A 48,328-nucleotide genomic window follows, 5' to 3' on the forward strand; every position below is an offset into this window, starting at 1 on the left:
ACTACCAGATCATTAGACTGGACTAACGCCAAAGCGTCTTTAATTGCTTTGTCTTTACGTTGTCTTGACACTTTAAGATGAAGCCTAGCTACTTTTATCCGTTGCTTGTGATAGTTTTTAGACTGTTTCTTTCCTTGACGAAATCGTTTTGATAATCTCCTTTGTGCTTTTTTCAGTCGTTTTTCTGACTTTCTTAAATAACGTGGATTCTCTACAGTATTACCTTGAGCGTCAGTATAAAACTCTTTTAACCCTAAGTTAATTCCTGTTATTTGTCCCGTTGGTTTATGGTATTCTTGCCGCTCTACGTCAATTAAAAACTGGCAATAATAACCGTCAGCACGTCTAACAACTCTTACCCGTTTAATCTGTTGATCTGAATAATAAACTAAGGTTTTTTGACTACACCATAAATCAAATTCTCCTGCTTTAAAGCCATCGGTGAACTTGATTTTACGTCGCTCATCAGATAGTTTGTAACCCGTTAGTTTATACTGGGAGCATCTCATTTATGCAAGTCAGTAATTATACTTATCCATAAAACTGGTTTCTAGCAAGGCTTTCAAAATAGCTTGACATAAAAACCTGATTTAGGGGTTACAAAGGTGAGATGCTCCCGTTTATACTCAACCGAACGACTATGCTTTTTGAACCGAGGAAAACCTTTTTTCCCTGATATATTGGCACGACAATTATGATAAAATCGACTAATTGATTGCCAGGGTCTATCAGCAGCCGATTGACGAGCTTGAGAGTTTAATTTGTTAACCCAAGGGGTCTCTTTATTGTTAGCTAGTACCGAGCAAAGTTTTTGGAGATCATTGCGGGTTGTCCCCTTATTGTCCATCCAATGACGAACACAACAGTTACGCACAAACTGAGAAGTTTTGATAGCTTCATCAAGCCGGTGATATTGCTCTGGTGTCCCGTTTTTTAGCTTCGCTTCTACGACTAGCATTGATTAATCTTCGACCCTGGATAAATTAAGTATAACACAGTTTACCTACAAATGGTAGAATTAAAATCGTGCTTCGCAGTCAATATCCTGGTCGGATTTCATCCCCCGCAAAGGTTGATGTCTTGTCGAAAAATTTAGCGGGGGCATTCATACGACATTTTAGGTAAGAAACTTTGAAAATATAGGATGCGTCTGATGACGCATCCAACCCTAAAAAGTGCTTTCAAAGTTAATCACAAGTTATAGAATCTTTCTGACGGGTAGAAACAAAAAGCAAAAAATCAGATAAAGAGATATAGCGTTTCTCATAAAGATGAAGTGTAACCTAATGTAGTCGTGCAAAATAAAATGAGATGACTATTCAGGAGAAGACAGGTCGCGGAAAATCTGGCTGGCAATGGCTGCACTCAGGCGAATTTGTTCAATTTCGGAAAGATTTTGCCAATTTTCGGTGTCTATATTAGTTTCGCTCTGGCCACTACGCATAGTATAGGCGTAGGGACGAGCAAAAACCTGTAAATCTTCTGGAGACCATTGGGGAAAGAGATCGCTAAGACAAACAACAAGGCGATCAAGGTTGTCTAATTGACTATTCACTAGATTTTCAGCGCTTTCTACTAGACGATTTAAATGTTCGGCCGGCAATAAAGAGGCAAATTTATCAAAGATATTAGACCGGGGTGAAACGGAAACTGTCGGGAATTTTTGGTGTAAACTGTTAAAGAATCTATCAGCTTGTGCTTCGATCGCCGTCGCTTCCAGTCCTTCACACAGAGAAAAAGGCGTTTCTGTCAGGTCTAAGGGATCATGACTCTCAACAGCGGTTACATCCCAGGGATAGGTGACTTCTTCTTCGATCAGGATTGCTAGAAGTTCCGCGGTAATCTGTTCGGATAGGGATAAATGGCTCATAAATAACACTCCATATTTTAGCCTTTGTGGTGTTCAATGAGTAACTACATCTCGGTTTTGACAATTTCCGAAGCTATTAACAGACTCCTGGTGCAAGTCAGGCAGGAGGCACTCTTGCCATAGTAGCAATAATTAACCCTTTAAACAGGATTTAGTATTATTAGTGCTTGGTTAGCCAGACAACTGATCTACAGCCAAGAATATGCAGTGCGCTACTATCATGATGGTAAAGGCCTAGTTTTTCCCAATTGCGATCGACCCAATTGGACGGAATTTCTCTATCAAGGTTTTTGTATGGCGGCTTGTTATCAAACCTCCGATACAAGTATTAATAGTACGGCGATGCGGCGACTGGTAGCAACCCAAGGGATGCTTTCCTATTTTTTATCCGTCTCGATTATTGCTATTATTTTTGGAATGATTGGTAATTGACTCTCAGCAAAAAAGATATTTTATTAAGGAAGTTATGGTTCATCAGAAAATTAATCTCGATCGCCTTAGTCCGGAAGAGGCACTAATTACCCCCACCTATGCTTCCCGCGCTCTGACTTCCGCCGTACCTAAATACGAGATTCCCGAGGGAGAAATGCCGCCGGCGGTGGCGTACAATTTAATTCGCGATGAACTCGCCCTTGATGGTAATTCTCGCCTGAATCTGGCTACTTTTGTCACCACTTGGATGGAACCGGAAGCCAAACAATTAATGGCGGAAACCTTCGATAAAAACATGATCGACAAGGATGAATACCCACAAACTGCCGAAATTGAACTGCGTTGTGTGAATATGATCGCTAGACTCTGGAATGCTCCCGAAAGCGAAGCGGCAACCGGTTGTTCTACCATTGGTTCCAGTGAAGCGGCGATGTTGGGAGGCATGGCTTTAAAATGGCAATGGCGCAAACGCCGACAAAAAGAGGGTAAACCCACCGACAAACCTAATTTAGTCATGGGCATTAATGTGCAGGTTTGTTGGGAAAAATTCTGTCGTTATTGGGAAGTAGAACCGCGTTTTGTGCCGATGGAAGGGAGTCGTTTTCATCTCAATGCGACCGAGGCAATTAAACTAATTGATGAGAATACGATCGGGGTAATTGCAATTATGGGTAGTACCTTTGATGGTAGTTACGAACCCGTCCAAGAAATTAATGATGCCCTGGAAAAATTGAACAGAGAAACCGGCTGGCAAGTTCCCCTGCACGTCGATGGTGCTAGTGGTGGTTTTATTGCCCCTTTTCTCGATCCCGATTTAGTCTGGGATTTTCGCCTCAAATGGGTTAAATCGATTAATGCTTCCGGGCATAAATACGGTTTAGTCTATCCCGGCGTCGGTTGGATTATCTGGCGAGATCGGCCAGAATTGCCAGAAGAATTAATCTTTCATTGTAATTATTTAGGCGGTGATCTGCCTAATTTTGCTCTGAATTTTTCTCGCCCTGGTAATCAAGTAGTCGCTCAATATTATAATTTTTTACGCTTGGGTAAAGAGGGTTATCGACAAATTCATCAAGCCTGTAGAGATACGGCCCTGTATTTATCGGGGGAAATCGCTAAGATGGGACCGTTTGAATTGATTACCGATGGCAGCACTATTCCAGTTTTTGCTTGGAAATTAAAGGAGACAATTAGCGATCAATCTAATTATAGTTTATTCGATTTAGCGGATAAATTGCGCGAGCGGGGTTGGTTAGTTCCTGCCTATACAATGCCCAAAAATCGCCAAGATTTAACCGTGCAGCGCGTGGTGATCAAGGAGGGATTTAGTCGCGATATGGCGGCTCTATTGTTGCGGGATATTCATTCAGCGATCGCCTTCTTTAAATCTCAGTCTAATTATCAGTCAAAATTATCTGGTTCCCATTTCCATCACTAACAGATGTTGAGGAAAAACTCGCTTAAATTCCCTAAATATTGGCAACCCTTACAAAGTTCTGGTGTTGCCAATTTTCCCACTCCTGTCTCAACCTAGGCTCTCTGCACCTCATCGAGGACAGTAATGCCTGAAGCTTACCCGACTACACACAAAAAAATCTGACTTAATCCTATGCAATTTGTACCAGTTGTCGATATTAATCAAAGATATTTAATGCTAACTACACCATCTAAAGCTAGAGGATGGATGAAAAAAATTGGGCATACCTTGCTAATATTTTTTGTAGTTTTACTACTGACTCTAACCTCCCCTCTTTTGGGAATAGCTCAAAATCCGACACAACCGGAAAATAAAATTGACGGCTTTCCAGTTATGTTAGATGGAAAAACTCTCTTTTTTATCCGGCGGGGAGTTTCTTCATTTTCGGCGGAGGAGAGAGCTAACGCTATTACCCGGAGAATTGAAAGAATTGCTCAAAATGATTCTATTCCTATTGAGAACCTGACAATTGAGCAGATTCCTGATGATAACTCACTTTATTTAAGTGTAGATCAAGAAGTGATTCTAACGGTGACGGAGCGAGATGCAAAAGCCTATCGTTCAACGCCGGAGGTTTTAGCTCAACAAGCTTTACAAAAAATTCAGGTCGCTATCGCTCAATATCGCCAAGATCGAAAACCCGAACAACTACTTAAGAACATCATTTATACGGTTATAGCCACCTTTGCTTTCTTGATTATTAGCTTTGCAGTTATCAAAATTTCAGGGAAGCTATTTCCCTTTATTAGACGTTTGATTGAATCCTTGACGCCAGGCATTAAAATAGGGAATGTTGAGATTATATCTTCCTCTAATATAAGCTTTTTTTGGCTGCGAGTTCTTCGGATAATTCGCTTACTTTTTCTCTTTTTATTATTATTTAATTATGCAACATTTGTACTTCGTTTATTTCCCTGGACAAGAGTTTTTGGCGAGAGTATTTTAGGTTATTTTTATCAATCATTAGAACTGGTTTTATCGTCCATTGGCCAATATCTTCCCAATGCCTTTATTATTGCCATAATCATTTTTATAACCTACTACTTAATCGGGCTAATCAAGCCCTTTTTTACAGCAATAGAAAGAGGAAATCTGGTTATTCCTGGTTTTTATACTGATTGGGCTAAACCGACTTACAATATCCTATTAGTCATAATTATTGCCATAGCAGCAATAGTTGCTTTTCCCTATTTGCCCGGTTTTGATTCCCCTGCTTTCCGAGGTGTTTCTGTTTTTCTAGGTCTTCTTTTATCCCTTGGTTCTACTTCGGCTATTGCCAATGTTATCGGGGGAATTATTCTTATCTATACCCGTGCCTTTCGCATCGGAGATCACATTCAGGTAGGAGAGGTAATTGGCGATCTAATTGAAAAAAACTTCCTAGTAATTCGCATTTGCACTCCCACTAATAAAATTATTACTATTCCTAACTCATCTTTATTAAGTAGTAATGTGATTAACTTTAGTATTTCCTCACGGGAATTAAACAGAAATCTAATTATTCAGACAACGATTACCCTAGGGTACGATTTGCCTTGGCGAAAAGCCCACACAACCTTAATTGAAGCTGCTCTAGAGACTGAGCATATCCTCAAAGAACCCGCACCTTTTGTCCTGCAAACTAGCCTAGATAATTTTTACATCAGTTATCAATTAAATGCTTACACTAACCAACCCAATTTGATGGTAATAATTTATTCAGAACTCCATCAAAATATTCAAGACAAGTGTAATGAAGCTGGGATTGAGATTCTCTCTCCCAGTTACACTTCCCTACGAGATGGAAATACAACAACCATTCCCGAAAATTATTTACCTTCCGATTATGTCGCGCCTCCCTTTCGTGTTCAATCTTCAGACAATCAAGAAAACAACACATTATGATAGTAAATCCGTTTTTAAGCGCTCAGTGTTGGCGGATTATTAATATAATGTTAGTCGTTTAATTTTCCAACCTATGCTTTTTAATGCTTTTAAAACTTGTTTGGCTTTGGTTGCTGACCATTGACTCATAGAGCAACAAATGATAAATTGAGGTGATTTTCTGGAAGTTCTCCCTGTTCAAGTTGATCGGCTAAGACACGCAAAGCAAGGGCTTGAACTTTAGAAATAGCTTCCTGTTGACTATTGCCATAAACTAAAACTCCCGGAAGTTCGACGATTTCAGCAATATATTGTCCATCTTCTTCTTGTTCTATTTCAATCTTATAATTCATTTGAGAATTACCTATTGGATGACCTGCTGTCTTGATTATAGTAGATTTTATAGGTGAGGTGGAGGGCGTTAGGCTGATCTTATAGTGCGATCGCCGATCTTTTAGGGAGCGTGTTTGCGGCTATCAATTCGGTAAATGTTCCCAATAGCGACGCTGCCAAAGATTGCGCTCGCTTCGCTTTAGTCATGACTGAGAAACTTCGCGGTTAATACCTAATTGTTCTGCATAATGCTTGGTGACATAACTTTTAATCAATCGCAATCTCACAGAAAAATCCTTGTCTTCTGGTGGCAAAGTTAACAAAAAATGAAAATGCTCTGGCAACAAAACAAAAGCATCAATTAAAAAAGGATGTTTTTCTCTTACCTTTTGAAGAGCTTCTCTGAGAGATTTCCGTCCAATTTCACTACATAGACAGGGTTGACGTTGATAAGTAACTTGGGTAATAAAATAAGTACCGCCAGAAACATTAGGTCTTCTATAATTAGGCATTATTCTATTTTTAATAGATCTCGTGGGTGGTGCGTTACGACGGATTGCTAGTCTAAGTAAGAGCAGAGATTGTCGCCGTCTAACGCACCCTACATTTTACTGTCAGGAATTTAGAAAAATGGTATGATACTAAATCCGTTGAGTATAGGTTACATATCAGGAGAGGCACTCATGCACGAGGCAAAAGGCAAAACGGAGAATAAATAATCAGTTTTTAATAACCGGATTTAGTATGAGGTAAATAAAACGTATTTAATGCGATCGCTGATCTGGTAGATTGCGTTAGGCGGCAATCCCAAAAGTAGGGGCGCAAGGAACTTGCACCCTCTGGATATGACGGTCATTCCCCTGACGGTGGCTTCTAGCGGAACATTGCCCGGAGGGAACTGGAGAGTTGATTGGCTGCCCGTGCGGCCACCAATCCCGAAAGGGCGGCGACCACTACTGTGGCAAGGCAGGTTAGCTGGGCTGCCCCCGGGCCACCCACCCCCAGCACCATCGCCATGGCGGTCAGAGGTAGGCGATAGCCACCAGCAATACCGGCCGCTGCCCCCGCCGCACCCGCCAGATCCCCCGAAATCTCAAAGGTGGTGGCGAACACCCGGCCACTGAGGTCGCCGATCGCCAGAAAAGGGACAAACACGCCGCCACAGCCCCCGGCTAAAACGGCAGCGGTGGTGGCCGCGGCCCGGAGCAGAGCTACCGCTAACAGATGGTAAGGAGTTGTTTTAATGTTTTCGGCCCAGACGATAGCGGCTCCCCCTGGTCCAAAAGCCGCTGCGGGGGTCGCCACCTGTCCGATCACGATCGCCAAGAATAGCATCACCAGGCCACCGATCAGGAGACGAGTGGCGGGCCTGTCCCGCAAGCCTCTGGCCCAGTAGATCGCCTCACCAGTGAGGGCTGTAATCGTGCCGGCGATCACTCCGATCAACAAAGTGGCACCCACCGTATCCCAGAAGTCAGTCGGGGGAAGCTGCGGCACGACCAGCCGGATCAGTTGCAGCTTAAAGGCAGCGTTGACTGCCCATCCCACCAGTCCCCCGGCTAACATCGCCGCTGCCCGCTCCGGGGTGATCGGAACCTGGCGTCGCTGACTCAACTCAAACATAAAAAAGCTGCCCACCAGAGGGATTCCCATCAGGGCAGAAACACTGGCCGCACCGCCGCCGATGGCCAGCGGCCGCACCAGTTGACCCAGGGCTGGATTTGTGCTACCTAACCAGGTTCCCGTCGCCACGCCAATATGAGCTGCCGGTGATTCTGTTCCCATAGGCGCACCCAGTCCAACAGTGGAGAGGATGGCCAGGGCGCGCAACGGTGCTAGATTCCAAGGAAACCGCTCTTCGGTGCCGGATGCGTTAACCACGTCGCCGGTCAAATCGGCGCGAGCAATGTCATGGGGGAAGGAGTACCAGTCCATGAGAGAACCCCAGCGACTAGAGGAAGTTGCCCCCCGGGGAGCTAAGGTCTGCACGGGTTGCCCCCTACCCAGTCCAAACAGGACTAGCACTGCTAAGGTAACGCCGACCAGAGGCAGCAGCAGTAGCCAGACGTTGCCTAGGCCAGAGGCAATCCTGAGGGTTTGCTTAATTGCCTCAGTCAGCAGTACCGCGGCCAGAGAACCGATCAAACCGCCGAGCAGGCCTCCAACAGCCCATGGGCCTACCCTGGTTAACAGAAGTTGTAGTTTGTTATTTAGCATCGCGCAAAGAAAGTTAAGCTTTTATCGTTCCGATAGCAAGTCCATTTGAGTGGTCAAGCAAAACACCCTGAAAGTCTTTACTATATACTAGGTGGTTTGACAGGGCCGTTCTCGGCAGACTCCCCCTCCACAGGAGAATTAATTGCCGGATTTGGCCCCAGAAGTTGTTCTTTGGGTTCAATCAATAGACTCTAGAGTACATCACCGCTCAATTAGGGGTTTGTTTATCGAAAAACCAGAGGAAGAATATACAGGGATAAGAGTTTCCGAAAAAACGCTCCAAAGAATTGTTCATCGCCATCAGTTTCCGGAGGAAGAAGTAAGAGAAAGTATCCAAGAAATCAGTTTAGATACTGGAAAAGTACCCCTGAGAACGGCGACCAAAAGAGAACCATATACCTGGAAAGATGATAAGGCAATCTGTACGGATAAGCGGGTGAGAAAGCCTACGTTCTGGGAAAACGAGGCTTTAATCGAGTGGGTAAATCGACAAGAGTTGTCCAAAACTGTAGGAAATTCTGAAATTGCCGAAGCTGCTAAAAGTGTTTTGATTTCTACTGCTATTTTCTCATCGTCTTTTGTAGCACCTAATAGCCTTTCTGCACCTAAATCTATATAAAAATTAACAAAACCTAAGTCGATAGTGTAAGGATGATGAGTGATTGTCCAACCCTAATTTTCCAAGTCATCCTTAACCAATCCATGAAACTTATCTCTTGCAGACATGAGTAAGAATAAATTTATACTAAATCCGTTGAGTATATGCTACTTATAAGGACAGGCAAAAGGCAAGAGGCAAAAGGCAAAAGGGGGAATAAATAATCAGTTTTTAATAACCCGATTTAGTATTAAAGATAGAAGATGGATTGAGGGTGTGTTAGTCAAAATTAACACACCATTAATGTTATTTTTAAGTCAGAACCAGCCTAATTATCGGATAGATGTTTTAATTTCTTGCATAATCATCAACCTAAAAAGATTTAATTGTGTTCAAAGATTCGGTAACGTGAGCCTTAAAATCTAACATAGAATCAAAAATATGTCTGACGATTCCCTCTTTATCAATGATATAGGTAACTCGTCCGGGGAGGACGAACAAAGTAGAGGGAACACCGAATAATTTCCGGACTCGGTTATCGCTATCACTTAAAAGGGTGAAGGGAAGATTATATTTTTGGGCAAATTGTTGATGAGATTGGGGACTATCGGCACTAATACCAATAACTTCCGCACCCGCATCGGTAAACACTTCGTAACTATCGCGGAAAGCGCAGGATTCTGCGGTACAACCCGGAGTGTCATCTTTGGGATAGAAATAAATTACCAGGGATTTTTTACCGATTAAATCGCTGACATTAACCGTTGCCCCTGTTTGGGAAGGGAGAGAAAAATTGGGAACTCGATCGCCTACTTTTATAGCTGCCATAAGATTAATTCATCGATAGATAATCGTGGATAGGGTGATACTTTACATTCTAACCTTTTTTGGCCTTTTGTTTAGCCCGTTTCGCAGCAGCTTTGGCCGCTTTTTCGGCTTCAATGCGTTTTTGTTCGGCTTTTTGTTTTTCTTCGTCTAGTTTTTCTAGATAATAGTGATAATCTCCCGCATAGACAATTAATTCGCCATCCCGAATCTCGACAATTTTGTTAGCTACCTGGGAGATAAAATAACGATCATGGGAAACAATTAAAACCGTACCTTCATAAACTTTTAAAGCTGATTCTAACATTTCCTTGGCGGGAATATCGAGGTGATTAGTGGGTTCATCGAGAATTAATAAGTTAGCGGGAGCAAGTAACATTTTGGCTAAGGCAAGACGCGCTTTTTCGCCACCACTCAAGGATTCTACTTTTTTTAATACCGTTTCCCCACTGAATAAAAATCGCCCTAAAAGACTGCGAACTTCCACATCTTTCCAATCGGGAACTTCATCATGAATAGTATTTAAAACAGTTTTAGTTAGGTCTAAAGCTTCCGCTTGGTTCTGCTCGAAATAACTAGGAATAACGTTATGTTTACCGATTTCGATCGAGCCTTCTGTGGGGGGTTCTAACCCAACAATTAAACGTAAAAGCGTGGATTTTCCTGCACCATTTGGGCCTAAAAAAGCCACTCGATCGCCTCTTTCTATTTCCAGATTTGCTCCCAAAAAGAGAATTTTATCATCGTAAATGTGAACAATATTTTTAATAGTTACCACTTCTCGACCACTACGCACTGCTGGAGGAAACTGGAATTTTAAGGCCCGCACATCGGCGATTGGTGCTTCAATTTTTTCTACCTTTTCTAATTGTTTTTCCCGGCTTTTTGCTTGGGTGCTACGGGTGGCACTGGCACGGAACCGATCGACGAAAGCTTGCTGTTTTTCTAGTTCTTTTTGTTGACGTTCGTAGGCACTTAACTGAGCAGATTGTTGTTCGTATTTTTGCTGTAGGTAGGCAGAATAATTACCTAAATAAGTGGTAGAAACTCCCCTTTCGGTTTCGACAATTTTGGTACAGAGACGATCGAGAAATTCCCGGTCGTGGGAAACTATGACCATGGGAGTGGTTAAATCCTTGAGGAATTTTTCTAACCATTCAATGGTTTCTAAGTCTAAATGATTAGTCGGTTCATCGAGGAGTAAAATATCGGGAGTTTGTAGGAGAATTTTGCCTAAACTCATCCGCATTTGCCAACCACCACTAAAGGAACTGACTAAGCGATCGCCGTCATCAACAGTGAAGCCCATTTCTGGTAAAATTTTCTCGATGCGTGCTTCTAATCCGTAACCATCTAACCCTTCAAATTGTCTTTGTAGGCGATCCAATTGATGAATTAAGCGATCTAATTCTTCGGGATCAGCTTTTTCCATGCGCTGGGGAATTTCTATGAGTTGATGGTGGATTTGATTCGCTTCTTGAAACACCGTCCAAAATTCCTCCCGTACCGTCCGACGGGGATCCACTTCAAATTCTTGGGTAAGATAGCCGATATGGAGACTGGTAGGACGGATGATCTCCCCGGCGGTGGGTTCCACTTCCCCCATAATAATTTTCAGCTGGGTGGATTTTCCGGCCCCATTGACTCCCACCAACCCGATGCGATCGCCAGTTTTTACTTCCCAAGTGACATCTTTTAACACTTCTCCCGTCGGGTAAATCTTACTAATTCTCTCTAGTCGTAGCATCGTTGATTTTTCTCCAGTCCTAGGCAGTTGAGGCAGTCCGCCTCTATTGTAACATTTAGTTAAGCTTTATCTGGTCTTTGTCAAGTTTTCTCGATTGAGCCACCCGACCGTATTTTTTATTTGAAAGAGATAATAATGCTTAATCCCTACCCCATAAAAAAAGAAACAGCTAGTTTGATCACCAAAGATGGAATTAGTTTAGCTGCCGATATTTATCGTCCCGATAGTAGGGAATCTTTTCCCATTTTACTAATGCGACAACCCTACGGAAAAGCGATCGCTTCTACGGTGGTTTATGCCCATCCTAGCTGGTATGCACGTCAGGGTTATATTGTAGTAATTCAGGATGTGCGGGGACGGGGAAACTCGACGGGAAATTTTAATTTATTTGCCCATGAAATTAGCGACGGATTAGAAACTATTGAATGGGTTTTAACTATTCCTAATAATACGGGTGTGGTGGGAATGTATGGTTTTTCCTATCAGGGAATGACCCAATTATATTCGGCTGCCAATGGTCATGCTGCTTTAAAAACTATTTGCCCGGCGATGATCGCTCACGATTTATATCGAGATTGGGGCTATGAAAATGAAGCATTTAATTTACAATATAATCTCGCTTGGGCAATACAATTAGCCGCAGAAACAGCTAGATTAAAAGGGGACGAAACAGCTTATCAAAAACTCTGGGTAGCTTCCCGAAATTTACCCCTTTTTGATCCTATTGCTGCCTCTCCCCAAATTCTGCAAGATTTAGCTGCTGATTCTTTTTATCACGATTGGATTACTCGTTATCTTCCCGATGAATATTGGCAAAAATTATCACCGCAAAACCTTTTAAAAAATATCGATTTACCGATGTTACATATCGGAGGTTGGTTCGATCCTCATCTCCGGGGAACTTTGAGTTTATACCAAGAAATGCAAGCGCGTTCTATCTATCCCCAACAGCTAATTATTGGTGCTTGGACTCATCTACCCTGGGGGAGAAAAGTAGGAGAGATAGATTATGGTCAAGAGGCAATTAGTCCTGTGGATAAAATGCAGCTGCAATGGTTTGATTATTTCTTAAAAGGTCAGGAAACGGAGTTATTAAAAAATCCTCCTATGTATCTATTTCAAATGGGGTCTAATCAATGGCGATATCTGGAGAAGTTTCCCGCAGAAAATCAGCAAATTTATTATCTTGCTAGTCAAGGTTTAGCCAATCTGCGCGAGGATGAGGGGAAATTAAGCGCGATTTTGTTAGAACCTGCGATCGAGGATACCATCGTTCACGATCCTTGGCGACCGGTCCCATCTTTAGGAGGTCATAGCGCCCTACCGGGGGGAATATTCGACCGCACTATGCTAGACTGTCGCAGTGATGTGATTACCTACACTTCTCCCCCCCTAGGGAAAGATTTAACGATTTTGGGTAGTCCCCGTCTGGATTGTTATTGTCAAGCAGATGCGGTTAGTTTCGATATCTGCGCGGTGGTTTCTCAAGTTACCCCCGATGGTCGAGTTTTTAATATCACTCAGGGTTATAAACGGGTAAATAATCCCGAATCGCCCCTAAATATTGTCATGCAAGCCACTTTTATCACTATTCCTCAAGATCATAGCTTGCGTTTAAGTCTGAGTGCCTCTTGCTTTCCTGCACATCCCGTCAATGCGGGAACCGGCAGCTATCCCCACCAGAGTCGGGCGATCGATTTTTCCTATATCACAATTAAGGTTTTTTGTCAAGGAAATTTTCCTGCAAAATTGCTATTACCTTTAGTCGGGGAAAGCTAAACCGCTGCGGGGATCGCGAATGTATAAACCTAACACCAGCGAGGAGATAACCGTATCCCAGACGGGGGTGAATTTGTCCGCATCATCGACCCAATAATCCATAGTAATTAAACATTGAACCCCAGAACCAATACCCACGGCAATACGCGAATAAGCTGGCCGATTTTCTTGGGGGTCGATGAATTGAATTTGCACCCAAACAATGCGCACAGTTTGACGTTTTTCTTGGATAACTTCGCCGATTTCATGAGGATTGCGGCTATCTTCACGAGCTAATTTTTTGACCATTCCTTTCAGGGGTAATTCTTTCCAATCTCCGGGAGGAAGTAAATTATAGGAAACCTCTAAACGACAATCATCATTGGGGGGTTTTCTATCTAAAAAACGAAAGGAATTATCATCGGGTTCAAAATGCCAATCTTGAGGAACTTCAAAGCGAACTGCACCGCGACCAGCTACAAAAATACTGTTACCCGGACTAGATTTCCAGTTATGATCTGGATTTAAGTCGAGGGTTTCTTTGATCCATTGCAGATTGTGTTTTTTGGATTTAGCCATAGGGATAATCCTGCGGTAAGAATCGGACTATAGCTGTCATTATACAGGCTTTTTCCTGAGAATTAAATAGGGTGCATCTCACTTTTGTAAATCTACTAAGTAAAACGTAGGGTGCGTTACTAACGCACCACCTATCATCAACTAAGTAGCCAGTTACAATCAAAGAACAGGAACTGAATCTCACTTTCGTAAATCTACTAAGTTGGGATTTTTAAAGGGAAACTCTCTTTTAAAATTGGGCGTTACTTCCGATTTTATCACTCAATCCAAGCTTTTGGGGGGTTCTACCCCCCAAACCCCCCGTTGGGGTCGTGGCGCCGCCCCCAAACCCCCCGCGCATTAGTTTTTCGGTGGGATGCTTAGACGCGATTGTTCATATTTTTGTACCAATTTAAGAGTCACTGATAATTGCTGATTGTCGGTATTTCTGCAAATGTTGAGATGCACCCACCAAAACTTCTGTCTTCACCCTTAGGATAACTGCTGCATAATTTTTAGAAATCCCACAGCACGGGATTATCATCCAAGAAATCAGTTACCTGTTTACCAATATTATCAATTAATTTTAGGTCTTCTGGGGTTAAATTAATTGTCATTGCTTGAGCGTTATTAACTGCTTGAGCGGCATTTCTTACCCCAGCAATTGCATTAGTTTGGGGTTGCTTAATTAACCAAGCAAGAGATAATTGAGCTAGGGAACAATTATAGCGTTCAGCAATCGGTTCTAATTGATTTAAAGCCGCTTGTACCCTCTGAAAGTTTTCGCCATGAAAGAGTTTATTTTTAATTCTATGATCCTCGGCTGCCAACTGATAACCGTTTCTAAATTTTCCTGTTAATAAACCTTGGGCAAGGGGAGAATAGGCCAGAATAGAAATATTATTCTCTATACAATAGGGCATAATTTCCTTTTCTACCGAGCGCCAAAACAGAGAATAGGGAGGTTGAATACTCTCAATTCTGCCGTATTGACTGGCTTCTTCCAGTTGAGAGCGGGAGAAATTGGAAACCCCTATAGCGCGAATTTTTCCCTCTGCTTTCAGATAATTAAGAGCGGCCATAGTTTCAGAAATAGGCACTATTTCCGTGTTCCATGAGCCACTAGGCCAATGAATTTGATAAAGATCGATATAATCAGTTTGGAGGTTTTTTAAAGAGCGATCGCAAGCTGCGATAACTTGCTCATATTTGAGGTGATTAGCAAAAACTTTGGTGGCATAAATTACCTGTTCTCGCACATCGGCTAAAGCTTGAGCGACAATCAATTCCGAGTGACCTTCCCCGTAGATTTCGGCTGTATCTACAGTGGTAATTCCTGCCTCAAAAGCGGCACGAATGGCTTGAATACTTTCCTCATCTTCAATACCTGCCCACATCTTTTTTCCTGCTTGCCAAGTACCCACGAGAAGGGGAGTAATTTCTATATTAGTCTGACCGAGATAGCGTTTTTGCATAACAGTTTTTTTGATGGGTTAAGTATGCTTAGGGTTTTAGTTGGGTTTAGGGTTTAAAATCTCAGCTAAAGAGGACTAAGGTGACAAGGATAAAAACTTTTACCGGTAGGGGTGTAAAGAACAAACTTAATAAGCCACAAAAAAGACCTAATAAGCGGGTACTGAGGCTAATTATTTCGCCTTGAACATTGTAGCTAATCGACAGGGCGATTAGGGCTAGAGTAAGGAGAAAAATCATAGTTTTCTTTCCTGAGTCTATCGAGCAGAAAAGCCGTGACTGCTCACGACTTTTCGCCGTTTCTATATCTATTATTAGCTCGATTACTTAGCTAATGACATCCGGGTAAAGTAAACTTTTTTAACGGAAAAGATTAAAAAATCCGTTGAAGAGGCCTGTCAGACCGGTAAAGGGACTTAAAACCGTGCCGAGGGTGTCGGTAGCAGATGCCAGACTGCTACGATGAACCACAACCACATCATTATTGCGGAGAATCGGGTTAGTTTTCTCGTTGATACCCTGGGAAAAATCGATGTTAATTGAGGTTTTGGTGACAGTCCCGTTAGGATTGAGACGAATTAATTCCACTGTGGACTGATTGGCCCGACGCTTATCAAAGTCTCCTGCGGTTAAAATTGCCTGATTGAGAGGGGTATTGGGAGGAACTTCAATTGTCCCCGGTTTGGCCACTTCTCCGACCACTTTCACGTTAATAGTTTTAGGGGCAAAACTAGCCGATGCTAGGGTTTCTGATTCCTTGGCCGAGATTTCAGTAGCGGTGGGGATAATCACCGTATCACCTTCTTGAAGAAAGATATCGCCGGTCATATCACCTTTATCGAGCAAACTCCAGAGATCTACGGGGATTTTCTGCTGGGAACCGTCACGAGTATAACGCAGCACTTGTACCTGTCGGATATCGGCCAGAGGTTTGATGCCTCCCGCTTGTTGGATAGCTTGGGTTAGTCGGGCCGGTTTCCTGGTGCCGCCGCGATCTTGGTCATTATTGTTGTTATTGTTATTGTTGGCAGTGGGGACAATACGATGGGACCCCGGACGATAAACTTCTCCCACCACAGTAACATTAATTTCTCGATCGCTATCTAGTCCAAAATTGGCATCGGCTAATTGATTGACTTCCCCGACGCTAAGGGTCGTTTTAGTGGGAATAACGATGCTATCGCCATCTCTGAGGCTAATATCTTGGGTTGTATCGCCTTTTTGGATTAATTGCCAGAGATTCGCTTGAATTAGCTGTTCTTGTCCCTTGAGGTTGCGTCGGATTTGAACTTGACCAATATCGGCCACCGTAGTCACTCCCCCCGCTTGCCGGATTATTTCGGTCAATAGGGGCGTTTTTTGGCTTTGTTCGGGGTTAATTGTATAAGTACCCGGACGATTGACTTCCCCCGCGATGGCGATTTGCAGGGGCCGGGGAGTGAGAATGCTAACAGTAACCACGGGACGTTTGAGATAGGTGGCGTAACGTTTGGCCAAGGTTTGGCCGGCTTCGGTGACGGTCATTCCCTCCACTTTGACGCTACCAATCAGAGGTAAAGTCAGGGTTCCATCGGCTAAAACAAGGAAATCGCCGCTTAAATCCGCGACTTGGTAAACGGTGACGCGGACTTTATCTCCTTCTCCTAGGGTGTACTCTTTGCTTTCTGCGGGGATAGGGGCAATCGCTTCTTTAGGGGGTGTAGGACTACTCGGAGGAGTGGCTTGGACTGGGCGGGCTTCTAAGGAAGTTAGGGGGGCAATAGTGCCGATAATTAATAGATAACGTAGTGATTTACTGATTAAATCCTGTAATTGGCTGCTATTTAACATGATCAATAGGATTAATTTTATTGTTAACATTGGCGATCAGTGTAGCACAAATAGTCGATCGCCTATGGAAACCCCGTGTAATATCGCATCTATCGAGAGTTACCGCTAACTGTAAGATAGTTTTAATGATTGCCTGTATGTAAAGGGGTATATTAATTTTATGACAGCTACTAGCACAATTCCCGATTTTTGTCAAGGAATAAAATATTTTGGGGGTTCCTTACCCGAATTTGATAAATATGCAGGAAAAGCCGCTATTGCTGAGGGAAAAACCGCTATTATTGCCGCTAATGACCCGAATGCTATCTATCAAACCCTCCTAGCCGCCGATGCTTTGCGTTACCTCACCCTACAAATCACCGCTACCAAAGAATCGGGACACCCCGGCGGTTTTGCCAGCGCTGCCGACGTAATTGCCTCTTTGATGATGTTGGGCCAGAAAAATATCTTCACCGAAGTGGGCCATCATGCCCCCGGTTTTTATAGTAACGTCTTTCTCGATCGCTCTCTCGAAGCCATGGGCATCAGCAACGTCAGGGAATTGGGAGAACGTTTTCGGGAAAAACACGGACTTTTAGGGCATCTTTCTGGACAAATCCCCGGACTGCTCGGGCCCGCCGGTCCTTTGGGCCAAGGCCAACATTTTGCCATGGCGGCGGCCAAATTACACCCTAATACCCTTTTCCCTGTGACTATCGGGGATGGTGGTTTAGGAGAACCCTACATTATGAGTAGTTTTGGTCATTTCCACACTGCTTACCCTGAAATTACCAATTTTCTGCCGATTTTAGTTTGGAATGGCTATTCCCAAGAACACCATAGCATGGTTTCCCTGAAAACTAACGCCGAAATGGAAGCCTATTGGCGCGGTAATGGTTTCGAGGAAGTGATTCTCATTAATGCCAAAGACTTCGATGATGCTAATCAAAATGGGGAATATGTAGATAGCACTAAATTCTCTTTTAACCAGCGTCTGGAGTTCATGAAAGCGGTGTTAATGGCCACGGATAAAGCCGCCCAATTAGCTTTAGGAGGCCAACTAACGGTGATCATTATTAAACAACTTAAAGGGGCGGGAGTTCACAAACGGGGAGCGGCTTCCCATAATCTTTATCCAGGCGATTCTTTAGAAAAAGATTATATCGTTAGTGCCTTACAAGAACGCGCTTTACCCCCTGAAGCTTGGGCAATTGTTCGTACTAATTTCGAGCGCTCTGGAGGCGGTCCGGCAGTGGAAACAGTGGTAACGGAAAAAGTCTTCCCGCTGCCGGATTTAGGAACCTTACCGATGACGGAATATACTGTGGGTGGTGATAAAAAAGTGGCCACCACTGCCATGGGGGAATTAGTGGTAGCTGTGGGTAAAGCTGACCCCAATTTTGTCGTCACTAATGCTGATGGTAATGCCGCTTCGGGAATTAATAATATTAACGTCGGTTTAAAGATTATTCACCCCACCAGCGATGATACCTATTTCCAAGCACCTAACGGTCAAGTTTATGAGCCTTTAAGCGAGGATGCCTGTGCTGGATTAGCCGTCGGTTTATCTCTCTTGGGAGCGCGGACTTTATGGTGTTCCTACGAGTCTTTTGCTATCAATGGTTTACCGATTTGGCAGACTGTAACCCAAGCGATGGCCGAGTTACGTCGTCCCACCCCTTCTACTATTACTTTATTCACCGCCGGAGCCTTAGAGCAAGGGCGTAATGGTTGGACACACCAACGCCCAGAGATTGAAAATTATTTCGCCGCTATGATGCGAAATGGTAATATTTTTCCTCTCTTTCCCTGCGATGCTAACAGTATTCAAGTCTGTTATGAATGGGCGTTAGGAACTAGCAATAAAGGCATTACAATCACCGCTAGTAAATCGCCTTTACCGGTGCGAACCACCTTTGAGCAAACCCGTCAAGCTTTAGAAAAAGGCGGCGTAATTCTCCACGAATCGGAAGGCAGTAAAAAAGTCGTTTTTGCCGTCATTGGCGATATGACTTTATTACCCGTCTTTGAGTCTGCACAACAGTTAGAAGCAGCGGGAATCGGTGTAAAAATCGTCTCGGTAATTAATCCCCGTCGTCTCTATCGTCCTAGCGATGTGATGAGTGAAACTAGCTCGGCAGCTGATAATAATTTCCTTGATGATGCTGGTTTTGACAGTCTCTTTGCTGGTGATGCTTTAATCGGAGTAACCGGTGGTACAAGCGCCATGTTAGAACCGATTATGTTACGCAGTAATGCGCGTCGGGATGTCTTCGCTTGGAAACGGGGAGAAACCACCGCCAGTGCCGGGGAAATTATGGCCTATAATGGTTTGACTGCCAATGCTTTAACTGCGCGTGCTACCCAGTTATTAGGCTAAGTTCCCAGTTAGTTTTTTTTGATTATTCCCTACTCTCTCTGATTGGAAAGTAGGGATTTTTTCTCAGGTCACTTTTGCCAACGGAGTAAACTTTTAATAATTTTCCATAGGCGAGGATATTGGAGGGATAGATAGCGCTTAATATGGGATTTTAAACTAACTAAATCCTGAGATTCTTTCAGTTCTCTATCTTGATAAAAACGAATTAAATCATCCCGTCTTTTCAGTAAAATTTTAATTTGTTGGTAATCTTCCGAGCTTAAAACTTGATGGGGTTGAATATTTTCTGGCAGCGGGCGCGGGATGTAAAAAGTTGTATGAGATGGTGATAATTTCTGGTCCAGACGTTCTTTGGTATAGAGATAGATAGACAGAGATTTCCGGGATAAATGCCGTTGATTTTCTGGTAAATTAATCTGAGAAAATCCATGCCATGAATATTCATTGGTTTCAAAAATAAGACAACGATTAAAGATAGGTACAAAAGATTTAATCTTATTTTCTTCTGGTTGACGAGGATTGGAATGTAACTCTAGATTACCTCCCCAATCTGCTTGCCATTGGGGATTTAAATAGATTAATAAATTCAAGCGGCGATGATACCAATGACGCTCATCGAGGTTAAAATCAATGTGAGGGTCTAATTCTTGACCATGTAAATTTTCGTGGGTTCCACCCCCATAAAAACTAGGGTCTGGAATTAAATTATCGACACCGGTTAATTCGGAAATTAACTCTAAAAACTCTTGAGCTTGAACGTAGCGGCCAAACTGTTGATAAACACCCCCCAAACCGATTAAATCCTCATTAACCGCCTTCCCGCCAACTTTTCCTAACTCACTAATGGCTTTTTGCGGATTAAAACTCGGAAAATTGTCCAGCAAAATTTGCGCTTGCTCCCCAACTAAAAAATTATCGATGACCAAATGCTTAAACGGTTGCGCTGTCTCAAAATCTTGACGATAGACAGAAGATTTCTCATAAACAAGGGGATTAATAAACATTAGACAGCTTTTTTGTTGGTATGATAAATTGTAGCAATCAAACTAGCAAAATAAAGATTAACTCTCCTATTGACCTCATCGCCTATGGACTGGTGGCACAAACTCAAAGATAATCCTCTCGCCCGTTGGGGAGCAGTTTTACTGTTAATCTTCTATTTAAGCGTAATGGCGGCGGATTTTGTCGCTCCCTACTCTCCCTACTCCTCCCAACCCGGTCAGTCTCTCCTACCCCCCACCCAAATCTTTTGGCGCTCGCAGTCGGGAAGTAACAAGGGTGAGTGGATTGGCCCCCACGTCTATCCCACCACTCAAAGTGCTATTAATATAGAAACTGGTGAGCGGAAGCTAATGAGAGATTTTAACAAACCCTTGCCGCTGCGTCTCTTGGTTAAGGGTGAAACCTATAATTTAGGTCAAATTCGCCTACCTTTGCCGCCAAAATGGCAGGAAGTAACTTTATTCCCCGGTATCCCTTTTGATCTCCATCTGTTCGGAGTCATCGGCGATGGTAGAATCAATATATTGGGAACTGACGAATCGGGACGCGATAGTTTTAGTCGCTTGATTTTCGGGGGCAGAATTAGTTTATTTATCGGTTTGGTCGGGATTTTAATTTCTTTCCCTATCGGTTTATTTGTCGGTGGCGTTTCTGGCTATTTTGGCGGTTGGTTAGATGCGATTTTAATGCGTTTTGTGGAAGTTTTAATGACTATCCCCGGCATATATTTACTCGTGGCCCTAGCGGCCGTTTTACCCGCAGGATTAACCAGCACCCAGCGCTTTTTATTAATCGTCCTGATTACTTCTTTTATCAGTTGGTCGGGATTAGCGCGAGTAATTCGCGGTCAAGTTTTATCCCTGAAAGAACAGGAATTTATTCAGGCCGCTAAAGCTATGGGAGCAAAACCCCTTTATATTATTCTGCGTCATGTGCTGCCCCAAACTGCCAGTTATATCATTATTTCTGCTACGTTAGCCGTGCCGGGGTTTATCGTGGCCGAATCGGTTTTAAGTTTAATTGGTTTGGGAATTCAACAACCAGATCCTAGTTGGGGAAATATGCTTTCTCTGGCTACCAATGCCTCAATTATTGTTCTACAACCCTGGTTAATTTGGCCAGCTGCTTTGTTAATTATTCTCACCGTTTTAGCTTTTAATTTACTCGGTGATGGTTTACGCGATGCCCTAGATCCTCGCAATTTAGAGAGATAATTTAGTTATTTTAGCCATTATCAGTTATCAGTTATCAGTTATCAGTTATCAGTTATTAGTTCACTGATTACTGTTTACTGTTCACTGATAACTGAAAAGTCTCCCCACTTTCCCACTTCCCATTATGAATAAAATCAGTAAAACTTTTAATAATTTCGCCGATAGTTTGGTGATTTATAGTCAAAGATACGGGAAAATAAGCTGGTTAATATTTTTAATTATCTTTGCTTTTATCATGACGATAACCTTTAATTTTCCCGCACAATCGACCAATCAAACCCAAGAAAACCCCGAAATTCGTGGAGTTTGGTTAACTAATATCGATAGTGAGGTATTATTTAAACCGGAAATCCTAAAAGATGCCCTTGATAGGTTGGCCGATTTAAACTTTAACACTATTTATCCCACGGTCTGGAATTGGGGTTATACACTCTATCCTTCTAAGGTAGCAGAAAAAGTCACGGGACGAGCGATCGATCCCCATGAATCTTTAAAAAATCGCGACTTTTTAGAGGAAATAATTAGCCAAGGTCATCGGAAAAAATTAAGAATTATTCCCTGGTTTGAATTTGGTTTTATGGCTCCTGCGGATTCAGAATTAGCCAAACGACATCCCGATTGGTTAACCCAAAGACAGGATAAAAGTGTGATTTGGTGGGAAGGAAAAGTGCATCAACGGGTGTGGTTAAATCCCTTACATCCGCAAGTACAAAACTTTATTACGGATTTAGTCAGTGAGATTATTACTAACTACGATATAGAAGGAATTCAGTTTGATGATCATTTTGGTTATCCCACCGATTTTGGCTATGATGAAACCACGATTAAACTCTATCAAAGGGAACATTCGGGACAATTACCACCGCAAGATTACCAAGATAAAGCATGGATTCAATGGCGGGCCGATAAAATTACTGACTATATGAATAGTTTAGCCCAGACGATTAAAAAGCGCCAACCTACAGCGATTATTTCCCTATCTCCTAATCCCTACACTTTCTCCCTAGAATCCTATCTTTTAGATTGGCAAAAATGGCAACAAAAAAACTTGATTGATGAGTTAATAATACAAGTGTATCGAACTGATATGAACGCCTTTGACTGGGAATTATCGCAACCAGAATTACAGCAAGCTAGAGAATCTATCCCCGTGGCTATTGGGATTTTATCTGGTTTAAAAGGTCGTCCGATTCCGATGGTTAATATTACTCAACAAGTGGAAAAATCGAGACAACAAAATTTTGGCGTTTCTTTCTTTTTCTACGAAACTTTATGGAATATGAGTAATGAATCTCCTTCCTATCGACGCAGGATTTTTCGGGAAATACTCCAGTCTGCTAATCCTAGCTAAAATTAGGTAAAATTGCTGATTTTAAGCTAAATTATTGCCCTAACCCGGCTATAGTTTCTTAAGTTTATCTTTAAATTAAGTAGGGAGGCACAATTATTTGTAGGATGGGTTAGCAGTAGCGTAAACCATGCGGGCGTTGGGTTTCATTCTTCAACCCAACCTACGTTCATCTTATATTTAATTCTACCCACCTACTTAAGAAAAAGCAGCAGGGAGAAACTAAAATCGCTAGAATGAAAAAAGACTCTCCCTTATCACTTTATTTATGCTGATCAGACATAACCGAAGCTCGATCGCTAAACCTATTCTACTGTTTCTCGGCTGCCTTGTGATCGGGCAGTTGGGGATATTAGTGGTAGCCAATAGCCTCTGGTTTACCGAGATGGGTTATTTAAACACTTTCCTGAAACAATTATCTTGGCAACTAGGATTAGGTTGGGGAAGTGCGATTCTTTCTCTACTCTTTATTTTTACTAATTTACGTTTAGCCCAGCGTTTTCGTTGGCAAAAACCCAAAGAAGATAGTTATCCTCTTAGTCCTCAATCTCCTAGTATTAATTTACTCAGTCTTTTGATTATCGCAACGGGAATTGGAGCTTGGATCGGGTCAATGTTATTGTATTACAGTAAACTAGCCCTCAGTCTCTGGACACCAGATTTTAATCTTCCTAACCTTAGTTCTTCCATAAGTTCTCCTCTGGAAATAGTTTGGATTAGGCAAGTATTAACCGATATTTCCAGTAATCTTTGGCAAGGGTTAATTATCGCTGTTTTAGTCTTGGGATTATTAATTAAAACCGAGGATTTCTTGCGAATAATATCTATAGTATTTACTATAATGCTATCTTTTATTATTGCTGGGCAGTGGGCGAACTTTTTAAAATATTTTTATGGTGTTCCTTTCAATATTAACGATCCTCAATACGGTAATGATTTAGGTTTTTACATCTTTCAATTACCCCTGTGGCAGTTACTAGAATTATGGCTCAGTGGTGTAGGAATATATACTCTTTTTGCTGTTAGTTTAACCTATCTTTTTTCGGCCGATAGTCTTTCTCTGGGAACATTTCCGGGGTTTTCCCGTCCGCAACTGCGTCATTTGTACGCCCTGTGGAGTGGGTTAATGGGGCTGCTAGTATTACACCATATTATTCAGCGTTACCTGCTACTTTATTCTCCCGAAGGAGTAGTTTATGGTGCGGGTTATATCGATGTTCATGTTGGTCAATTTATTGAAATTATTCTGGGAATTATTGCAGGAATAACCTGTCTATGGTTAGGAGAAAAAGCATTATTTGGTAAAAAAGACCGTCGCAAATTATACAAAACAGCCAAGAAAAAGTTGGTATTTTCCCCCTACTTAGTTCCTGTATTTCTCTATTTAATTGTTTGGATAAGTGGCACAATTATCAGTGGAGGATTACAAAGAATAATCGTACAACCGAATGAATTAGTGAGAGAAAGACCCTACATTAAAAGAAGTATTCAATCCACAAGAGCGGCTTTTTCCTTAGATAGAATTGATGCCCAAGTTTTCGATCCACAGGCCGAATTAAATGCCGAAGTTTTAGAGAGAAATCATCTAACTATCGACAATATTCGTCTTTGGGACACCAAACCACTGCTAGAAACTAACCGACAATTACAGCAAATTCGCTTATATTATAAATTCCCCGATGCTGATATCGATCGCTATCGGGTACGCGTAGGACTGCCTGAAAAAATCGAGGAACGTCAAATATCTGAAAAACAACAGACAATTATTGCCGCTAGAGAATTAGATTATAGTGCGGTTCCCACTTCTGCTAATACTTGGGTGAATAAACATCTAGTTTATACTCATGGTTATGGGTTCACTCTTTCCCCGGTTAATTTAGTGGCTGCCGGGGGTTTACCCTACTATTTTGTCAAAGATATCGGCACAAATAAAGACGAAGGGGCCCTACAAACCTCTAGCGAATTAATTGATTATAGTATTCCCATTGGTAAACCCCGCATTTACTACGGGGAATTAACTAATAATTATGTGATGACTCCCACCACCGTAGAAGAATTGGATTTTCCTAGCGGGGATGGAAATGTCTATAATACCTACGATGGCAAGGGAGGAATCCTAGTGGGTACGGGGTGGAGACGTTGGCTATTTGCCCTTTATCTGCGGGATTGGCAAATGTTATTTAGCCAAGATTTTACTCCCGAAACTCGCCTATTAATGCGTCGTGATATCCAAAATCGCGTGCAAACTATCGCCCCTTTTTTAAATTATGATCGCAACCCCTATTTAGTAGCGGCAGATGTGGGCGATAGTAGTAGTAAATTACATTGGATTATTGATGCTTATACTATCAGCGATCGCTATCCCTATTCTGACCCAGGAAAAGATAAATTTAACTATATTCGCAATTCGGTGAAAGTGGTAGTGGATGCCTATCATGGAACGGTGAATTTCTATGTTGCCGATGAAAATGATCCAATTATTCAGACGTGGAGTAAAATCTTTCCCTATCTCTTTAAATCTTTAGCAGAAATGCCGAAAACTCTCCGCAGTCATATCCGTTACCCCGAAGATTTATTTAGTACCCAAGCGGAAAGATTATTAACCTATCACATGACCGATCCGCAAGTATTTTATAATCGGGAGGATCAATGGGAAATTCCCCTAGAAATTTACGGCACGGAACCCCAGGCTGTATCACCCTATTATTTAATCATGAAACTGCCCGATTCCGACAAAGAAGAATTTATTCTCCTCCATCCCTATACTCCCTCTAGTCGGCAAAATTTAATCGCTTGGTTGGCAGCGCGTTCAGACGATAGAGAGTATGGTAAGTTATTACTCTATCAATTTCCTAAACAAAGGTTAGTGTACGGACCGAATCAAATTGAGGCTTTAATTAACCAAGATCCAGATATTTCTCAACAGATTTCCCTTTGGAATCGGGACGGTTCTAAAGTTTTGCAAGGACACCTATTAATTATTCCCATTGAACAATCGCTGCTTTATGTAGAACCTTTGTATCTAGTGGCAGACCAAAATAGTGTCCCGACAATCGCTAGAGTAACAGTTGCTTATCAAAATAAAATTGTCATGGAACCAACCTTGAAGGAAGCTTTAGAAAAGCTATTTCAAGGTGATCAGAGCTAAATTGCCGCTAATTGCCCACAAATTAGCAAGAAAGCTGATGCTGGTTCCAGAACGATCCTCAATATCCCCGAATTTGCCCAGAAAATTGCCTGCTCTGGTTAATCAGCCAATTTTAAAATCCAGTATCATCAAAGGATTGAGTTATGCTTTTAATTAGAAAAGTGGGCAATTAATTCTGTGCGAGATAAATTAATTATTAAAGGGGTAAACTCCTCCACTGGTAATAATAAAATGCGATCGATGATTAGGGACAAATCTGGGTCTAAACTACCAAAACGAGCTTTCAATAAATTTTCTATCACCAGACGTTCTCCCTGTTGAAGACCCTGTTGAAGACCCTGTTGAAGACCCTGTTGAAGACCTTGTTGAAGACCCTGTTGAAGACCCTGTTGAAGACCCTGTTGAAGACCTTGTTGAAGACCTTGTTGACGGCCAGCATCCAGTTCTTCCTGAAGACGGGAAGTGTATAAAGGTGATAATCTCATAATTAACTCTCTGTCCTCCTGTTCAAGCTCTTGATCGTTAGTTAAAGAAGTTCTCAAGTTTAATAATAATTCTAGAGCATTTACCCGAAAAGGATGGTCCTCTGGTAACGATTCTAACTCATCGATCGCCCTTGCTTGTACTTTTCCCCGGCCTAAAATTCTTAACCAGAGAGTTGCTTCTGTTGGGGGTAATTGATGGATAACGGTGATTGCCGTGCGTAAAGAGGGAGCCAAAAAATAGATACCTTCCCCCCAATTCTCCTCATCTAATTTAGCTCCGAATCCTCCTAACAGTTGCGAGGAAGCACTGGGAGTCAAAATCCAGAGACGGGGGATTTCCCCATCGTTAAGATTCGTTTTCTGACGATTTGCTTGACGATTAATTTCCCCTTCCACTTCCAATAGTTTTAACAGACAAGTTCTAATTTCTGTAGCGGTGACAGGATTACGAAAGGGTTCAAATAAACAGGGATTAATCGCCATTTTTCCCAGTAATCCCAGCAGTTCTCTAGGATTATTATCGAGAATCTGGGGTGAAAACCAGACATCGATTTCTCGTACTTCTCCTCGTACAACCCGTGCCGATTTTACCTCTCCCAGAGAAGATAATAATTCTTCGAGATAATCTTTGGCAAACTGGTCATGAATAAATCTAGTCATAGGTTTATCTAACATGATTTAATAACTTATCTCGTAATTGCTTAATCCGATCACGATATTTAGCTGCTGACTCGAATTCTAGATTTTTCGCCGCTTCTTTCATTTGCGCTTCTAGTTGTTGAATTAACTCGGGAATTTGTTCCAAAGAAAGCTCTTCTATATTCTCACAAACCTGCTCTAATTGTTGGGAATTTAGGCGACGGGAAATATCCAGAAAAGCCAAAATTGAATTACTTGACCTTTTAACAATCGGTTGCGGAATAATCCCATGTTTCTGATTATACTCCTGTTGAATAGCGCGTCGTCTCTTGGTTTCTTCGATCGCATTAATCATACTATCGGTGAGATTATCTCCGTAAAGAATTGCCTGACCGCGAATATGACGAGCAGCCCGGCCGATAGTTTGAATTAAAGAGCGAGTAGCCCTTAAAAATCCTTCCTTATCTGCGTCTAAAATCGCCACTAAAGACACTTCCGGCAGGTCTAACCCCTCGCGAAGCAAATTCACCCCGATCAGCACGTCAAAGACCCCTTCTCGCAGGTCTTGGATAATTTCAATCCGTTGAATTGATTGAATTTCTGAATGTAGATATCTAACTTTAATTCCCCTTTCTTGCAAGTATTCGGTTAAATCTTCCGCCATGCGTTTAGTTAAAGTGGTAATCAAAACCCGTTCATTTAAACGCACTCGCTCCTTAATTTCCCCTAATAAATCATCTACTTGTCCCTCGGTTGGTCGCACAAAAATCTCAGGGTCTAAAACTCCCGTCGGTCGGATAATTTGTTCAACAATGCGATTTTCTGACTGTTCTAATTCCCAATCTCCCGGAGTGGCCGAAACAAAAATACATTGATTAACTTTCTGCCAAAATTCTTCCGACTTCAAAGGACGATTATCCGCAGCACTGGGTAAACGAAACCCGTGATCGATCAAAACTTTTTTTCGTGATTGATCGCCATTATACATCCCGCGAATTTGCGGCACACTAACATGAGATTCATCCACAACTAATAACCAATCTTGGGGAAAATAATCCACCAAACATTCCGGCGGTTCCCCCGCTAATCTACCCGCTAAATGCCGCGAATAATTTTCTACGCCATTACAATAACCCACTTCCTGCAACATTTCTAAATCATAACGAGTCCGCTGATCCAAACGTTGCGCTTCCAGTAATTTGCCCGCTTTTTCTAACTCCAATAAACGGTTATCTAACTCGGTTTTAATATCCCGACAAGCCACCTCTAAACGCTCCTCCGGGGTAACAAAGTGACGGGCCGGATAAATACTAATTCGCTCTAATTTTTGCAAAACTTCCCCCGTCAGGGGATCGAGATAACGAATACTTTCAATCTCATCGCCAAAAAAATCAATTTTAATAACCCGATCCTCGTAAGCGGGAACAATTTCCAAAATATCGCCCTTCAGACGAAAACGACCGCGAGTTAACTCCAAATCATTGCGATTGTACTGCACTGACACCAAGGCCCGTAATAATTGCCTTTGGTCGAACTCTTGACCAACTGTTAAGGAAATCGCCGCTTTTAGGTATTCCGCAGGCATTCCTAAACCATAAATACAACTAATGGAAGCGACGACGATCACATCCCTGCGTTCAAACAGCGAGCGCGTGGCTGAATGGCGCAGCATATCGATCTCATCATTAATCGAAGAACTCTTTTCGATGTAGGTATCGCTGACGGGAATATAAGCCTCCGGTTGATAGTAGTCGTAATAGCTGATAAAGTACTCCACGGCGTTATTGGGGAAAAATTGCCGCAATTCGTTACATAATTGGGCGGCTAGGGTCTTATTATGGGCGAGGACGAGGGTAGGCCTGCCGATTTTTTCGATCACAGCGGCAATGGTGAAGGTTTTGCCGGTGCCAGTTGCCCCTAGGAGGGTTTGGAAACGCTGCCGGTTTTGCAGGGAATCTACTAATTTATCGATCGCTGCCGGTTGATCCCCGGTGGGTTGAAAGGGTGCTTGTAGTTGAAAAGCGGACATTAGCGGCTAGGTGTAGAGAACAGGCAAAATAAATTATCAATCAAATTACCAACACTTATAGGGTTTTGGGAAAGAAAGATGTATCTTAATATTAGAGAGGATTTTAAAAAAAGATTAAAAGTCTTCGAGAATACCCTAAACTTAAATCTTATCGTTTCCCCGAAGCTATTAACGGAAAGGAGTATCAGGTTATGACGGTGGAAAATCTAGAAACGAACGGGACTCAAACCCCAGCAACCACAGAAGAAAAGACCAGCAGCTCACGCGGTAAAGCTACTACGGCTAAAACCGCCAAGGATAAAGAAGTGGTCGCCCTTTCGGTGAAAAACAACGCTGAATCGGCTTCCAAAGCCTTAAAATTCTATCAACCTGAACATCGCTTACCCGAAAATCGTCCTGTTGGTACTAGCCATCTTCACTTCACGGAAGATGAAATGTTACCCGGAGGCCGTCCCGTGGAAGTTAGCCATCTGAAAGTGGTTAGTACCTATTCTTCCGTCGGTGGATTGCGTCCTGTCGGCTCTAGTGGTATGGAAGTCAGTAGCACTCTAGCGATTTCTGGCAATCGTCCGATCGCTCTTAGTCATCTGCACATTAGCGAAACCTATACAGTCATGGGTAATCGTCCCGTTGCTTCCAATGAAATCGATGATCCCGAAACTTTAATGGGATTTTTGGATTAATTGTTTTGTTGATCAAGACAGATTTTTTCCCTGTCCCGGACGGGGAATTTATTTTTTTCCCTTTAGTTAAGCACGATATTGAGCAATTAGTTGGTATTTTCCCGGTTTTAATTGCAGAGTAAATAAGCCGTCCTGAGAGATTCCCTGACTGCTAATCATTCCTTTGGGATTAGTTTCAAAGTGCCAGCGACTAAAATAAGTAATTCCCAGATCAACCTGAGTATCTGAAACGATTTCGCAATCCCAAATACGATTATATAAAGAAGCTTTGACCATAGCTAATTGACCGTCACCATTGCGAACATAATGGTCTTGATAACCTTGAGCAGGAGAAACGGTATTACCTTGAAATTTCCAGAAAGGTGTTTTCTGACTGAGGGCAGCCGGAAGATAATCTACTACATCTGGAACAATTAAGAGACCAGCTGCTAGATTAAATCCTTTACCGCCGACTTTAATTGGTTCTACTGGTAACAAATTGGCCGTTGCTGTTCTTTGGGATTGATAAGATGGCTGTTTAATCCTTGCAGTAATTAAGTTGTTGAGTTGTTCTTTGGCCCGGGAATCTTGGTAAAGAGGAGTTAGGACACTTGATAATAAAAGGTAATGGGGAATAGACAAACTAGCAATGACTAACAAGCTGACTAAAAGGCGTTTTTTGAACTGTTTAAAATTCACAGAAATAGAGAGAATTGCCAAAGTAGAAACTAGGCCCGCTGCCACGGCAATAAAGCGAAAGGGAAACTGGATTTTTTGCAAGGGAAAAATGATTTTGTAGAGTGGTAAAGAAAGAGGTGAAATCATCAATATACTCAGGCCCGATAAAACTATGAGAGCAACCGGATCAAAATCAAATTTTTCTAACTTGTTTCTTCTCTGCCAAACTGATCGAATACTTAAGATATAGATAATTAGATAGATGCTGAAAATGAGACTAATTATAAAAGTATGTCGATTTTGATAAAAGTTATTACCAAAAGCCACCCAATCACCCAGGGAAGTTCCTATCGGTTGACGAATTTCCTTTAAATTAAAAACCGCAGGAATTAGGTAAGGAAAAGAAACAATTATGCCGATGATAAAAAAGAGAATCCGCCAGCAAAAATCTCGAAAATTTCTATTTTTAAACAGTATAATTAGCGAATAAATACCAAACAGAAAAAATATAATAATCAGACTAGGTAGATGAGCTAGTGCTATCAAAGAAGTTGTGATTGTTAGCGCTAAACCATTGGCGAAAGTAATTACATTCGATATTTTTAAAAGAGCGACAATAAAAAAAGGCATTAAAGCAATGGCTAAACATTCTGCTAATGCTCCGCGCCAAAATAAACAGTAAAATAGGTAAGGATTAATTGCTAAAATAATAATTAGTTGATAGTAAACTATGCTCTTTTTTTTGAATAAATACATTGCTAGAGTTGAGGCACTAATTATATTGATGAGTAAAATAGTTAGCACCGTAAATCTTAGAGCAACAACTGGATAAAATCCGAGCAAATGATAGGGAAAAGCTACATATCTTAAAAGAGGAGGATAGAATAAAAATGCAGCATTTCCGTAGCCTCCATAGCCTTGAGCATACCATTTTGGGAATAAATCTCCAGACTTAACTTGCTCTGCCCAAAAACTATTCCAAAATAAATGAACAAGACCATCATTTGTTCTTTCTGGAGCGAATAAGAAAGCTAACCAAGTGCTACCTATAATCAAAAACACCAGAAGGGCGAAACTAAGTTGTTTTCTATGTAATCGAGCAAGACTAACAAGTATATTCATGATCAGGCAGGCAGAAGATTTTAAAATTTTTCCTCATTATCTAATCCTGTATTTTAGCAATCTCAAGCTACAGAATTAAATAAATTATTATCTATAAAATAGATTTTTTAATTATTTATTTCAGAAAATTTCTTAGGATAAATTTTAGCATAAACTAGACTAGCTTTTTCAGATAATACTTGAATTTCATAGTCGGAAGATAAATTCTCAAAATCTTCTTTACTCATAATAATTTCATGATTTTTATCGCTATTGACGGCAGTTTTAAGTTCTTCGGCACTCCTCACCCACCAAATCGGTCTATTACTATAAAATAAGGCACTGGGATGATTAAGATCAGCAGATAACTTAGCAATTATTAAGGGATTTTTCTTATTAAAATCCTCTTGCTCTGCCACTTGTGCTAAGGCAGATAGGGGGGTTACTCTTGCAGTATAAAGTCCTCTAACTTCTCTGATTCCAGAAAAGACAAAAACTGCAAATAGTAAAATAGTCGCCGACCTAGGAGTAAGCCTTTTCAGTAAAATGAGAACAAGTAGAGTGGCAGCAATCACAAAACAGAAGACTGCTACTATCTGTTTAACTGAAGGACTGATAATACCAACAATTTTGAGAGGTGTTAAAGGGAAAATAACTAAAGCTACAGTTGCTATACTAATCAATATCCACGAACGAGCAGTAGAAGAAGCTTGTGCCTTTTGAAATAAATAACCGATAAAAATTGCCAAAATCGGATAAAGGGGAAGAATATACCAGCTTAATTTGGTTGATACCAAACTATATAGACCAAAAACCACCAGAAAGAAAACGATTAGAACTCTTGACGAGCTATGGGGCTTTAAAGTATCTTTAACACTGAGGATAAATGCAAAAGGAATTAGATAAACCCAAGGAAAAAAGGATTGAAGAACTGTTCGGAAATATGAGAGAAAGTCTCCACTGTTTCCCTCGAGGGGGCGGGTTGCCCGTTCAATTACATGATAACCTAAGTATTTCCCCAAAAAAGCCTGTCCATGCTGTAGTAGCACTGTTAAGTGCCAGGGAAGAATCATCAAGGTAGCTAACACAATACTTTGCCAAAAATGCCTTGATTTAAAAGTAGTTAATAACTGCCTTTCAATTAATAGCGTTATCATAATTGCAGCTGGTGCAACAATGGCAGCAAAACCTTTAACCATAAAACCCAAGGCACAAGCAGTACCAATAAAATACCACCATTTTTGATTGCCTTGGCCAAGATGAAGATAACCGTAAAGTGATAGAAATAGAAAGAATGTCAGCATCATATCGGTGGTACCAAACCGAGCAGAATTGACAAATTGATAACTTGCTAACAAAATCAACGAGGCAAAAACTCCCGCCCAATATCCATAAACTTTTTTACCAATTAAATAGATAATAGCAATTAAGGCGACTCCCGATAAAGCCGAAGCGGCTCTTGCCCAAAATTCGTCAACCCCAAATAATTGAAAAAAAGCAGCGGTTGACCAGATAAATAGGGGGGGTTTATGAAACCAAGGCACATATCCGTAATGTAGCGTTATCCAGTCACCATTTTGTACAATCTCTTTAGAAATTTGTGCATATATAGCTTCATCCCAATCTTCTAAACTCCTCTGTCCTAATTTCCACAGCAAGATGATTGCCGATAGAGAAAATAGTAACCAGAGAGTGGGATCTTTAAATTTCGATATAATGACTTGGATTTGTTCAGTTTTTAGCATGGAATTCAACAGACTAATTATTGTATTGAAGGATCGCAAATGGTAACAGTTTTTTTCCAGTTCACAGCTTGATTCATGGTGCTTATTTATTTGATTATTTTCTTTCTGGTTTTAGGATAGTAGATCAAAATGACCTCCTCAGGACAAAAGATTTTTGTGAGGTTAAAATGTCAAAAAAATACCAAATCACTTTTACTCAAGATTGCTCATCTAAGATGCCCATAAATTTCAGGTTAATTAGCAATGTTTTCTAGAAAGCCGAGAAGATTGCTTACAATAGGATAATCCTTGATATAAACCGTCCCCTGGCTGGCAGAAAACCACAGACATTCTACCAAGACGTTATCAAAAACTACCAGAATTGTCAAGTAAATTGACAAGCAGTGACTACAACAAGCAAAAACCCTCACCCTGATTACAGCGTTTTTCATAAATATGAAGTATAACCGGATAGGGCATCGTCCCGGAGTCTCCCCAAAACCAAAACCCCATAGCTCACCATTAAGATAACTGCTATAATCATCATCTCTGGCTGAATCAGGTCACGAAGACCTTTAATCGGCGTATCCGATTTATTATAGATTAATGCACAATTAATTTTTGAGGGTTCAAAAACGGCAAAAATAAGGATTAAATTGCATAAAATCTGCAAATAGACCATTTAATTGATTATTATTCATTCTTGATTCTCCTGACGACCGACTACCGACTCCTAACCCTAACAACAATTTTTGATTTTTACAAGAGGTCTATTGATTAGGTGTTTCTGTTAAGATGTCTCTGTACAATGATCGGCAGCTAATTTCAATGATACCTCACTGGGTTTCTAATGATGATCAAACGAATTCTTATTATCGTCACCTGCCTAGTGCTGCTTTGGTGCAGTTTCGGATTATTAAATTTTACCTACGATGCTTCAGTTTTAGCGCAAGGGGAATATTATCAGATTCGATCGCTTCATAGTCGCGATGGTATCGGTAAATTTTATCTAGGACGGGAAATCGCTAAAGTCATGGGACACCAAGAAATGTTATGGTTAGAACGTCCTAGTCGCCGGTTCACGGAAAAACCCGATGATCTGATCACCGCACTACATTTAAAACCCACAGACCTAGTGGCAGATATCGGCGCGGGGACAGGTTATTTTAGTTTTCCTATGGCGAATTTAGTAGAACAAGTTTTCGCTGTCGATGTGCAACCGGAAATGTTAGGGGCAATTGATTTTTTAGCCAAGGAAAATCAAGTGAAGAATATAACCACAATTCTCGCCACAGAAACCGATCCCAAATTGCCTATAAATGCGATCGATTTAGCTTTAATGGTCGATGCTTATCACGAGTTTTCCTCTCCCCGCGAGATGATGGAGAATCTGGTCAAATCCTTAAAACCCGATGGTAGGGTGGTATTAGTAGAATACCGTCGTGAAAATCCCCTGATTCCCATCAAGGCCCTTCATAAAATGACCCGCAGACAGGTAGAAAAAGAAATGGCCGCTATCGGTTTACTGCCAGAAGAAATCATCGAGACTTTGCCCCAACAACATTTAATGATTTTCCAAAAGGCTGGTTCTTCGGGTTAATTTTATCGTTCAGCTTGGGTATCATAAGATTATCTAGGCAAAGAGGTAGATAAAAATGGATATCGACGATCGAGTAGATTCTCTCTATAAACTAGCCAGAAATTATCCAGATAATCGGGAGTTACAAGAAGCTGTTGCTGTAATTAAGTCCCTGCGAAGCTCTCAAGGACAATATAAACGATGGAATCAGCAATATCGAGATGATAACAGTCATTTAAAAGACCAAATTGTTGAAATATCTGCCACTAATGTTGACCTGCAAAAAGAATTAGATTCTTTAACTTCAGAAATGCGGAATTTAACTGAAGAAAAAGCCAAAATTACGGCGGAGAGAGAGAAAGTTATTGCTGAATTAAAGCAGATCGAAATGGAAGTAAAAGTGGCTGCCCATAATGTCCGTAGTACCAAGTCTGTATATGGAAAGCTAACTATTTTATGGACTTTAGTGAAATCTCTATTTCTCGATGATAACTGGGAAGATTTTGGTTCGATCGATAATAACTTGCCCTCCGATCCTGACCGGCCACAAATGGGGAGTGGTCAGTCAAATATCAACAAATCTTTGCTAGATAAATAAATCAGTTAAGGAGTAAAATCAATCATGTCTAGAATCAGTAAATTAATTGCTAACCTAGAAGATTTGCACCAGCAGGATCTAAAAAATGCCGCCCAAGTTTACGGAATTACGGCCACTTTGACTGTCCGCTTGCAAGAAGTTTTAAATAGTTTAAGCGATCATAATTTGAATATTGCCCATAAGTCTTTGCCTGAAGGAAATTTAACTAAAGATGATATTATCTCCCTTTACGGTAACTATAATAATGCCTATAAAGCCTATAAAGAAGCCTACAATATTAAATGCTCAAAGGGATGGGAGGCATTTTTGCAAGCGATTCATGGTTTAAAACCTCCCGGTCTTTCTCTTAGTTTAGAGCAGCGCGTCGAACAGTTAGAGACAACGGTAAAAACCTTAGTGGAAATTCTCCTCGATAAAACTTAACTCCAACTGAACTTAATCCGCGGGACTTTGTTTTTGGATTAACACCTCACCAGCGATTAAACGTTGGGCTGCCGACAGTAACACATCCTCAATATAGGGCTTGACAAAATAACCTTTTGCCCCTTTAGCAGCGGCGAGATGCTGCATTTTTTGCGACCCTCGCGAGGTAATCATCGCCACTGGTATCCCCTGAAGTTGTTCATCCTCTTGCAGACGAGAGAGCAATTCTAACCCATTCAGGCGAGGCATTTCGATATCGCAGAGAATCAGATCACAAGCTAATCCGGCCCGTAATTTTTCCCATGCTTCTAAACCGTCCCGGGCCTGTTCGATGCGATAACCAGCTTTACCCAAAGAAATCGCTAACATTTCCCGCACCATTACCGAATCATCGACAATCAAGACCCGAGGAGGGGATTGCGCCCAAAAATTAGGGTGATGACTGTCAATAATCGTTGTATCGGGGGATAAAGGCTGATTAGGAGTCGCTTTAATACTATTAGCTAGTAACACTTCCCCCGCAATCATTCTTTCAGCTGCCGAGAGTAAATCTCTTTCCGTGTAGGGCTTGGTAAAATAACCACTAGCCCCTAATGTCGCCGCCACCTGACGATGACGTTCCGCTCCTCGGGAAGTCAATAAAGCCACGGGAATCGACGCTAATCGGGGGTCTTTTTGCAAATTATACAGTAATTCTAGGCCATTCATGCGGGGCATCTCGATATCGCAGAAAACGATATCACAGGGCAAACCGCCGCGTAATTTTTCCCAAGCTTCTTGACCATCCCGGGCCTGTTCCACACGATAACCGGCTTTACTAAAGCTTAAAGAGAGCAATTCGCGGACAGTAATCGAATCATCGACAATCAGAACTATAGCCCCCGATTTTTGGCTAGTTTCCACCGCTACAGGGGGGAGAGGTTGGTGCCAAGGACTACCGTTATCGGCACGCAGACGACCCCTGGCGATGTCGATTAACTCTAACACATCGCCGATCGGCATCACCGTACCATCGCCCAAAACCGTCGCCCCAGCAATCCCAGCCGTTTTCGGAATCGGTCCTTCGATCTGTTTGATGACGATTTCCAGTTCACCGATCACTTGATCCACCTGTACCGCGAGGAGATTATTACCACCGCGCAGGATCACGATCGAAAAAGAGTCTTCCTCCTGTTTGCCGGTGTAAAAACTACCGCGACTTAGTTGCCGATTGTAGGAAAGCAATTCGCTCAAGGGTTGGAAGGGTAGTAAAGTATTTTGCCAGAAAACGCAGCGCCGTCCCTCCCTATCGATTTGGATATCGCTGGCCCGGAAATCCTTCATATCTTCCACTCCGTCCATGGAGAAACCGATGCGCGCATGATTACTAACACAACAGAGGGCCTTACAGATACTCAGGGTTAGGGGTAAACGGATAGTAAAAGTGCTTCCTTTGCCCAGTACCGAGTCAATAGTAACGGTCCCGCGCACATCGATTAAACAGATCCGCACCACATCTAAACCCACCCCACGACCGGCAAAATCATCGGCCTGATCTTTGGTACTAAAACCGGGGTGAAAGAGGAGTTCATAGACTTCTTGGGGACTGAGGTGTTCAGCTTCCCGATCGCCGATCAGTCCTTTTTCGATCGCCTTGCGTTTAACCCGATCGGCATCAATACCGGCCCCATCATCACTAACGGTGATCACGGTTTGATTGCCCTGTAGGAATGCCCGGACAGAGATGGTACCGAGGGCAGGTTTCCCTTTGTCCATGCGTTCTTGGGGTGATTCAATGCCGTGGGTGATCGCATTGTTGACCAGATGGGTCATGGGACTATTGAGATGTTCGAGGATCATCTTATCGATGAGAACATCACCCCCTTCCACTTTTAATTTGGCTTGTTTATCGAGTTTCAGGGAAATATTGCGAATTGCCCGGGGTAGGCGATCGGCGGTTTGACTAAAGGGAACCATGCGCGATTTGGTCATCCCTTCCTGTAGTTGGTTGGTGGCCTGTCGCAGACTGCGCGTCACCTGATCGGTTTCATCGACGACAAATTGAATATCAGAGGCCGATTCTCGCACTCGCACGATCAATTCGATCATCTCTTGGGATAATAAATGGAAATCGGTAAAACGGTCGATCTCTAGGGCATCTAGTTCGCCGGTCATAGCCGAATTGCCCTGATTTTCTCCCTTAACTCTACCGTAACCGATGGTACCGCCGGAATTGCGACTAGCCAGTAAAGCCCCTTCTAGGAGGGTTCTTTCATAGAGATCCTGCATCCGACTGCCCACATCGCTGAGATTTTGGACTTGGTTAAGCAAATTATCTAAAAAGAGACGCAGGCGATCCTGTTCCTCTTCAAGGCGATTGCGTTTAACCACCAGTTCCCCGATCAGATTGCTGAGGTTATCCAATTGTTTGATCGGCACCCGCATCGTCTGTTCAAAAGCTTTACTGACAAGGGGACGCAGGTTTTTTGACCCGACTGGTGGACTGACACTGGCGGCCGGATTTGCTGCCATCACCTGATTGGTTTCTTCGAGGAGTTTTTCTAAATCCTTGAATTCATCCTCTAGTGGGCTTTCTGGGGCAATTTCCAGTGATTCTAACCCTTGCAGAGGTTCCGCCGCAGCCACCCGGTCCACTGCTGTGGATTCCCAGAGGAGGACTTCTAGGGATTCAAAGATGTCCGGCAGTGGCGATTGCCCCGGTGGAGTGGGTTTTTCCAGAAAAGTTTCTAAGTCTTCGAGGCTGTCGTAAAAATTGGGGTGGCCGATGGTTATAATTGCTTCTGAGTCCCGGACCGCCTGGTTTTCCAGCAGCAGAGATTCGAGATCATCCCCATCTTCCGGTTCTAACTTGGGAGCCGGTCCAGCGGATTCTTCCCAATTGATACTATCGCCAAAAAGTTCCTCTAATTCCCTTTCCGAGGTCAAGGAAGACGGGGTTTGCCCAAGAGAGGCCTCGGCTCTGGCCGCCGGAGAGGAACTCTGCTCCCATAAAAAGCTCAGTTCGTCTAGAGCCTGGTCACCGTCGGTGTCTTTGTCTTCTAAACTCTCTAACAACTGTTCGAGATCTTCGTTAAAGAGATGATCCGAGTCGGGTTTCATCATGATTTGCTCCCTGCCAAGTCTTCCTTTTTGGTCAACCAATACGCTCTCTCTAGCTTCAGATTACCCAGAATTTTACCCGATAACTCCATCCACTAGCAATTTTTTTATGGCTAATCAAACTCTTGGACTCGATCAACAATTTTATCCCTATTATCAATCTATCTGTCTGCGAGAGTCTCCTATTCTAGCTCAATTACGTCAAGAAACTGCCTCTCAACCCCTGGCAGTCATGCAGATTGCCCCCGAACAAGGTCAATTTATGGCTTTTCTGGTACAGGCGATCGGGGCGAAAAAAACCCTAGAAATCGGGGTTTTTACCGGTTATAGTTCTCTCGTGGTGGCCTTAGCTTTACCCCCAGAAGGCAAGCTCATCGCCTGTGATCTGAGCGAAGACTATACCAGTATAGCCCGCCGTTATTGGCAGCAGGCCGGTGTCGCCGATAAAATCGATTTAAGAATTGCCCCGGCCCTGGAGACTTTAGATCAATTAATCGCCGGGGGAGAAAGTAATAGTTTTGATTTTGTCTTTATCGATGCCGATAAAAGTAATTATGATCCCTACTACGAACGGGCGTTACAATTGGTCAGAAGCGGCGGAATTATCGCCATCGATAATGTTTTTTGGTCGGGACGAGTAGCGGCGGCCGATAGCACCGATAATCGCACCAAAATTATCCGTTCACTTAATGCCAAAATTCAGCAGGATGAACGGGTAAATATCAGTATTATTCCTATTGGTGATGGTTTGACCCTGGCCATGAAAAAGTGAAGAAGTGGGGGAGAGTGGAAAAGCTTTTGCTCTTAACAATCAGGGTCGATTTTTGTTGTCTAAATTTAGTCACCAGTCGGAAACCACCCAAGACAAAGCTATATCCCTTAAGATAGTTGACAAGAAATTATGGCTGAGAACGACAGCACTAAATTATCAGTTCAACGGAGAGGGTGGGATTTGAACCCACGTTAGGTGTTACCCTAAAGCAGATTTCGAGTCTGCCGCATTCAACCACTCTGCCACCTCTCCCCAGGGTTTGAGTCTGGATTATCATTTTAACAGATTACTTGTCCTCGGATTGATTTTTTTTGATAGACCTCTTGCATAATTGATTTTTGAGGGTTTAAAAAAGTCAAAAATAAGGATTAAGTGGCATAAAATATCTAAATAGACCATTTAATTGATTATTATTCATTCCCAATTCTCCTGACGACCGACTACTGACTACTGACTCCTCACCAACCACGACAATTTTTGATTTTTAGCAAGAGGTCCGATGAATCAAGCTCCTTTTCTTCCAGTTAACCATCCCCGGCCTAACTTTCTCCACTGGTTAGGGAGTCTCTGGAAATTTTCCCGTCCCCATACGATTATCGGCACTTCTTTCAGTGTTTTAAGTCTCTATTTAATTGCTTTAGGCAATATTAGCGATTTTTTTAGCCATTGGTCGGTTTTATTGCTCACTTGGGTCGCTTGTCTCGCGGGTAATGTCTATATCGTCGGTTTAAATCAGTTAGAAGACATCGACATCGATAAAATCAATAAACCTCATCTTCCCCTAGCCAAGGGCGAATTTTCTCGGTTAACAGGACGGTTGATCGTGGGTTTAAGCGGTATTTTAGCAATTATACTGGCTTTTATCGGTGGTTTTTGGCTGTTAATCACCGTGGGGATTAGTTTACTCATCGGTACTGCCTATTCCTTGCCACCAGTGCGTTTAAAACGCTTTCCCCTCTGGGCAGCCTTCTGTATTTTTACCGTCCGGGGTGTCATCGTCAATTTAGGTCTTTTTCGCCACTACAACACAGTTATTAATCAAAATCAGTCTATCTATCCCTCGGTCTGGGTTTTAACAGCTTTTGTTCTCGTTTTCACCGTTGCGATCGCTATTTTTAAGGATGTTCCTGACCTAGAAGGCGATCGCATTTACCAAATTACCACTTTTACCCTCCTGCTCGGCCCAGAAAAAATCTTAACAATTTCCCTATTGACAATTTCTCTATGTTATGCAGGGATGATTGCCGTCGGTCTTTTGGGGATAAGGGGAATTAATTCTCCTCTGGCCATTGTCGCCCATCTGCTCCTACTACTTCTTCTTTGGTGGCGTAGTCGCGGGGTAAATTTAGAAGATAAAAGCGAAATCAGCCGATTTTACCAATTTATTTGGAAATTATTCTTCCTAGAATACCTTATATTTCCCCTCGCTTGTTTGATATGAAAATATCTCCTTTTTTAGCGGCAATTCCCTTACTTTGGCTAGGTGGTACAAGCGCACCTAGTCAAGAAACCATAGATCCGCAATTATTAACCGGCAACCTTCGTTTAACCCTGAAAAATGGTGTTTGGAAACTGTGGCAAGATCAACCCGTTTATCAAAATCTTACCCTAGATTTAAGCTGCGATCACGCTGTTTGTCAGCCGTCGGTGTGGGGATACGCGCTCAAATTCAATAAAGAAGTGGATCACCAAGGTACGGTAAAAGCGATTAAATTAGACAATGCTTGGCGATTACAGGTGAAAATGAACATTCAAACTCACCCTTGGCAAGGGGAAGTCAGGGAAGCTATCTATAATATCGAAATTGTCCCCTACCAAGACCAACTTATCGGCAGTTATCAAGGCACTTTAGGGGGAAGAAGACTACAAAACCAAGTTAATGGCACAATTTCCCCTTTTTGGCCTAATCCTGTTCCTAATCACCAACCCCTACAACCGCGAGAACATCCCCGTTTAATCTTTCGCAAGTCAGAATTAACTAATCTCAGAGAAAAAGCGAAAACTCCCATCGGTCAAACTATTATCGCCCAATTAAACAACAGTTTACAAGAAAAAATTTATTACGATGGTTATGTGCCTAATGGGGGTTATCATGCCACAGGTCATTGTTTTTTAGCAATTTTAAATCAAGATAGAAAATCAGCAGAAATCGCCTGGGAAATTATCGAAAAAACCCGTAAAAATCGGGGAAGGAGAATCTTAGAACAATCGCCAATTGTTGCTGGAGTCGCTCTCGCCTACGATCTTTGTTATGATCTTTGGGGAGAAAAGCGCCAACGGGAAATTACTGGCTGGTTATTCAGTGAAAGTAAAAAACTTCTCAGTGGTTTACCCAAAGATGGATGGAATGGAAACGCAGTTAGTAACTGGAATGCGCGGGCCAGAGGTGCGGCAGGATTAGCCAGTTTAGCGATTCTCAAGGAAGATGTACCGCCCGATTCTCTCTATTATCCCTCTGCACAGGTGGAAATGGCGAAACGTCACCTAGAACGCTATTTTACCACAGCTATCGGCGATCAAGGATTTGGCACGGAAGGAGATCTATACACCACCGAACCCATGGTTCTCGCTGTTTTTCCTTTTCTGCAAGGGTATCGAAATAGTCTCGGATTAGACTTAGTAACTGGTTCCTCGGCAGCCCAATTGATCCCCCATTATTTAACCAGAATTGTCCCTAAAAATGGTCAATTATTGATTCCTGCCTACGGTAGACATCAGACTTTTTTAGGAGTGTCTTTATTAACTATCGGATTGGGAATTACCGATAAATCTTGGCTGCCAGCGCTAAAATGGCGATTACAAGGTCAAGAAAAACAACTTTTTCACCCCCATTATCCCCATGTTGCCCCTTTTCTTCTCGCTGCTTATCCATCTAATCTTACTCCCGAAAATCCTGATCGCCAACTTTCCCGCGTTTTAGTTGATCAACAAAAGGGATTTTATACTTTTCGTAATCGGTGGCAAAATGAAGAGGATTTTGTCGCTAGTATCTATCTCAAACAGCAACCTTTTGTGGGGGGATGGTCTTTTCCCGATGTCGCTAGTGTGAGAATTTGGGGACTAGGAGGACATTGGGCGAGTTTTGAGGGATCAAAAGGCGACTGGAACTCAGAAAATACCGTTATTTTCCCGAAAAACCCACCTTGGCCCCAGGCAAAACCGATATCTTTTCAATCTAGTCCCGATGGTTCGGGAGTAATTACGTTAAAAACTGATAAAATTAGGGTTAAAGGGGCTGATCCACGGGCAGGAGTCGCTCTAGTTCGCTCTTTCGCCGTCGATTACAGTCTATCCTCCGGTTCCCCCGGATTATTCGTCTTGATGGATCAATTATTAGGTAAAGTCGATCAACCAGAATTTATTAATAAAACTTGGGTGATGAATACACAGGGAAATGTCACTCTCGGAAAAAATAGTTTTACTATTACTCAAAATCGGGCAAATATGCAGGGAACTTTTATCACTCCCGTGACTTTAAAAGTCGAGAAAACTAATACAGGTGAGCGCATTTTAGCCACAGGTAGCGAGGAATTTTTTCTGGTGATGACCGTACAGAAAAGTCGTCCCCCAGCAGTTAAAATTATCGGTAAGGGATTAGATGCGATCGTGCAAATTGGCTCCCAGGAAATCTCAATTATCGACGGTGCAGTTAGATTAAAATAGATGAATTTTCAAGAGCCATAAAAATTAGCAAGTGACCCAAGAAAAGTTAACAGTTATCAAGGATAATAGTAAAGATGATGACTATTTGAGCAATGATTTATGATATAATTGGTACTGCCGACCAAAATAGCCCCTAAATTTAGAACTATCTAAATTGCATCTATAATTTCCGCCTAACTAAACTATGACTAAATATCATCAAATCACCGTTAACAATCGTCAGACGGGCGAAAAATTTGTCACCACCGTTCCAGGGGATAACTATATACTGCACAGTCTGGAAAAACAGGGTCATCAATTACCCTTTTCCTGTCGCAATGGAGCTTGTACCAGCTGCGCGGTCAGGGTATTATCAGGAGATATCCACCAACCAGAGGCGATCGGACTATCGCCGGAATTAAAAGCCAGAGGTTATGCTTTACTTTGTGTCAGTTATGCCCGTAGCGATATGGAAGTAGCCACCCAAGACGAGGATGAAGTCTATGAATTACAATTCGGTCGCTTTTTTGCCCGTGGGAAAGTGCGTTTTGGTTTACCCTTAGATGAAGAATAGATTAGGGATTAATCGTGCCAGATACCAGCAGCCAATTAGAAAAATACCTAGACATTGCCAGCGAAGCCGCCCTAGCAGCGGGAACAATTATTCTCGATAATTGGGGTAAAATCGAGACAATAGAAGAAAAAGGGCGATCGGGCGATTTAGTGACGGAAATAGATCGTCGAGCAGAAACAGAAATTCTCAAAATTATTGGCCGTCACTTTCCCGAACATGGGATTTTAGCAGAAGAATCGGGAAAACTGCCAGGGACGGACAGCGAGTATCTCTGGGCGATCGATCCTCTCGATGGAACCACCAACTATGCCCACGGTTATCCCGTATCCGTCGTCTCCATCGGACTACTGATCGCAGGGAAAGCAGCAGTGGGAGTCATCTATAACCCCTTTAGAAAGGAACTATTTCGGGCTGCCAGGGGTTTGGGGGCCACCCTGAACCGTCGTCCCATCCATGTCTCCCGGACGAGTGAACTAGAAAAAAGTTTACTGGTGACGGGTTTTGCCTATGATCGCTGTCAAACCTCCGATAATAATTATGCCGAATTCTGTTATCTGACCCATCTGACCCAAGGAGTACGCCGCAGCGGTTCTGCTGCCAAAGACTTAACCGATGTGGCCTGTGGGCGCTTAGATGGTTATTGGGAACGAGGGATTAATCCCTGGGATCTGGCCGCAGGAGTTATTCTGATCGAAGAAGCTGGCGGTAAAATTAGCGCCTACGATGAGAGTCCTTTTCTGATAGAAACCGGGCGAATTCTGGCCACTAACGGACAGATTCACACCCCCTTAAGCCAAGCTCTGCAAAAAGCGGCCTCTTGGAGCTTTCAGTTTTAATTCTTTTCATAGACCTCCTGCAAAAGTAAGTTCTCGAGCCGCTATTGGGTCAAAAAAATCTCTAAAACCTCTGCCTTTTTTCTCCGCCTGTCTTGGAGTCTCCTGTCTCGGATTCTACTCACCTAACGGAAGATTTTTGATTTTTGCAGGAGATCTAATATTTATTGCGATTATCATTTTGATTAGAGTTAGGAGCCGCTGTATGCCTTTTCCAATTTCCCAGGGGTTATTTCAATTTGATTTAATCGATCACTTCGCTATTTTAGGAGTCTCGATCGATGCCGAACATGAGAAGATTCGCGAGCGTTACTTAAAAATTGCCTATAAACTCCATCCCGATACCTGTCGCATTCACACCCCCGCCGAAAGGGAACAGGCTAATCAGTTACTCGCAAAATTAGTTAACCCCGCCTACGAACATCTTAGCCGTGACCTATCTCGGGAAGAATTCCGGCTTGTTTTAGCACAAATGGGCAAGGCAATGGCGAGAGATTTGAGTAAAATTACCATCAGTAGCGAACCGGCTAGAAAACTAGCCCAATCTAGCGCTAACTATGAATTAGCCTATCAAAAAATCCTGCAATCTTTGGCGATCGATCAATATACCGCCCTAGAAAATGCCTATGAGAAAATCGCCCAACTCAGTGAACTCAATCTGGTTTATCTGATCCTAACCGAAGGTCGGGGCAACAAGAAAGCCCCCCCGAAAGTCTTTGTCTCCCAGGGCAATACTAACCAGTCCGAGTTAGTGGGAGCGGCTGTCACCACGGCAGCCCAGGCTAAAGGCAAGGAATCGCCCCTAGAAGCCTATATTCGCCGCGCTCAAGCCTCTCTTGACCAAAATAATTCCGCCCAAGCTTTGCGAGAATTGCGCGATGCCCTGCGGGAAGAACCGGATAATAGCGTCTGTCACGCCCTGCTCGGTTTAGCCTACCTGCGACAAAATCAACTCTCCATGGCCAGGGTTCATATCAATCGCGCTTGGCAAGCCAGCCCCCAAGATGCGGCGGTGATTAGGTGCAAACGGGAACTAGATAAAAAAGTAGTTAATCCTAATACTGAAATGCAAGACCAGAAGGGACAAAAAAAGGAAGGAGATCCCAAGGACGGTTTTTGGTCTCGATTTGGTGGTAAAAAGAAATAGGACTGACCAGTGCCACCGATTTTGATTAGCAAACTCCCATGATTCATCAACCCCCGGCGGGGACAAGGGATTTATTACCCCTAGAAGTTACCCAAAAAGGCTGGATTAACGATCGCCTTCAGTCTGTCTTTCAGCGTTGGGGCTATCAAAGGATCGTCACCTCCACCATTGAATGGCTCGATACCCTCACCGCAGGCGGTACGATCGATCCCAGCACCGTGATCCAACTCCACGGGGATAGTCAAGGACTATCGGGATTACGCCCTGAATTAACCGCTTCCATTGCCCGCAGTGCCGTCACCCGCATGAGTGGGGAGTCCTATCCCCAACGTCTCTGTTATCGGGCTAACGTTTTTCGTCGCCCTAGCGCCAGTTATCACGGCCGTCAAGTGGAATTCTATCAAGCGGGGGTAGAACTGCTCTTTTCTGGCGGTTTACTAGCTGATGCCGAGATTTTACTGCTCCTGGCCGACTGTTTCGATAGTTTGTCCGTCCCTAACTGGCAGATTATTTTAGGAGAAGCGGGTTTGACTCGTTCGCTACTTTCTCCCTTTCCGGCTCCCTTACGCGAACAGGTGAAACGCTGTTTAGCCCTCCTCGACTACGTTAGCCTCGAAAATCTTCCCTATCCCAACGAAACTCTCCGGCAGCAAGCCCGACAATTATTTCACCTGCGCGGTAATCCTGAGGATGTCCTCGCACAAGTGGCAGTATTAGCCCAGGAAGAATCAGCCCAAAAAGCCGTTAATAACCTTAAATCCCTAGTCGAGCTGCTTAATGCCGATCGCTCTAGTCCTTTCCCCCTAATTCTCGATTTAAGTCTGATTCAAACCTTTGATTACTACACTGGCATCGTTTTTAAAGCGGTTAGTGATCACCAGCAAAATCTCAGTATTTTAGGCCAGGGCGGACGCTATGATCAATTATTGGGCGTTTTTCATCCCCAGGGCCAATCGGCTCCGGGTATCGGTTTTTCCCTGAATATCGAAGAACTGCACGAAAGTTTATTATCAGGGCAGACTTTACCCAGTCAAGCTCCTCCCCTCGACTGGTTACTTATCCCCTTGGGTAATAACGCCCAGATAGCGACTTTTAGTAAAGCTCGCTCCCTTCGCAACGGTGATCCTAATCTGAGAGTGGCGATCGATTTAGGTGGTCGCAGCGAGGCACAAATTCGTACCTATGCCCGCGATCGGATGATTAAAAATCTCGCCTGGGTGCAAGAAGATGGTTCCGTGAGCGAAGAATCTCTCTAAAAGGGGGCAAAAGCGGCGGAAATACTGCCGTCTGCCCGCTGCTATAGGACTCTATCTAGGGTTTGCGGCAAAAAGTACGGGCGAAGCATTCGGGCAATAACCTATCGGTGAAACCGTAGATTTTTTATCCGAATGCTTCGCCCCTACAGGACAAAGATGTAGATGTAGGTTGCTCTAATGGGAAGTTTTGTGACGACAAGTGGCATTGATGATATTTATGGGGAATAATAGATTTAGATGAGTGCCTAACTTTCCAATTGGTAGCGACTTGCTATGAACCAAACAACCGCCAATTATGATGAACCCTGGAAAGAAGCATTAAGCGAGTATTTTGAAGCGTTTTTATGCTTCTTTTTTCCCGAAGTTCACCAATTGATTGATTGGACAAAAATTCCCGAATCCCTAGAAAAAGAACTCAAACGGATTACCGCTTCAGCAAAGACAAAAAAACGTTTCGCTGACAAACTCTATTCAGTTATCAGTTACCAGTTATCAGTTATCAGTGACTAATTGGAAACAAGTAGCAATCCTTTTGCTATAATCGTCATGGCACACCTGAAAACAAAAGCGACTACTGGGAAGCTGCCAGAACGGGAACAGTGGAAGTGGAGGTTAATCAGGGGATTATATGAAAAGGAGTTCGAGAGAGAACAGATAATTAAACTGTTTGAAATCATCGACAATATGATGACTTTATCCCCTGAATTACAGTCAAGTTTAGAAAGTAAAATCAAACAATTTGAAGAGGAAAGAACCATGCCTTTAATGAGTAATATGGAGTTACGAGGAATCGAACGCGGTAAGGAAATTGGTAAGGAAATAGGCAAGGAAATTGGAGCGTTAGAAAATGCTCGTGATTTTGTGAAAAAAGTTTTGGAAAACCGACTAGGCGATATCCCTGGAGATATTGGACAATGTCTCAATGATGCTTCAGTTATTTCGGTTTTAGAAGAGATGTTAAAAGCCGCACTTATAGTAAATTCTTTTGAGGAGTGTAGGAAGTCTTTTAGTATCATCATAAATAAGTAGTGTGGG

The 48,328-nt window shown here is 42.5% G+C and carries 39 protein-coding genes, 1 tRNA gene and 2 pseudogenes; 21 read left to right on the forward strand and 21 right to left on the reverse strand.

Annotation, left to right across the window (positions count from 1 at the left end; all coding sequences use genetic code 11):
- The 3 genes and pseudogenes from IM456_RS09545 to IM456_RS09555 form a co-directional block, all read right to left on the reverse strand.
- Nucleotides 1-494, reverse strand: a pseudogene (locus IM456_RS09545) (RNA-guided endonuclease InsQ/TnpB family protein); the annotation flags it as partial.
- 131 nt (nucleotides 495-625) lie between these two features.
- Nucleotides 626-958 (reverse strand): annotated as a pseudogene (locus IM456_RS09550) (RNA-guided endonuclease TnpB family protein); the annotation flags it as partial.
- A gap of 357 nt (nucleotides 959-1,315) precedes the next feature.
- Nucleotides 1,316-1,870, reverse strand: coding sequence for a hypothetical protein (locus IM456_RS09555; protein ID WP_149985874.1), 555 nt, complete (start codon nucleotides 1,868-1,870; stop codon nucleotides 1,316-1,318).
- Nucleotides 1,871-2,029: 159 nt separating this feature from the next.
- Here IM456_RS09555 and IM456_RS09560 point away from each other — a divergent pair, with 159 nt between their 5' ends.
- From IM456_RS09560 to IM456_RS09570, 3 genes are all read left to right on the forward strand, one after another.
- Entirely contained in the window at nucleotides 2,030-2,302 is a 273-nt protein-coding gene (locus IM456_RS09560) for a DUF1345 domain-containing protein (protein WP_287691525.1), read from the forward strand.
- A 34-nt stretch (nucleotides 2,303-2,336) separates the two neighbouring features.
- The gene (gene gad / locus IM456_RS09565) at nucleotides 2,337-3,740 is read left to right on the forward strand and encodes a glutamate decarboxylase (protein ID WP_149985873.1); all 1,404 of its coding nucleotides are present in this window, start codon (nucleotides 2,337-2,339) and stop codon (nucleotides 3,738-3,740) included.
- Nucleotides 3,741-3,911: 171 nt separating this feature from the next.
- Nucleotides 3,912-5,663, forward strand: a complete 1,752-nt coding sequence (locus IM456_RS09570) for a mechanosensitive ion channel family protein (protein ID WP_287691520.1) — start codon at nucleotides 3,912-3,914, stop codon at nucleotides 5,661-5,663.
- 125 nt (nucleotides 5,664-5,788) lie between these two features.
- Here IM456_RS09570 and IM456_RS09575 read toward each other — a convergent pair whose 3' ends face one another.
- From IM456_RS09575 to IM456_RS09605, 6 genes are all read right to left on the reverse strand, one after another.
- The gene (locus IM456_RS09575) at nucleotides 5,789-5,995 is read right to left on the reverse strand and encodes a type II toxin-antitoxin system HicB family antitoxin (protein ID WP_149985872.1); all 207 of its coding nucleotides are present in this window, start codon (nucleotides 5,993-5,995) and stop codon (nucleotides 5,789-5,791) included.
- A gap of 183 nt (nucleotides 5,996-6,178) precedes the next feature.
- Nucleotides 6,179-6,487 (reverse strand): REP-associated tyrosine transposase, encoded by a 309-nt coding sequence (locus tag IM456_RS09580; protein WP_253881072.1) that lies wholly within the window; start codon nucleotides 6,485-6,487, stop codon nucleotides 6,179-6,181.
- Between the two features lie 361 nt (nucleotides 6,488-6,848).
- Entirely contained in the window at nucleotides 6,849-8,192 is a 1,344-nt protein-coding gene (locus IM456_RS09585; protein WP_287691518.1) for a chloride channel protein, read from the reverse strand.
- 300 nt (nucleotides 8,193-8,492) lie between these two features.
- Nucleotides 8,493-8,855, reverse strand: a complete 363-nt coding sequence (locus IM456_RS23540) for an element excision factor XisH family protein (RefSeq protein ID WP_502866993.1) — start codon at nucleotides 8,853-8,855, stop codon at nucleotides 8,493-8,495.
- A 307-nt stretch (nucleotides 8,856-9,162) separates the two neighbouring features.
- Nucleotides 9,163-9,618, reverse strand: a complete 456-nt coding sequence (locus IM456_RS09600; protein WP_287691516.1) for a peroxiredoxin — start codon at nucleotides 9,616-9,618, stop codon at nucleotides 9,163-9,165.
- Between the two features lie 49 nt (nucleotides 9,619-9,667).
- On the reverse strand, nucleotides 9,668-11,362 hold the full coding sequence (locus IM456_RS09605) for an ABC-F family ATP-binding cassette domain-containing protein (protein WP_149985869.1): 1,695 nt from the start codon (nucleotides 11,360-11,362) through the stop codon (nucleotides 9,668-9,670).
- Nucleotides 11,363-11,497: 135 nt separating this feature from the next.
- Between IM456_RS09605 and IM456_RS09610 the strand changes: the two genes are divergently transcribed.
- A complete protein-coding gene (locus IM456_RS09610; protein ID WP_287691514.1) occupies nucleotides 11,498-13,141 on the forward strand; it encodes a CocE/NonD family hydrolase in 1,644 nt (547 codons plus the stop codon).
- Here the strand turns inward: IM456_RS09610 and IM456_RS09615 are convergent.
- From IM456_RS09615 to IM456_RS09630, 4 genes are all read right to left on the reverse strand, one after another.
- On the reverse strand, nucleotides 13,124-13,699 hold the full coding sequence (locus tag IM456_RS09615) for an Alr1449 family protein (RefSeq protein ID WP_002794004.1): 576 nt from the start codon (nucleotides 13,697-13,699) through the stop codon (nucleotides 13,124-13,126). The two genes, IM456_RS09610 and IM456_RS09615, sit on opposite strands and share 18 nt — an antisense overlap.
- 494 nt (nucleotides 13,700-14,193) lie before the next feature.
- Nucleotides 14,194-15,153 (reverse strand): aldo/keto reductase, encoded by a 960-nt coding sequence (locus tag IM456_RS09620; RefSeq protein WP_287691513.1) that lies wholly within the window; start codon nucleotides 15,151-15,153, stop codon nucleotides 14,194-14,196.
- 61 nt (nucleotides 15,154-15,214) lie between these two features.
- Nucleotides 15,215-15,391, reverse strand: coding sequence for a hypothetical protein (locus tag IM456_RS09625; RefSeq protein WP_172970478.1), 177 nt, complete (start codon nucleotides 15,389-15,391; stop codon nucleotides 15,215-15,217).
- 120 nt (nucleotides 15,392-15,511) lie between these two features.
- Nucleotides 15,512-17,011: a polysaccharide biosynthesis/export family protein gene (locus tag IM456_RS09630; RefSeq protein ID WP_149985860.1), complete on the reverse strand. Its 1,500-nt coding sequence runs from the start codon at nucleotides 17,009-17,011 to the stop codon at nucleotides 15,512-15,514.
- Nucleotides 17,012-17,141: 130 nt separating this feature from the next.
- On the opposite strand from IM456_RS09630, the gene IM456_RS09635 reads away from it, so the two are divergent.
- Nucleotides 17,142-19,340: a phosphoketolase family protein gene (locus IM456_RS09635; protein ID WP_287691511.1), complete on the forward strand. Its 2,199-nt coding sequence runs from the start codon at nucleotides 17,142-17,144 to the stop codon at nucleotides 19,338-19,340.
- A 68-nt stretch (nucleotides 19,341-19,408) separates the two neighbouring features.
- Here the strand turns inward: IM456_RS09635 and IM456_RS09640 are convergent, their stop codons facing one another.
- Complete coding sequence (locus IM456_RS09640) at nucleotides 19,409-20,344, reverse strand: 2OG-Fe(II) oxygenase (RefSeq protein ID WP_287691509.1); 936 nt, start codon at nucleotides 20,342-20,344, stop codon at nucleotides 19,409-19,411.
- An 84-nt stretch (nucleotides 20,345-20,428) separates the two neighbouring features.
- On the opposite strand from IM456_RS09640, the gene IM456_RS09645 reads away from it, so the two are divergent.
- The 3 genes from IM456_RS09645 (at nucleotide 20,429) to IM456_RS09655 (ending at nucleotide 26,052) form a co-directional block, all read left to right on the forward strand.
- Nucleotides 20,429-21,556, forward strand: coding sequence for an ABC transporter permease (locus IM456_RS09645; protein ID WP_149985857.1), 1,128 nt, complete (start codon nucleotides 20,429-20,431; stop codon nucleotides 21,554-21,556).
- 124 nt (nucleotides 21,557-21,680) lie between these two features.
- Entirely contained in the window at nucleotides 21,681-22,907 is a 1,227-nt protein-coding gene (locus tag IM456_RS09650; RefSeq protein WP_149985856.1) for a glycoside hydrolase family 10-like protein, read from the forward strand.
- Between the two features lie 265 nt (nucleotides 22,908-23,172).
- On the forward strand, nucleotides 23,173-26,052 hold the full coding sequence (locus IM456_RS09655) for a UPF0182 family protein (protein ID WP_287691505.1): 2,880 nt from the start codon (nucleotides 23,173-23,175) through the stop codon (nucleotides 26,050-26,052).
- A gap of 149 nt (nucleotides 26,053-26,201) precedes the next feature.
- Here the strand turns inward: IM456_RS09655 and IM456_RS09660 are convergent, their stop codons facing one another.
- Together IM456_RS09660 and uvrB are read right to left on the reverse strand one after the other, a co-directional pair.
- Nucleotides 26,202-27,197, reverse strand: a complete 996-nt coding sequence (locus tag IM456_RS09660) for a flagellar assembly protein H (protein ID WP_287691523.1) — start codon at nucleotides 27,195-27,197, stop codon at nucleotides 26,202-26,204.
- A gap of 4 nt (nucleotides 27,198-27,201) precedes the next feature.
- Nucleotides 27,202-29,205, reverse strand: coding sequence for an excinuclease ABC subunit UvrB (gene uvrB / locus IM456_RS09665; RefSeq protein ID WP_287691503.1), 2,004 nt, complete (start codon nucleotides 29,203-29,205; stop codon nucleotides 27,202-27,204).
- A 191-nt stretch (nucleotides 29,206-29,396) separates the two neighbouring features.
- Here uvrB and IM456_RS09670 point away from each other — a divergent pair, with 191 nt between their 5' ends.
- Nucleotides 29,397-29,888, forward strand: a complete 492-nt coding sequence (locus IM456_RS09670) for a hypothetical protein (RefSeq protein WP_008197799.1) — start codon at nucleotides 29,397-29,399, stop codon at nucleotides 29,886-29,888.
- Nucleotides 29,889-29,954: 66 nt separating this feature from the next.
- Here the strand turns inward: IM456_RS09670 and IM456_RS09675 are convergent, their stop codons facing one another.
- From IM456_RS09675 to IM456_RS09685, 3 genes are all read right to left on the reverse strand, one after another.
- On the reverse strand, nucleotides 29,955-31,667 hold the full coding sequence (locus IM456_RS09675) for a putative glycosyltransferase family protein (protein WP_287691501.1): 1,713 nt from the start codon (nucleotides 31,665-31,667) through the stop codon (nucleotides 29,955-29,957).
- A 107-nt stretch (nucleotides 31,668-31,774) separates the two neighbouring features.
- The gene (locus IM456_RS09680) at nucleotides 31,775-33,391 is read right to left on the reverse strand and encodes an ArnT family glycosyltransferase (RefSeq protein ID WP_287691499.1); all 1,617 of its coding nucleotides are present in this window, start codon (nucleotides 33,389-33,391) and stop codon (nucleotides 31,775-31,777) included.
- Nucleotides 33,392-33,624: 233 nt separating this feature from the next.
- The gene (locus IM456_RS09685; RefSeq protein WP_287691497.1) at nucleotides 33,625-33,822 is read right to left on the reverse strand and encodes a hypothetical protein; all 198 of its coding nucleotides are present in this window, start codon (nucleotides 33,820-33,822) and stop codon (nucleotides 33,625-33,627) included.
- 401 nt (nucleotides 33,823-34,223) lie between these two features.
- On the opposite strand from IM456_RS09685, the gene IM456_RS09690 reads away from it, so the two are divergent.
- Genes IM456_RS09690 through IM456_RS09700 form a run of 3 tightly spaced genes read left to right on the forward strand, consistent with a single transcriptional unit; the run spans nucleotide 34,224 to nucleotide 35,970 of the window.
- Nucleotides 34,224-34,970, forward strand: coding sequence for a class I SAM-dependent methyltransferase (locus tag IM456_RS09690; protein ID WP_502845912.1), 747 nt, complete (start codon nucleotides 34,224-34,226; stop codon nucleotides 34,968-34,970).
- A 55-nt stretch (nucleotides 34,971-35,025) separates the two neighbouring features.
- Entirely contained in the window at nucleotides 35,026-35,547 is a 522-nt protein-coding gene (locus IM456_RS09695; protein WP_002760827.1) for a hypothetical protein, read from the forward strand.
- Nucleotides 35,548-35,571: 24 nt separating this feature from the next.
- A complete protein-coding gene (locus IM456_RS09700) occupies nucleotides 35,572-35,970 on the forward strand; it encodes a hypothetical protein (RefSeq protein ID WP_149985851.1) in 399 nt (132 codons plus the stop codon).
- A gap of 12 nt (nucleotides 35,971-35,982) precedes the next feature.
- Here the strand turns inward: IM456_RS09700 and IM456_RS09705 are convergent, their stop codons facing one another.
- Nucleotides 35,983-39,072, reverse strand: a complete 3,090-nt coding sequence (locus IM456_RS09705; RefSeq protein WP_149985850.1) for a hybrid sensor histidine kinase/response regulator — start codon at nucleotides 39,070-39,072, stop codon at nucleotides 35,983-35,985.
- 106 nt (nucleotides 39,073-39,178) lie between these two features.
- Between IM456_RS09705 and IM456_RS09710 the strand changes: the two genes are divergently transcribed.
- Nucleotides 39,179-39,841 (forward strand): class I SAM-dependent methyltransferase, encoded by a 663-nt coding sequence (locus IM456_RS09710; RefSeq protein ID WP_149985849.1) that lies wholly within the window; start codon nucleotides 39,179-39,181, stop codon nucleotides 39,839-39,841.
- Nucleotides 39,842-40,006: 165 nt separating this feature from the next.
- On the opposite strand, the gene IM456_RS09715 is transcribed toward IM456_RS09710, so the two are convergent.
- Nucleotides 40,007-40,093: transfer RNA gene (locus IM456_RS09715), tRNA-Ser, on the reverse strand.
- 247 nt (nucleotides 40,094-40,340) lie between these two features.
- Here IM456_RS09715 and IM456_RS09720 point away from each other — a divergent pair.
- From IM456_RS09720 to IM456_RS23285, 8 genes are all read left to right on the forward strand, one after another.
- A complete protein-coding gene (locus tag IM456_RS09720; RefSeq protein ID WP_287691492.1) occupies nucleotides 40,341-41,282 on the forward strand; it encodes a homogentisate phytyltransferase in 942 nt (313 codons plus the stop codon).
- Entirely contained in the window at nucleotides 41,279-43,504 is a 2,226-nt protein-coding gene (locus tag IM456_RS09725) for a hypothetical protein (protein ID WP_287691490.1), read from the forward strand. The genes IM456_RS09720 and IM456_RS09725 overlap by 4 nt, the downstream gene beginning before the upstream one ends.
- Before the next feature lie 184 nt (nucleotides 43,505-43,688).
- Nucleotides 43,689-44,057 carry a 2Fe-2S iron-sulfur cluster-binding protein gene (locus tag IM456_RS09730; RefSeq protein ID WP_287691489.1) on the forward strand — a complete coding sequence of 123 codons (369 nt, stop codon included), beginning with the start codon at nucleotides 43,689-43,691 and terminating at the stop codon, nucleotides 44,055-44,057.
- A gap of 14 nt (nucleotides 44,058-44,071) precedes the next feature.
- Nucleotides 44,072-44,893, forward strand: coding sequence for an inositol monophosphatase family protein (locus tag IM456_RS09735; protein WP_287691487.1), 822 nt, complete (start codon nucleotides 44,072-44,074; stop codon nucleotides 44,891-44,893).
- Between the two features lie 202 nt (nucleotides 44,894-45,095).
- A complete protein-coding gene (locus IM456_RS09740; RefSeq protein WP_149985846.1) occupies nucleotides 45,096-46,037 on the forward strand; it encodes a J domain-containing protein in 942 nt (313 codons plus the stop codon).
- Between the two features lie 38 nt (nucleotides 46,038-46,075).
- On the forward strand, nucleotides 46,076-47,293 hold the full coding sequence (locus IM456_RS09745; protein ID WP_149985845.1) for an ATP phosphoribosyltransferase regulatory subunit: 1,218 nt from the start codon (nucleotides 46,076-46,078) through the stop codon (nucleotides 47,291-47,293).
- A gap of 273 nt (nucleotides 47,294-47,566) precedes the next feature.
- Nucleotides 47,567-47,803, forward strand: a complete 237-nt coding sequence (locus IM456_RS23280; protein WP_061431623.1) for a hypothetical protein — start codon at nucleotides 47,567-47,569, stop codon at nucleotides 47,801-47,803.
- A 36-nt stretch (nucleotides 47,804-47,839) separates the two neighbouring features.
- Nucleotides 47,840-48,322 (forward strand): hypothetical protein, encoded by a 483-nt coding sequence (locus IM456_RS23285; protein WP_216645595.1) that lies wholly within the window; start codon nucleotides 47,840-47,842, stop codon nucleotides 48,320-48,322.
- Nucleotides 48,323-48,328 lie beyond the last annotated feature (6 nt).

Origin of the sequence: Microcystis sp. M079S1 (assembly GCF_020246425.1) — a bacterium.
Classification (GTDB): Bacteria; Cyanobacteriota; Cyanobacteriia; order Cyanobacteriales; family Microcystaceae; genus Microcystis; species Microcystis aeruginosa.

Bases quoted from the DNA above. Each gene is read 5' to 3' on its own strand.
- IM456_RS09630 (WP_149985860.1), bottom strand. From the start codon at position 17,011: ATGTTAACAATAAAATTAATCCTATTGATCATGTTAAATAGCAGCCAA.
- IM456_RS09555 (WP_149985874.1), bottom strand. From the start codon at position 1,870: ATGAGCCATTTATCCCTATCCGAACAGATTACCGCGGAACTTCTAGCA.
- IM456_RS09620 (WP_287691513.1), bottom strand. From the start codon at position 15,153: ATGCAAAAACGCTATCTCGGTCAGACTAATATAGAAATTACTCCCCTT.
- IM456_RS09730 (WP_287691489.1), top strand. From the start codon at position 43,689: ATGACTAAATATCATCAAATCACCGTTAACAATCGTCAGACGGGCGAA.
- IM456_RS23285 (WP_216645595.1), top strand. From the start codon at position 47,840: ATGGCACACCTGAAAACAAAAGCGACTACTGGGAAGCTGCCAGAACGG.
- IM456_RS09585 (WP_287691518.1), bottom strand. From the start codon at position 8,192: ATGCTAAATAACAAACTACAACTTCTGTTAACCAGGGTAGGCCCATGG.
- uvrB (WP_287691503.1), bottom strand. From the start codon at position 29,205: ATGTCCGCTTTTCAACTACAAGCACCCTTTCAACCCACCGGGGATCAA.
- IM456_RS09740 (WP_149985846.1), top strand. From the start codon at position 45,096: ATGCCTTTTCCAATTTCCCAGGGGTTATTTCAATTTGATTTAATCGAT.
- IM456_RS09605 (WP_149985869.1), bottom strand. From the start codon at position 11,362: ATGCTACGACTAGAGAGAATTAGTAAGATTTACCCGACGGGAGAAGTG.
- IM456_RS09580 (WP_253881072.1), bottom strand. From the start codon at position 6,487: ATGCCTAATTATAGAAGACCTAATGTTTCTGGCGGTACTTATTTTATT.
- IM456_RS09725 (WP_287691490.1), top strand. From the start codon at position 41,279: ATGAAAATATCTCCTTTTTTAGCGGCAATTCCCTTACTTTGGCTAGGT.
- IM456_RS09645 (WP_149985857.1), top strand. From the start codon at position 20,429: ATGGACTGGTGGCACAAACTCAAAGATAATCCTCTCGCCCGTTGGGGA.
- IM456_RS09660 (WP_287691523.1), bottom strand. From the start codon at position 27,197: ATGACTAGATTTATTCATGACCAGTTTGCCAAAGATTATCTCGAAGAA.
- IM456_RS09675 (WP_287691501.1), bottom strand. From the start codon at position 31,667: ATGAATATACTTGTTAGTCTTGCTCGATTACATAGAAAACAACTTAGT.
- gad (WP_149985873.1), top strand. From the start codon at position 2,337: ATGGTTCATCAGAAAATTAATCTCGATCGCCTTAGTCCGGAAGAGGCA.
- IM456_RS09650 (WP_149985856.1), top strand. From the start codon at position 21,681: ATGAATAAAATCAGTAAAACTTTTAATAATTTCGCCGATAGTTTGGTG.
- IM456_RS09640 (WP_287691509.1), bottom strand. From the start codon at position 20,344: ATGTTTATTAATCCCCTTGTTTATGAGAAATCTTCTGTCTATCGTCAA.
- IM456_RS09575 (WP_149985872.1), bottom strand. From the start codon at position 5,995: ATGAATTATAAGATTGAAATAGAACAAGAAGAAGATGGACAATATATT.
- IM456_RS09745 (WP_149985845.1), top strand. From the start codon at position 46,076: ATGATTCATCAACCCCCGGCGGGGACAAGGGATTTATTACCCCTAGAA.
- IM456_RS09655 (WP_287691505.1), top strand. From the start codon at position 23,173: ATGCTGATCAGACATAACCGAAGCTCGATCGCTAAACCTATTCTACTG.
- IM456_RS09705 (WP_149985850.1), bottom strand. From the start codon at position 39,072: ATGATGAAACCCGACTCGGATCATCTCTTTAACGAAGATCTCGAACAG.
- IM456_RS09680 (WP_287691499.1), bottom strand. From the start codon at position 33,391: ATGCTAAAAACTGAACAAATCCAAGTCATTATATCGAAATTTAAAGAT.
- IM456_RS09615 (WP_002794004.1), bottom strand. From the start codon at position 13,699: ATGGCTAAATCCAAAAAACACAATCTGCAATGGATCAAAGAAACCCTC.
- IM456_RS09635 (WP_287691511.1), top strand. From the start codon at position 17,142: ATGACAGCTACTAGCACAATTCCCGATTTTTGTCAAGGAATAAAATAT.
- IM456_RS09610 (WP_287691514.1), top strand. From the start codon at position 11,498: ATGCTTAATCCCTACCCCATAAAAAAAGAAACAGCTAGTTTGATCACC.
- IM456_RS09625 (WP_172970478.1), bottom strand. From the start codon at position 15,391: ATGATTTTTCTCCTTACTCTAGCCCTAATCGCCCTGTCGATTAGCTAC.
- IM456_RS09570 (WP_287691520.1), top strand. From the start codon at position 3,912: ATGCAATTTGTACCAGTTGTCGATATTAATCAAAGATATTTAATGCTA.
- IM456_RS23280 (WP_061431623.1), top strand. From the start codon at position 47,567: ATGAACCAAACAACCGCCAATTATGATGAACCCTGGAAAGAAGCATTA.
- IM456_RS09670 (WP_008197799.1), top strand. From the start codon at position 29,397: ATGACGGTGGAAAATCTAGAAACGAACGGGACTCAAACCCCAGCAACC.
- IM456_RS09710 (WP_149985849.1), top strand. From the start codon at position 39,179: ATGGCTAATCAAACTCTTGGACTCGATCAACAATTTTATCCCTATTAT.
- IM456_RS09695 (WP_002760827.1), top strand. From the start codon at position 35,026: ATGGATATCGACGATCGAGTAGATTCTCTCTATAAACTAGCCAGAAAT.
- IM456_RS09690 (WP_502845912.1), top strand. From the start codon at position 34,224: ATGATCAAACGAATTCTTATTATCGTCACCTGCCTAGTGCTGCTTTGG.
- IM456_RS09685 (WP_287691497.1), bottom strand. From the start codon at position 33,822: ATGAAAAACGCTGTAATCAGGGTGAGGGTTTTTGCTTGTTGTAGTCAC.
- IM456_RS09700 (WP_149985851.1), top strand. From the start codon at position 35,572: ATGTCTAGAATCAGTAAATTAATTGCTAACCTAGAAGATTTGCACCAG.
- IM456_RS09600 (WP_287691516.1), bottom strand. From the start codon at position 9,618: ATGGCAGCTATAAAAGTAGGCGATCGAGTTCCCAATTTTTCTCTCCCT.
- IM456_RS09720 (WP_287691492.1), top strand. From the start codon at position 40,341: ATGAATCAAGCTCCTTTTCTTCCAGTTAACCATCCCCGGCCTAACTTT.